This is a genomic window from Mycobacterium sp. AZCC_0083 (genome assembly GCF_014202335.1).
GTDB lineage: Bacteria > Actinomycetota > Actinomycetes > Mycobacteriales > Mycobacteriaceae > Mycobacterium.
Genome location: NZ_JACHGP010000001.1, coordinates 162717 through 220387 on the forward strand (window position 1 = coordinate 162717; position 57671 = coordinate 220387).

Consider the following 57671-nt stretch of genomic DNA (forward strand, 5'->3'; position numbering starts at 1 on the left):
CTGATCGTCAGCAAGCGCTGGATCGAATCGGGCGCCAACCCGAAGACAACCGTGATGGGTACGGGCCCGTTCCGCCTCGTCGAGCGGATCCCCGGCGTCGCGACGACGTACGAGAGGTTCGACTCCTACTTCGAACCGGACCTGCCGTATCTCAACGGGATCGTCTTCCAGCCGATGGGCGACGACTATGCCAGGGTGACCGCCCTGCGTGCGGCGACCGTGGACATGATCGACTATGTACCGGCCACGCATGTGGACGTCATTCAGCGAAATCCACAGCTGCAGTTCGCCTCCGACAAGAACTTCGGGTTCGGCTACGTCGGCTTCGATCTGGCGCAGAAGCCGTTCGACGACGTACGGGTCCGCAAGGCCGTCGCGATGTCGATCGACCGGGATGCGGTGCTGGACACCGCATTCCTTGGTCACGGCGTTGCGATGAACGGTTCCCTGATGCCGCAGGACTTCGCACCGTACGCCACCAAGTTCGCCGGGGCGATGCCCTACGATCCCGATCAAGCGCGTTCTCTGCTTCGTCAGGCGGGAGTCGAGGGCCTGCGGGCCCCGATGGTCACCACCAGCTCGTACTCGGTCATCTTCCGGCCTGCCCAGGCGATGTTGCCGTCGCTGCGGTCGTCAGGGCTGGACATCGATCTGGTGCCGCAGGAGTGGCTCACCTTCCGTGCGAGCGTGACCAACAAGGAGTTCCCGGTCCATGCCTGGGGCACGGCGCCGAAATTCGGCGACCCGGCGTCGCTAGCGGACTTCCTCGGCAGCACAGGCGTTCTCGCGAAGACCTTCTCGTTCTCCGACCCGGAGATCGACCGGTTGCTGAGCGAGGGCAAGAAGACAGCCGACCCGGCCTTGCGGATGGAGATCTACGCCGACATCGAGCGGCGAACATTGGACCTGGTCCCGTTCACCTACACCGTGCGCCGCGAGCAGGGAGAGGCCTTCCACACCTACGTCAAGGGCTACGCGCATCCCCCAAAGGGAGCCTGGACCGGGACGGCCCTACGGCGCACCTGGTTGGAGCGAAGCCAATGAGCCAGTACGTGATTCGCCGGCTAGGGCTTGCCGCCGTGCAGCTGGCCGTCGTCGGCACCATCGTCTTCTTCCTCATCCGCCTCATCCCGGGCGATCCCGCAAGGGCCTCGCTCGGGGAGTCGGCCACCGAGGAGCAGGTGGCCGCCGCGCGTCAGGCGATGCGCCTCAACGAGCCGCTGATGGGTCAGTTCTTCGGCTTCTGGGGAAGGCTGCTCAAAGGTGACCTCGGCACCTCGCTGATCTCAGGACGCCCGGTCATGCAGGACCTGCCATCGCGGCTGGCGAACTCGCTGGAGCTGGTCTTGCTGGCACTCGCGATCGCCGTGCTGATCGGTGTGCTTCTCGGCCGGATTGCCGCTACGCACGCCGATCGACCTGCGGACCATCTTCTGGTGGGGGGTTCGATATTCGGCATCTCACTGCCGGTCTTCGTGATCGGGACATTGCTGCTGCTGGTATTCACCTTCTGGATCCCGATTCTGCCGCCGCGGCGGTTCGTCACGCCGTGGGCGGATCCCCTTGGGCACTTACAGATTCTGATCTTGCCGGTGATCACGTTGGCAGGGGCCGCCTGCGCGGTAATCACCCGGATGACAAGGGCGGCAATGTTGGAGACCCTGTCCGCCGACTACGTGCGCACCGCCCGCGCCAAGGGCGTCGCCGAGAAGATGGTGGTCAGGAGGCACGCGCTGCGGACGGCGCTGGTGCCGGTGGTGGCGGTCACCACCGTCGAGCTGACCACACTGATCGGCGGCACCGTCCTCGTGGAGACGATCTTCGGCTGGCCGGGCATCAGTTCGCTGCTGATGAACGCGGTGGGGCAGCGCGACTATCCGGTCATCCAGGCGGTCGTGCTCGCCACGGCCACCGTCGTCATCCTGGTCAACCTGATCGGCGACATGGTCGTGCGGACACTCGACCCCCGGACAACGGAGAGCTAGATGACCCTCACCGACGGCATCCTCACCGACACGCCCGTCCAGGCTCCGCCTGTTCGCCCAAAGAACATCTGGCGCCGTGCCTTACGCAATCGGCGCACGGCGATCGCAGGTGGTTTCCTCGTGCTGGCCACCCTCGTCGCGCTATTGGCGCCACTCATCGCACCGTACGACTACCGGGACATGGTCGGGCTGCCACTGAGTCCCGACGGTCTGCTCGGCACCGACGACTTCGGCCGCGATGTGTTCTCCCGGTTGCTGATCGCCCTGCGAACCACACTGTCGGTGGCCATCAGCTCGGTCATCATCGCGGCGGTGATCGGCGTTGCCCTCGGACTGATCGCCGGCTACGCCGGACGCATCGTTGGCACGGTGATCATGCGGGCCATCGACATCCTGCTCAGCTTTCCGCCGGTGGTGCTCGCCATCGCCGCCGTGGCAATACTCGGCGACGAGCTCGTCAACGTCGTCCTGGTGATCGGTGTGCTCTACATCCCGCGGTTCACCAGGATCGTGTACAGCCAGGTGCTGGCGCTGCGGCACGTCGAGTACGTCGAAGCGGCCCAGATCATGGGCGCATCGACCCCGAACATCCTGCTGCGCACCATCCTTCCGAATGTCTCCGCTCCGATCATCGTGCAGGTGAGCCTGTCGGTGAGCTTTGCGATCCAGCTCGAGGCGGGCCTGAGTTTCCTCGGTCTCGGTGCGCAGCCGCCACTGCCGTCGCTGGGCTCGATGGTCGGCACCGGTCGAGACTTCCTCGAGGTGCAGCCCTCGCTGTTGATCTACCCGTCGATCGTGATCGTCGCGGTCGTGTTGGCACTCAACGTCTTCGGCGACGGACTGCGCGACCTGCTCGATCCGCGAAAGCGCGGAGCACTCTCGGGGCGAGCGGAGCGACGGGGGAATTTCTACTCGGGGCGAGCGGAGCGACGGGGGAATTTCTACTCCGGGCTAGCAAAGCGACGGGGGAATGTCCGATGACCCGCACCCGAACTGCAAAGGATGACACCGTGAGCACCGCGACCACCAGCCACCTCAGGACCCATCGGCTCGGCGAACTGTCTTGGACGGAAGTGCGAGACGTGGCCGCCACCGACCCGGTGGTGCTGTTGCCGATCGGTGCCGTCGAACAGCACGGGCCGCACCTGCCGGTCCACGAGGACTCGATCGTCGCCGAATGGGTCGCCGATCAACTGGCCCTCCGCAACGGATGCCTGGTCGCGCCCGCACTTCACTACGGCCACTCCCCGATGTTCCGCGGCTACCCTGGCAATCTGTCGTTGTCCGCCCAGACGCTGCGCGCCGTCACCTACGAGTTGTTGGAGGCGCTGGTGCAGTCCGGCTTCCGGCGGATCGTATTGTTGGACAACAACGGCGGGAACGTTGCACCCGTCACCAGCGCCGCCATGGATGCCCGGCGGGACCTCGGAATCCTGGTCGGACATCTGTACCCGTGGTCGCTGGGGTACGCCCTGATGCGCGACCAGTACGCCGACCCCGCCACCGCCTACGGACACGGCGCCGAACCAGAGCACTCCGCGATGCTGGCGATGTTCCCCGACCAGGTCCAGGCGGCCCCGACGACCGACACCGAGTTGCGCTCCGCCGCAGGCTGGACTCCGGTCAGCTACGGCGAAGCGGCCATCCCCGGTCAGGATGTGCGTGGCACCGTCCTATGGGACTTCTCCGAAGTCAGCGAGAGCGGCTGCACCGGTGACGTCTCGCTCGGCGACCCGAAGATCGGCGAGGTGTGGATCGAACGGGTGCTCACATTCTGCAGCGACTACCTGGCCGAGTACGAGCGGAACACCGCCGACGGCAAGGGTTCCCTCAAACAAGGCACCCTGGGCCGATGACTGCCGACGTGGTGCTGAAGGTCAGTGACCTCAGCGTCGACTTTCAGGTCGGCGGTGAGACCGTGCCCGCAGTGCGCGGCGTGAGCTTCTCGGTATGCCGTGGCGAAGTCCTCGCGCTGGTCGGCGAATCGGGATCGGGAAAGTCCGTCAGCTCGATGTCGGTCCTCAAACTGCTGGCGCCGAACGCACGCGTTCAGGGCAGCATCCGCTTCAACGGCGAAGAGATCAGCGAGCTTCACGGCGAGCCGCTGCGGGCGTTGCGCGGCAAGCGCATCGCGATGATCTTCCAAGAACCGATGACCGCCCTCAACCCGGTGTACACCATCGGCCAACAGATCGGCGAGGCGATCCGCAGCCACGAGGACGTCACCGAGAAGCAGGCCCGCGAGCGGACTCTCGAGCTTCTGCGTCTGGTCGAGATTCCGGAACCCGAGCGGCGGATCGACAGCTACCCCCACCAGCTGTCCGGAGGTCAACGTCAGCGAGCCATGATCGCGATGGCGGTGTCCGGTTCACCAGAGGTCATCATCGCCGATGAGCCGACCACCGCGTTGGACGTCACCGTCCAGGCCGAGATCCTCGACCTGCTCCGGCGTCTGCAGAAAGACCTCGGAGCCGCGGTGCTGCTGATCACCCACGACATGGGGGTGGTGGCCGACCTCGCAGACCGGGTGGTGGTGATGCGCTCGGGAGCCGTGGTCGAAGCGGCGCCGGTCCGACAGCTCTTCGCCGCACCGGAGGCCGAGTACACCGCGCACCTGCTGGCCTCAGTGCCGCGGCCCGATGCCCAGCAGGAACACGCCGCCATCGACTCCGAGTTGTTGGTCGAGGTGTCCGGCCTCGATGTCGTCTACCCGGGAGAGCTGGGCCGCAAGCCCTTTCACGCAGTGCACGCTGTCGACCTGGCGATCTCGCGAGGCAGTGTGCATGGGCTTGTTGGCGAATCGGGGTCGGGGAAATCCACGATCGGGCGGGCGATCGCCGGGCTGGTGCGGCCCGCGGCGGGCATGATGCGGATCGGCGGGATCGACCCGTATACGGCCAGTCGTGCCGACAGGCGTAGGCTGCGTCGCACCTACTCGATGGTCTTCCAGGATCCGGGCTCGTCGCTCAACCCGCGGCTGTCGATCGGCGACTCCGTGGCGGCACCCATGGTGATCAACAAGTTCGGGTCGCGCACCGAGATCCGGGACCGGGTGTGCGCGCTGCTGGATAGCGTGAAGGTCTCGTCCAATTGGGTCGATCGCTTCCCCCACGAGCTGTCGGGCGGCCAGCGGCAGCGGGTCGGCATCGCAAGGGCACTCGCGCTGGACCCCGAGTTCCTGATCGCCGACGAACCCACCTCCGCCTTGGACGTCTCCGTGCAGGCAACCGTGCTGGCATTGCTCTCCGAACTGCAGGAGAGGCTTGGCTTCTCGTGCTTGTTCATCAGTCACGATCTGGCAGTCATCGAGCTGTTGGCAGATCAGGTCACCGTGTTGCAACACGGCCGCGTGGTGGAAAGCGGCCCAGCCGGCGACGTCCTGCGGTCACCAAGCTCGGACTACACCAAGCGGCTGATAGCCGCAGCCCCGGTCCCCGATCCGGCGGCCCAAGCCGAGCGCCGGCGCGCCTGGCGAGCGATGAGCGCATGAGGACGGCCCGGCTGGTGCGATCAATTCAGACCCGAGACAACGGCGGCATCGGGTCGCAGATGCTCGCGCAACGTATCGATCGCCCCCTGAGAGTCGTACCGCAGCAGGGCTTCGAAGATCGCCCGGTGCTGAGGAACGATCACCGACATCCGCGACGGTCGAAGCGCGACCGCATTGACCCCGATCCGCTGGTAGCGCGAACGCAGGCTGGAGTACAGATCGATCAGCACCGAGTTTCCGGTCGCTCGGACGAACGAGAAGTGAAACTCGTAGTCCTCCAACGCATGTTCGGCGATGACGGCCCTGTCGCCAGCCATGATCTGGGCAAGCCGTTCGGGTTCTTCCATCCGCTCCAGATGTGCGGACATGTCGGGGATCGGGAGGGTCTGCTCGCACAGCACCCGGAACGCGTGTCCCTCCAAGACAATCCGCATCTCGTAGGTCTCGAACAGTTCGGCGGCCGTCGTCCGGTGCACCTGGGCGCCTCGACGGGGCAGCAGCTCCACGAACCGCTCGGCGGCCAGCCGGTGCAGAGCCTCGCGCACCGGAGTCCTCGACACCCCGGTCTGGTCAACCACTGCCTTTTCCTCAAGGAACGAACCCTCGGGGAAGTGACCGCGCAGAATGGCGTCGCGGGTCCACTCGTAGGCACGGTCGCGGGCCGAGGCCTGCAGATCGTTGGACGTCATCCTGGCCTCCCAATATTTGAATACACGAAGTATACGACAAGGTGGCCATGAAACAGCACGACCCGTCCCACCGCTGGGCAGCGTGGCTGTCCGGACCGAACACCGCGGCCGCAGAAATCGTCCGCGATCTCGGATACGGAGCAGTGGTACTCGACATCGAACACGGATCGTTCGATCTCGCCGACCTCGAGCGGTTCGTACCGTTCCTGCGGGCCATCGGTTTGCGGGTGCTCGCGAAAGTCCTTGCACCCGAGCGCGGCCCGATCCAACAGGCGCTCGACTTCGGCGCCGACGTGGTCGTCGTCCCGCACGTGGAGAACCTCGCTCATGCCGTCGCCGTTTGTGCATACGGCAAGTTCCCGCCCCGCGGCGATCGCAGCTTTGCCGGTGGGTGGACCGCGCGCTACGGCGGTTTCGACGACGCCTGGGTGACTGCACAGGACGCCAAAACCCAGGTCTACCCAATGATCGAGGATGCTGGCGCCCTGGATGAGATCGACGCAATCCTGGCGCTGGACACGGTCGACGGCGTGTTCGTCGGCCCAAGCGATCTGTCGCTGCGCAGGGCACGTGGCGCCTATTCCAGGACCGACGCCGACTTCGCCGACCTGCGGACCGTGGCCGACGCCGCGCGCCGCGCAGGAAAGCCGTGGGTGCTGCCGGCCTGGGCGCAGGCCGAGAAGGAATTCGCACTCGTCCACGGTGCGGACCCAGTGGTGCTGATCGCCGACCACACCGCCCTGGTGGCGGGCTTCGGCGCCGCACTGACAGAAACCCGGGCGATGGCCGAGAGCGCGCTCGTCAGCACGAAACCCTGAACCGCCAAGAATCCGAACGGAGCCAATTCCCATGTATGTCACCGTCGCCCAATTCGCCGCCACGAAGGACAAGGCACAGAATCTCGCCACGGCCACGCGCTTGATCGCCGACGCGGCCGAGCGGGGAACTTCCCTCGTCGTGCTTCCCGAGAACGCCATGTACTCCGACCCGGATCCGACCGGCGACGTCCGGCCCGCCGCCGAGCCGGTGGACGGGCCGTTCGCCCAGTCGATCGCTCAGGCCGCGAAGAACGCTGGCGTGGCGGTCATCGCCGGCATGACCGAGGGGCCCAGTGGCGACGACCGGTGCACGAACGCCGTGCTCGCCGTCGACGAGCAAGGGCGCACGATCGGCGTCTACCGCAAGGTGCACCTCTACGACGCCTTCGGCTACCGCGAATCCGACCGCATCGTCCCGCACGCACCGCGGCCCCTCGTCTTCGACCGGGACGGCCTGCGCTTCGGTGTGATGACCTGTTACGACCTGCGTTTCCCTGAGATGGCGCGCTTTCTGGTGGATGCCGGAGCCGAAGTACTGATCGTGCCTGCCGCGTGGGTGGCAGGCCCGGCCAAGGAGGATCACTGGACGACCCTGCTCCGCGCACGCGCCATCGAGAACACGGTCTACGTTCTGGCGTGCGGGCAGACCGGCCCTGTCAGTGTCGGGCACAGCGCGATCATCGATCCCATGGGGCAGATCGTCGCAGGGGCCGGCGAGGCACCAGGCTTCGTGACCGCCTGGATCGACCACGCGCGGCTGGACGAGGTCCGGGCCAAGAACCCCAGCCTGGCCAACCGTCGATTCGGCCTCAGGGTCCCAGGCGACGACGTCTAATCCGGTCAGTGCCCGCTTTCTAACCCAGGCAACCGGGACCGAGAAGTGCCTTCAGGTCCCCCATCAACGCCGAGGACGTCGTCACGCGCAGCGCCTGATCCAGTTCCAGCGTGGTGATCCGATCGCCGCTGATCAGCCGCAGATGCACCTTCGACGTGCCGGGATGGTTGGCCAGCACGGCCTTGAGCGCGCTGACCTTGTCGACGGTGCACTGGCGCGTCGGCAGGCTGACCGCGAGCGGCCGGTCCACCTGGGCGCTCGAGAAGTCCGGCACGACGAGCTCGTTGGCGATCAGGGAGACCCGGTCGTCGCGGATGTTCACCTTGCCTGCCACCAGCACCACGGCGTCGTCGGCGATGTCCGCGCCGAACGTGGTGTACGTGTGCGGGAAGAACATCACCTCGATGCCACCGGTGAGGTCTTCCAATTGCGCTGAGGCCCAGGGCATCCCGTTCTTGTTCACCCGCCGGTTCACGGAGGCGAGGATGCCGCCGACCCGGACCTGCGTGTCGTTGGCCACGTCGCCGTTGAGAATGCCGGGGATCTGGGTGTCCACCTGGGCGTTCAACAGATGCGCGACACCGTTGAGCGGATGCCCGGACACGTAGAGGCCCAGCATCTCCCGCTCGAGTGCGAGCTTGTGCTTGTCCTCCCACTCCTCGTCGGGCACCTTGATGGTGAACACCGCGTCCGCAGCGGTATCGGCGCCGCCGAACAGGTCGAACTGACCCATCGCCTCGGCCTTCTTGGTGCCAAGAACCGAGTCGACGGCGTCGGTGTGGATCAGGAAGAGACCCTTGCGGGGGTGCCCAAGCGAGTCGAATGCGCCCGCCTTGATCAGCGACTCCGTCACCTTCTTGTTGCACGCGGTGATGTGGACCTTGTTCAGGTAGTCGGAGAAGTCGGTGTACTTGCCCTTGTCGGTGCGCGTACTGATCAGCGAGGCAACGACATTCGTGCCGACGTTGCGCACCGCCCCCAACCCGAATCGGATGTCGACGCCAACCGTCGCGAAGTTCAGCACCGATTCGTTGACGTCCGGCGGCAGCACGGTGATGCCCAGCCTGCGGCAGTCCGCCAGGTACACCGCCGCCTTGTCCTTGTCGTCACCGACGGAGGTGAGCAGGCCCGCCATGTACTCGCCCGGGTAGTTGGCCTTGAGATAGGCCGTCCAGTACGACACCAGCCCGTAGCCCGCGGCGTGCGACTTGTTGAACGCGTAGTCCGCGAACGGAAGAACGGTGTCCCACAACGCCTTGATGGCAGGGGCGGAGAAGCCGTTGGCCTTCATCCCGTCGGAGAAGCCCTCGTACTCCTTGTCGAGCACTTCACGCTTCTTCTTGCCCATGGCCTTGCGCAGAATGTCTGCTCGGGCCAGTGAGTAGCTCGCCACCTTCTGCGCGATGCGCATGATCTGTTCCTGATAGACGATCAGACCGTGGGTCTCGGCCAGGATCTCTTCGAGGGGTTCGGCCAGCTCGGGGTGGATGGGCTTGATCGCCTGCCGGTTGTTCTTGCGGTCGGCGTAGTCGTTGTGGGCGTTCACGCCCATCGGACCTGGCCGGTACAGCGCAATGACGGCGACGACGTCCTCGAACTCGGTCGGCTGCATGCGGCGCAGCAGATCGCGCATCGGCCCGCCGTCCAGCTGGAACACGCCGAGCGTGTCACCGCGGCCGAGCAGTTCGTAGGTCGCGGGATCGTCGAGCGGCACCGCGTCGAGGTCGAGGTCGATGCCCCGGTTCGCCTTGATGTTCTCGATGGCGTCGCCGATGATCGTCAGGTTCCGCAGGCCGAGGAAGTCCATCTTGAGCAGGCCGATGGCCTCACACGATGGATAATCCCAGCCGGTGATGACGGCACCGTCCTGCGGCCGCTTCCACAGCGGAATCGACTCGATGAGCGGTTCGGAGCTCATGATCACCGCGCAGGCGTGCACGCCTGCGTTGCGGACCAGACCCTCCAGGCCGCGGGCGGTCTCGTAGATGGTGCGCACGTCGGGATCGGTGTCGATCAGGGCGCGGACCTCGGCGGCCTCCTTGTACCGCTCGTGGTTGGGATCGGTGATACCCGCCACCGAGATGTCCTTGGCCATGATCGGCGGCGGAAGCGCCTTCGTGATGCGGTCGGCGATGGCGAAACCGGGTTGCCCGTAGTGCACGCGGGCCGAATCCTTCAGTGCCGCCTTCGTCTTGATGGTGCCGAAGGTGATGACCTGCGCGACCCGGTCGCTGCCCCACTTGTTCGCCGCGTAGCGCAGCATCTCGCCGCGACGACGGTCGTCGAAGTCGATGTCGATATCGGGCATCGACGCGCGTTCCGGGTTGAGGAACCGCTCGAACAGCAGCCCGTACTTGATGGGGTCGATGTTCGTGATGCCCATGGCGTACGCGACCAGCGACCCCGCCGCCGACCCGCGGCCTGGCCCCACCCTGATGTCGACCGACCTCGCGTACTCGATCAGGTCGGCGACGATCAGGAAGTAGGACGGGTACCCCTTGTCGCAGATGACCGTGCTCTCGTACTCGGCGCGATCCACGTACTCCTGGGGCACCCCTGACGGGAAACGGCGCGCTAGCCCGGCGGCGACCTCGTGGCGCAGCCAGCACGCCTGATCGTGGCCGTCGGGCACCGGGAAGACCGGCATCCGGTCCTTGGGCGCCCAGACGTCGGCGTAGGACTGCACCCGCTCGGCGATCAGCAGCGTCGAGTCGCACGCTTCTGGGACCTCGGCGTCCCACAGCGCGCGCATCTCGGTGGCCGACTTCAGGTAGTAACCGTCGCCGTCGAACTTGAACCGGTTCGGGTCCGACAGCGTCTTGCCGGTCTGTATGCAGAGCAGTGCCTCGTGGTTGTGGGAGGCCTCGCGCGTCACGTAGTGGCAGTCGTTGGTCGCCAGCGCCGGGATGCCGAGCTTGCGGCCGACCTCCAAAAGGCCCTCGCGCACCCGGCGCTCGATGGACAATCCGTGGTCCATCAGCTCCAGGAAGTAGTTCTCGGCCCCGAAGATCTCGCGCCACGTGGCCGCCGACTCCAGCGCCTCGCGGTCGTGGCCGAGCCGCAGCCGGGTCTGCACCTCACCCGACGGGCAACCCGTGGTGGCGATGATGCCCTCGTGGTGTTCGGCGATGATCTCGGCGTCCATCCGCGACCACTTGCCCAGTTGGCCCTCGAACGATGCCCGCGACGACAGCTTGAACAGGTTGCGCAGGCCGGTCGCGTTCTCGGCGACCATGGTCAGGTGGGTGTAGGACCCGCTACCCGAGATGTCGTCGGACTTCTGGCTGGGATCACCCCACAGGACGCGCTTGGTGTCGAACCGCGATGCAGGCGCGATGTAGGCCTCGACGCCGATGATCGGTTTGATGCCCACATCGGTTGCCGCGTTGTAGAACTCGCTGGCACCGAACATGTTGCCGTGGTCGGTCATCCCGATGGCGGGCATCTCAAGGCGTTGAGCCTCGGCCAGCATCGGCTTGACCTTCGCGGCCCCGTCCAGCATGGAGTATTCGGTGTGATTGTGGAGGTGCACGAACGACCCGCGATGAGCGCCTGCGCGAGGAGCTGATGACGCTGGAGCGCTTGCACGAAGAGGAGACGACTCAGCCATAGGAGGGTCAGTCTATGGCGGCCCTCAGACAGCGCTCGGCGTGTCGCGGAACGTGTCGCTGCGATTCGTCGGCTCGCTCGTACCGTTCAGCAATCCGTGCGAAAGCAACCGGGACAGTTGCTTGGTTATCGATCCAAGTCCGGCCTGAGTGTGGATGAAACCGGCGTGCAGGCCGACCCCCCACAGCACGGCATGCAGCATGTCGGCGATCGGCGTCACCAACGTGTCGGCCTCCAGCTCACCCCGGGACTTCGCGTCTGCGAGCAGTGACTCGAGGAAGCTCAGCAGAGCGCCGTTCGCGCCGACCTGCAATATGGGGTTGCGGGTGGACTCCAGTCGCGCGCTGACCAGGAACGCGAGCCGGGAACGGTCAAGGCGATCGACCTCGAGGATTCCCGAGACCAGCGTCGTCAGCTGGTCGATCAGCGTGTTCTTGCGCCTCGCTGCATCAATGCATTCGGCCATCGCATCACCCGCCTGGTCGACCAGCATCGCGTAGATCTGCTCGCGCGAATCGAAGTAGTAGTGCAGGGTGGGCCGGCTCAGGTCGGCGGCGGCGGCGATCGCCTGGAAGGTGGCCGCGTGGTAGCCGCGTTCGCTGATCACCTGACGTGCTGCCCTCAGGATGCGATTGCGGGTCTCGGCCGAGTCGGAGCCCGTCGGGCGGCCACGGCGCCGCCGGGCAACCGGTAGCGACTTCGCATCGAGTTGCGGCATGTCCCCGACCTCACCAGCGAGCCGAATGGTGCTCGCCTGGCAAACCGTATGACATAGCTATGGGCGGGTCAACCCGAGACCTGTCGCAAACATCGTGCGAGGTATTCGGCGACGCCGGGGTCCGACGTCGCCTCGATCGCGCGACGATAGCCACGCGCGGCCTCGTCGACGCGTCCCGCCCTGGCCAGCAGGTGTGCCCGCACCGCCCACGCGGGCTGGAACCGTTCGATGGCCGAATCGGTCAGTGCGTCCAAGGCTTGCAATCCCGCAGCAGGCCCGTCGATCTCGCCGTCCAGCGCGGCAAGGGCGACCTCGGCGCCAAGGGACGGCGCCGTCCGCACCAGCGCGCGGTGCAGGGTGCGCAGCGTCTCGGCGTCCACCGGCCCGCGGGTGACGCGACTGCAGTGCGCGGACTGGATGGCGGCTTCGTACTGGAATCGGCCGGGGCGGTGCTGCGCGTACGCCCGCGCCAGCAGCGCCTCTCCGCGGGAGATCATGGCGGCGTCCCACCGGGTGACGTCCTGGTCCTCGAGCGGCACGAAGCATCCGTCCTCCGCACGCCTGGCCGGCCTGCGGGCTTCCGACAGGCACGTGAGCGCCGCGAGGCCTAGCACCTCCGGCTCGTCGGGCAGGAGGTCGGCGAGCACGAGGGCGAGGTGGACGGCCTCGGCTGACAGCGATTCGATGGCCGGAGCCGCCCCGGCGGCGACAGTGGACGCTGAGCCCTGCGGCACCAACTGCCAGTCGATGGCGTACGCCCCGTACACGGCTTCCAGTACCGCGGGCAGGCGCTCGGCGAGCTGTTCGCGATCGGGCATCTCGAAGGGGATGCCGGTGTCCCGGATGCGCCTCTTCGCGCGCACCAGGCGCTGCGCCATGGCCGCGGGCTCCACCGCGAAGGCGGCAGCGATGGCCGCGGCATCCACGCCGAGCACCACCTGCAGCATCAGCGGCGTACGGACCGATGCCCCGATGGCCGGATGGGCGCAGACCAGCATCAGCTCGAGCCTGCGGTCGGGGATGTCGGACCCGATGGGTTCGTCGAATGTGCCGAATTCGTCCTTGTCCCAATCTATTTCGTCGAGTGGCCGACTGGTCTGCCTGGCCGCCGACTTCCACACGTCGCGGAGCCGGTTGCGCGCGACGACCAGCAGCCAGGCCTCCGGGTTGTCGGCGACGCCGTCGTCGGGCCAGCGCGTCAACGCCCGCTCGACGGCATCGGCCAACGCGTCCTCCGCGGCCGCGATGTCGCGGCCTGGCGCGGCGAGCAGCGCCAACAGCCGGCCGTACGACTCGCGAACGACCCCGGCGAGTGCCGAGGCCGCCCGCGATCGCTGAGCGTTCAGGGGTTGTACCACCCGCGTCCGGGGGCGTACGTCCTTGCCACCGGCCGGATCTCGACCGATCCCCAGCCGTTGGCCGGGTTGCGCTGAGCCCACTTCAGCGCGTCGTCGAGGTTGGGCACGTCGATGACGAAGATGCCGCCGAGCTTCTCCTTGGTGTCGGCAAACGGACCGTCCTGGATCTCGGGTGCGCCGTTGCGCGCCGTCACCGTCGTGGTGGCATCGACGGTGTCGAGCACCTCGGTGGTGATCAGGACTCCGGCCGCCGACAAGTCGTCGGCATACGCCGCGAACGCCGCCATCGCAGGCGCCATGTCCTCCTCGGTCAGACCGATCGAGGAACCTTCCTGGTAATGCATGAGCAGGCAGTAACGCATGATGTCGTCCTTGTCGTCGCGAGTGATGCTTTCATCGTGATGACGATTCAGGTGCGGGCAGATCGACATCGCAGGAAACTGGATCCGCGGGTTTCTTGCGCAACGCGTCGATCGTCATCACCACCAGCGCCACCCAGATGAGGGCGAAGCCGATCCACCGGCCAACGGGCATCGGCTCGTGACCGATCAGGACTCCCAAGGCCATCTGCATGGCGGGGTTGAGGTAGAACAGCAGGCCCGTGGTGATCAGCGGGAGCCGCTGCGCGGCGGCGGCGAAGAACAGCAACGGTATCGCCGTGACGGGGCCTGCCAACATCACGAGCAGGGCGTGCCCAGTCCCGTAGTGCAGGAAGTGCCCCTGGCCAAGCACGGCGAGCACGATCAGGTATCCGCCCGCCAGCGGCAGCGCCAGGAAGGTCTCGACGGCAACGCTCACCCTGGGATCGGCCACCACCACCTTCTTCACCAGGCCGTACAGCGCAAACGACGCGGCAAGCCCGACCGCGACGTACGGCGGCGCCCCGACCTCCACGATGAGGATCACCACCGCGACCACAGCGAGCAATAGCGCAAACAGCTGCCATCGCCCGATGCGCTCGCGGAACACCAGCACGCCGAGCGCCACCGTGACGAGCGGGTTGATGAAGTAGCCAAGCGCGGCGTCGACGACGTGACCGTGCGTCACGGCCCAGATGTAGACGCCCCAGTTGATCGAGATCAGCACGGACGCCGCCAGCAGCTGGAACCAGGCGCGCACGCCGAGCCGCCGCAAATCACCGAGGCGGCGCGCCGCGACGAGGACGAGGAACAGACTCGCCGCGCTCCACACGATGCGGTGGGCGAGTACCTCGAACGATCCGGCGGGCAGCAGCAGCGGGAAGAACAACGGAAACAGGCCCCACGAGACGAAGGCGCCTGCGCCGAACAACATGCCCGACCGGCGGGTGCGCGGTTCTGGGTCGCCACTCACGATTCGTGGTGGCGCAACAGGTCGAGCGCATGCTGCAGGTCCGCCGGGTACGGACTGGTGATCTCGACGCGCCGCCCGTCGGCAGGATGGGCAAACGCCAGCGACCGCGCATGCAGCCATTGCCGTTCCAGCCCAAGCCGTTTCGCCAACGTCGGATCGGCGCCGTAGGTCAGGTCGCCGCAGCACGGATGGTGTAGTGCCGAGAAGTGCACCCGGATCTGGTGTGTGCGACCGGTTTCCAGATGGACGTCGAGCAGGCTGGCGGCCTGGTGCGCCTCCACCGTGTCGTAGTGCGTGATGCTGTGCCGCCCGCCCTCGGTGACGGCGAACTTCCAGTCGTTGCCCTTGTGCCGACCGATCGGCGCGTCGATGGTTCCGCTGGACGGATCGGGGTGGCCCTGGACGAGCGCGTGATAGCGCTTGTCGACGGTGCGCTGCTTGAAGGCCCGCTTGAGCACCGTGTATGCGCGTTCGGAGATCGCCACCACCATCACGCCCGACGTTCCGACGTCGAGTCGGTGCACGATGCCCTGGCGTTCGTGCACGCCGGACGTGGTGATGCGGTAACCGGCGGCGGCCAGCCCGCCGAGCACGGTGGGGCCCGTCCACCCGACCGACGCGTGCGCGGCGACACCTGCGGGTTTGTCCACCGCCACGATGTCGGCGTCGGAGTACAGGACCGTCATGCCCTCGATGTCGACCGGCCGATTCTCCAGTGGCGCAGGGTCTTCTGGCAGTTTGACCTCGAGCCACGCTCCAGCGGCCAGGCGGTCGGACTTGCCTACGGGTACGCCATCCAGCTCGACACCACCGGACTCGGCCATCGTGGCCACCGCGGTGCGGGACAAGCCGAGCAGCCGGGAAAGGCCTGCGTCGACACGCATGCCCGCCAGCCCCTCGGGGACCGGCATCGAGCGAGTGGTCATCAGGACGGTTCTGGCTCGTCGGCAGGCCGGGGCTGGCCGGCTTCGTCTGATGCGCCGTCCGGCTTGCGCCGCCCATCGGTATCGAAGTCGTAGCCGAACAGGGACAACCCGACCAACAGGATCGCCCCGCCCACCACGGCGGGGTCGGCGACGTTGAACACCGGCCACCAGCCGACGGAGAAGAAGTCGACGACGTGGCCGCGCAGCGGGCCCGGGGAGCGGAAGAACCGGTCCACCAGATTGCCGAGCGCACCACCGAGGATCATCCCCAGCCCCAGCGCCCACCACGGCGAGACCAGCCGTCGTCCCATCCAGGCGATGCCGATCACCACCCCGGTGGCGACCAGCGTGAGCACCCAGGTGTAGCCGGTGGCCATCGAGAACGCCGCGCCCGAGTTGCGCACCAACGTCCAGGTCACGGTGTCGCCGATGATCGGCACCGGCTGTCCAGGGGTGAGCAGCCTTACCGCAAGCACCTTGGTCACGACGTCCAATGCGAGCACCACGGCGGCGACCGAAAGCAGCAGGCGCAGGCGACGCCGCGAGGACCGCGGTGGGGTTTCCCCGTCGGCGGTCACTGGCTCGGCCGAGCCCGTTGATTCATCAGTCACTCCCACATCATTCCAAAGTGGCGATGGTGAACAATCGCCGCATGAGCCGCGTCGTCATCATCACCACCGGCGGCACCATCGCCACCAGCACGGGCGACGACGGTGTCGCACGGCCCACCCGCACCGGAAGCGACCTGATCGCGGGCCTCGAAACCGACGATCTCGACGTCGTCGACCTGCTCTCCGTCGACAGTTCCGAGTTGACTCCTGCCGACTGGGACGCGATCGGTTCGGCCACCGCGTCGGCGATCGAGTCTGGCGCCGACGGTGTGGTGATCGCGCACGGCACCGACACGATGGAGGAGACCGCGCTGTGGTTGGCGCTCACCTACGGCGGCGACGAACCCGTGGTGCTGACCGGGGCGATGCGCAGCGCCGACGCCCCTGATCCCGACGGGCCGAGGAACCTGCGCGACGCGGTGGCGCTGGCGGCGAACCCCGCGGTCCGGGGCAAGGGCGTGCTGGTCAGCTTCGGCGGGCGGGTGCTTCAACCGCTGGGCATGCACAAGTCCGCAAGCCGCGACCTGCACGGTTTCACGGGCACCGAGCTCTCCGACGCATCGGCCGAGCGGGTGTTCCTCGGCCCCCTGTCGGCCGTTGCGGCACCGCGGGTGGACATCGTCGCCGCCTACGCGGGCAGCGACGCGGTGGCGCTGGACGCCTTCGTGGCGGCCGGTGCGCGCGGTGTGGTGCTCGAGGCCGTCGGCGCGGGGAACGCAGGCCCTGCGGTGGTCGATGGCGTGCGACGGCACTGCCACGACGGCGTGGTGGTGGCGCTGTCGACCCGGGTACCCGGTGGGCACGTCAGGGCCAGCTACGGGCCGGGCCGCGCACTGGTGGACGCCGGGGCAGTGGTGGTTCCTCGGCTGCGACCGTCGCAGGCCCGGGTACTGCTGATGGCGACGCTCGCCGGGGGCGCATCCGTCGGCGATGTCTTCGAGAAATGGGGCTGAGTTCGATGTGGGGCAAGAGGTTCGCATGCATCGCTGGTGCGGTGGGATTCGCGTTGGTGACGGCACCGGTCGCGCAAGCCGACCCCACAACCGACCCGCCCCGTGACGCCGAAGAACTCCACGACCTCCCGATCGCAGTTGGGCGGTACACCTCGCCTGCGGCTGGCGATTTCTACCACGTGTACTTCAAGACACCGGCGGTCGCTTCTGCGGGATCCTCCCGAACGGCGGGCCCCTCGGCTGCGACGCCGCGCCTAGCGATGCGCCGGCGGGCAGCAATCAGACCGTCGTGAACAGTTGGGGGCCTGCCGAGTACCGGCAATCGGATGCACCGTCGTTCACCCGCGACGTCGACGTCCTGCCAGAGGGATTCCGGCTGGAGAACTGGGGAGCCAGCTGCGGCATCAGGCAAAGGGGCACGGTGACCTGTACGACCTACGGGCAGCACGGGTTCACCATCTCGGCGCTCTACGGGGAGCTCTGGTAGGTCTCCGCGGTGAGGGCCTCGACGTAGTCGGGCCAGTCCAGGCTGTCGACGGGGTTGGCCCTGCGCACGTCCGGCGTGTCGTGGGGCATGGTGTGCGCAGGCCCAGGGCCGCTGCTGCGGGTCTCGAACCGCACCGTCATCACGCCATGGCCTGCGCCCTGCACCCAGCCGTGCCCGTGGACGGTGTGGGTGACGTCGTCGCCGACCCGCCACGCCGCAGGCGGCTGCTCGACGCTGGGCGCCTGCGCCGCGGAAGGGGCAGGCAGGTCGGACGCCTCGAGCGCCTGTTCCAGATCGGGGAACAGCGATTCCTGCCGGACGTCCGAGAGCCCCGAGAACCCAACGCCGAGAAGCCGCACCGGCCCGATTTCCATCGGGTCGAGTAGCAGCCTGCGGGCGGTGCCGATCAGTGTCGAGGCATCGGTGGTGGCGTACGGCAGCGTCGCGGACCTGGTGAGCGTGCTCATGTCGGACTTCTTGAGCTTGACGGTGACGGTGCGGGCGCCGCGGCCGTCGTTCTCGAGGCGGCGATGTGCGTGCTCCCCGATGGGACCGGTGGCCTCGCGCAGTTGATCCAACGTCGTCAGGTCTTCTGCGAACGTCGACTCGGCGCTGATCTGCTTGGCCCCGGCGCGCTCCGCGACGGGGCGGGCGTCGATGCCCTTGGCCAGCTGGTGCAGTGCGGGCCCGACGGTGCCGCCGAGGATGTCGGCGACCTCGGCATCGGTCAGCGCGGCGAACGAGCCGACGGTCTCGATGCCGAGGCGATGCAGCTTCTCCTCGGCGACCGGCCCGATCCCCCACAGCTTCCGCACCGGTAGCGCCGCGAGCAGGATCGGCTCCTCGTCGCGCCGGACCACCCGGATCCCGTCCGGTTTGGCCAGTCCCGATGCGATCTTGGCGATCTGCTTTCCCGAGCCGGCTCCGACAGAGGCGACAAGGCCCGTGTCGGTGCGCACCTTCGCCCGCAGCTCTTCGCAGAACCGCTCGACGTCGTCGGCGGATGCGCCGGACAGTTCGACGGGCTCACCGAACGCCTCGTCGAACGACAGCTGCTCGAGGATCGGCACCAGCGACCGCACGGTGGCCAGCACCCGGCCGCTGGCGACTCCGTACACCACGCCGCGCGGCGGCATCACCACCGCGGCTGCGCCGACCATCCGGCGGGCCTGGTGCATCGGCATGGCCGACCGTGCGCCGAACACCCGCGCCTCGTAACTCGCGCCTGCCACGACGCCGCGGCCACCGAGCCCGCCGACAAGCACCGGGCGCCCCTGCAGGGTGGGGCGAGTCAACTGCTCGACGGACGCGAAGAACGCATCCATGTCGAAGTGCAGCACCCAGCGGTCCACGACTGCCGATGTTAGGCAGATAGCCTGACGCGCATGCCGCAACCCGCCCTCGACGTGCCGATCCGCGATGCGTCGATCCGCCTCGGGCAATTCCTGCAACTCGCCAATCTGATCGACACTGGCTCGGATGCCAAGATGGCCATCGCCGACGGGCAGGTCAGCGTCAACGGCGAGGTCGAGACCCGTCGAGGGCGCCAGCTGCACCATGGTGACACGGTCGCGTTCGGCGGCCAAACAGCCCGCGTCACCGGGCCGAGACCTACAGCGACTTGAGCCAGAACGGCCACCGCGGGTCGGACATCTTCATCCGGGCCCGCATCAGCTTCCAATAGCCGTACTTGTGATAGTCGAAATCCCAAGTGGAGTTGAGCTGCTGGTTCACGCACGCCCACAGTCCCCACTTGACGTCCGCCAACGCGCCGCACACTTGCACCCGCGACAACAGCGTGAAGTCCAGCCTGCCGTAGAAGTTCTCCACCAGATCCAGGATCTGTTCCTCGTCGTAGAACATCTCGGTGGTCAACAGCGCGAGCTCATAGGCGCGTTCATTGTTCGACGCGAACTCGTAGTCGACCATTCTCATCGGCTGACCGTCGGCTACCAGGAAGTTGCCCGGCATCGGATCATTGTGGCAGGCAACGAGATCCAGTCCGGAAGCGAGCATCGCCGATTTCGCCACGCGATACTCGCCGAGGATGAGCTCGGAGTCGTCGGGCAGCCGCACCCCCAGTTCGCCGACCTGAGCCAGATGCTCCTCGATCATGTCGAACATCGTCTTGGTCCCGCTGAGCAGGTCACCCTCGTGCAATACCCGGTAGATGTCCACGATCTCGCGGGCGATGGTGGGATCCTTGAAATCACCGTTGGTGCAGGCACGATAGCCCTCGAGGAACTCGATGACCTCGATCCCGCTCTCGGGATCGAAGTACACCAACTGCGCGCCGACGCCGCGCTCCCCCGCTCGGCGGGCGGCCTCGTTTGCGAGCTTGCGGTCGATGAACGCGTCGCTGCCCTCGCCGGGGATCTTCAGGAAGTAGCGCATGTCTGCACCGGCAACGGTGATGCGCCAGTTGCTGTTCTGCAACCCCCCGAGTACCGGCTCGTACTCGACTCGTTTGCCATGCCACGGCGCGATCATCCCCAACACGGACTCCACGCGATGCTCGGCCTGATTGCGGGCCGTCCCGACCGCCCTGGCACCGGTAGCACCTGGCGCGGCTTCGGTCGCGGTCATAGATTTCTCAACCGATCGTGGAAGTGGGCGTCGCCGAGCCCGCCGCGCGCCCGCAGGAACTGCCAGTCGGAGAACTTCGAGTACTCGAGGGTGCCAGGCCGCGCCGCATCGGCATAGGCGCCGATCAGCCCCCAGCGCACGCAATCGGCGATGCCATAGACCCTGACCCGGTCGAACAACGCCTGATCGAAGTTGCCCCATGCCATTTCGAAGACCTCACGAGCGGGCGAGTCGAAGGGGCGCACCTCTGCCAGCAGGACGCCTAGGTCCTGCAACGGGTCCATCACCGCAGCCACGTCCCAGTCGACGAGCAACATGCGGCCGTCCGTCGGTAGCAGCACGTTCGACACGTTGCCGTCACCGTGGCACGGCACCCGGTCGAACCCGGTTGCGACGATCCGCTTTTCGGCCAGGTCGAGTAGCCGAACCATCCAATCGAAGTCCTTTGGGAGGTTCACCGCCTTCGTGGTGGCCAGTGCCGACAGCGCGCGGATGTCGTCGAAGACGGTGGCAACGCGGGTTATCGACGCGAACGTGTGCACCCGCTGGCGGAGCCGGATGAGCTCCTCCAACCGGGCATCGTCATCGAAGACGTTCAACGTTGCCGTCAAGGAAGTATCGACGAAGTTCTCCAACACCAGCACACCTGCCACCGCATCCGCCGCATGCACGCGTGGTCCCACGCCGAGTTCACCGGCCTCGTTGGCTGCGGCGAATGCGTGCGCAAAGTCGACGTAGGCCTCTGCGTGGTCGATCATCGACTTAACGAACACCGTTTGCACTGGCCGCAATTCGTCGATACTGCGAACATCGAGGCACTCAGAGTCTGCGCCCCACCAACTCGGGCTGGCCATGGCCGAGGTAGCCTCGGCGGTGATCGGACTGTCCACGAAGAGACCGAGGGCCTGCAACGTCGCGGCCACAGCAGGCTGGGTGACGGTCGCCATTCAACTACCTCCGGCGTGCGCGACGTTCACGAACTCGGGCCAGACCATCGGGAACGGCCTGTGACGTTCCAGCCACTTGGTCAACCGCAGCACGTCGCGGTCGGCGAATCGCTGGCCGACCACCTGTATCCCAACCGGCAGGCCACCGCGCATGCCGAAGCACAGTGCTGCCGCAGGCTGGGTGGTCTGGTTGAACCATGCGGTAAAGCCGCAGTGCACCAAGGGTTGTGACGGATCGAGCCCGCACTCTTCGGCCCCGAACCCGACGACAGGGATGATGGGCGCGATCACGTAGTCGAACTCGGCGCAGGCCGCCCGCATCCGCTCAGCCGATCGAGCCACCGCCTCGCCGTCGCGGGTGAGGTCGGTGGCACTGTAGCCGGCCGCGGGCGCACACCACTCGCGGATCGCCCGGTGCACGAGCGCGCGGCGGTCGACCGAGATGGCTTGCAGCTCGGTCAGTGCTCGCACCTGGAACAGCCGGTCGAGCGCGCCGTAGGGGTCGTCGCGGAATACCGGCGGCATCGCCGACACGGTCGCGCCACCGTCTCGCAGCGCCGCGGCCGCATCCGCCACGGTCAGCAGCACCGCATCCTCGGCGCCGACCCCGTGACCGAGGTCGGTCAACACGCCGATCCGGAGTCCGTTGGGCGACAACTCGTCCCACGTCGGGTCCGTGTCCTCCGGCGGAAGACTCCACACGTCACGGGCGTCGGGCCGACGCAGCGCGTCGTACATGTCCATCACATCGTCGACGGTGCGCCCCATCGGCCCAGCCGACCGCATGGTGGACGGTGCGATGTGCGGGATACGCCCCTGAGTGGGCTTCAACGCGACCAGGCCACAGTGCCCGGCTGGCAGGCGCACCGAGCCTGCGATATCGGACCCGACGGCCGAGAACCCGATGCCTGCGGCGAGCGCGGCACCGGCGCCTGCACTCGAGCCGCCGGTGTTGCGCGAGGGATCCCATGGGTTGCGGGTGACGCCGTACAGGGAGCTGACCCCCGCAGCCATCATGCCGAAGTCCGGCATCGTGGTCTTGCCGATGATGACCGCACCTGCATCCTTCAAGCGAGCGGCAGGCGGCGCGTCGACGGTCGAATCGGCCAGGTGGCGGTTGGCGGCGCAGCCATGGCGCCAGGGCATCCCGACGGCGTGCACGCTGTCCTTGATGGTCACCGGAAGACCGTCCATCGGCCCCGCTGGCGCGCCGGCCGCCCACCGCAGCGCCGACGCCCGCGCCGCGGCGTAGGCGCCGTCGGTGTCCACATGGGCCATTGCGTTGATGACCGGATTCCGGTGCCCGATCCGCTCCAGAGTGCGCTCCAGGACATCCACCGGCGTCAGTGCGCCGCTGCGATATCCCTTGCGCACCGTCTCGGCACCGCGGTCGAGTACCTCGTCGATCACGCGACCCTGGTCTCCTCGAGCACCCCGGTCACCATCCGACGGGTCGTTGCGGTCAGCATGCGCAGCCCGGCGAGCATCTGCTCATCGGTGGTGAATTCGCGTTCGTTGTGGGAAATGCCGTCCACGCTGGGAACGAACAGCATCACCGTGGGGACGACCTCGCGCAGGCTCACGGAATCGTGCCCGGCCATGGTTGGCATTTCACGCCAACTCAGCCCGAGATCGTCGGCAACCGCACCCGCCAGCGCGATACCGGAGTCGTGATAACTCGCCGACGGTCGCAGAGTCGCCGATTCGACCGTGACGGTCGTCTCGGCTGTCTCGGCGATCTCGGCGATTCGTCGCAGCAACGACCGATGCGCGGCGTGCAGGGTGTCGGCGTCCAGCGCCCGCAGGTCGGCGGCGAGCCCGACCCTTGCAGGCACCACCACCGGAGAGTTGGGTTCGATGCGCATCGCCCCGACCGAACCCAGCACCGTGTCGAGGCCGAACTCGTCGGCGACTGCCCGGACCGACAACACCACCTGGCTGGCAGCCACCAGGGCGTCCCGCCGATAGCGCATGTGGGTGGCGCCGGTGTGGGCTTGTTCACCCTGCACGGTAATCGAGTACTTGTAGGCGGCCCAGTTGCCGGTCACCACACCGATGTCGAGCGCTTCGTCGCTCAGGGTTCGGCCCTGCTCGATGTGGATCTCCGCATAGCAACCCGCCTCCGGCGGTACATCGGTGCCATGGAAGCCGATGTCGCGCAATGTATCCCGTACCGTCGCGCCGTCCTTGCCGACGGTGTCCAGTGCCGCGCCGGTGGCCATCTTGCCGACGTAGACGGCGCTGCCCATCAGGCTCGGGGAGAAACGCGAGCCCTCCTCGTTGAACCAGTTGACGGCGGCCACGTTCAGCCGTGCGCCGTCGGGTGGCTGCGCGGCCGCCGCGGCGACGGCGTAGGCACCTGCGAGCACGCCGTAGGCGCCGTCGAAGCGCCCGGAGGTGGGTTGGCTGTCCAGATGAGAGCCGACGAGCACGTAGGGGGCCCCGACGATGGCTTCGGCGCAGCCGTACATGTTGCCGACCGCATCGACCCGGCATCGCAGCCCGCGCTTGGCGAACCAGTCGCGGAGCCATTCGCGGGCTCGACCGTCGGCCGCGGTGGCCGCCTCGCGGTCCACCCCGCCCGCGGCTGTCGCTCCGATCGCCGACAGCTCAGCGAAATCGGCGAGGAACGCGGCCTCGCTCAGCGGGTGGTGAACCGGGTCAGCCATCGAGCGCATCCGTGCGCACCGCGGACGCTGCGGGTCCGGTGACGTTCTCCCGCGACTCTTCGGCCAGCACGTGTAGTTGCTGTTCGAGTGAATCATCCGGGATCGGCGCGGCGTTGCGCACGGTGATCTTCGCCGCCTCGAACATCTCTGCCACCCTTGCCTTCTCGACGTCATCGGTCTTGACGAGCATCGCGGCGCCCAGATAGACCGCGAGGTTCACCACGATCCCGACGATACCGCCGGTCAGGCTTCCCAGCGCGCGGATGTCGTCGGGGTAGATCCAGGTGAGCACCATCGCGACGACGAAACCGGAAACCATGCCCGCCACCGCCCCCTGCTTGTTGCCGCCCCGCCAGAAGATGCCGAGGAACAGTGGCACCGCCAGCTGCACCACGCCCTGGTAGGAGATCTGCGCGAGCAGCTGCAGACGGCTCATGTTGAACGTGGCGTAGGCGACGATGCCTGCCAGCGCCATGAAGGCCATCATCGAGGTCTTGGCGACCAACGTCAGCTGCTTGTCCGACAGGGGCCGCTTCTCGGTGTTCACCAGGTCGTTGGCGATCTGGAGGCCGCAGACTTGAACGCTGCCGTCGATGTGTCCCATGGAGGCGGCGAACACGATGGTGATGCCCAGCCCAAGCAGCCAGGTGCCGCCGTATTCGCTCATGACGGTGAACCAGCCGGCCTGCGGGGCGGCTACGACGGCTGGCATCGCGGTGGCCGCGATGCCCACCAACATCAGCAGCGTGTAGAAGACACCTGATATCAGCACCGTGCACAACGTGCCAGCCTTGACCGACCGAACGCTGGATGCGGTGTAGATGCGCTGGAAACTCGTTGGCCAACAAAGCGATCCGACGACTCCGGTGAAGATGAGAGCGAAGATGTAAAGAGGTCCGTAGTGGTCACCGTCGCCAGGAAGCACCAGGTACTGGTGGGCGACATCGTTCAGCGCGCCGAAGCTGATCGGACCTCCGGCGATACCCGACAGCAGCACCATGCACACGATCGCCGAGAACACGTAGGCGACGGTGCCCTGGAACGCGTCGGTCATGATCAGACCCCGCATGCCCATCCGCACGGTCCAGTACTGCCGCACGATGATCACGGCAAGGCCGATGAGCAAGCACGTGGTAACCGACCAGGCGCCGGCACTGGCGAGCTCGAAAACCGTCCCGAGCGCCTGCATTCCGAGCACGACCCAGGGAAACAGGGAGACGATGCCGATGAGGCTGGCGACCACCTTGACCGCGGGAGAGTCGAACCGCCGACCAAGTAGGTCCGGTTGCGAGCGCAGGTCGTACTTCTTGCCCCAACGCCATGCGCGCGTCGCCATGAAGTACATCATCGCCACGCCGAGAGTCGAGTAGGCCAAGCCGTATAGTCCGAAGACTCCGGAACCGGTTGCCAGTCCGAGAAACGCGATGAACGTCGCACCCGGCCACCAGGAGTTCACGTAACTCATCCCCACATACCAAGGGCCGTACCTGCGCCCTCCGACGGCATATTCGTCGAAGGTGGGCACCGTCTTCTGTTGGGTCACATACAAAATCGCGATCACGATCGCATAGAACACAGCCAGCATTCCGAGCATGATCAACACGTCAGCCTCCAAGGTTTTCGGTGACGGGTTCCAGCGAGTCGTCATCGAGTTCGCCGCGGATGTCTTCGACGATGTAGAACGCCGTCAGAGTCAGTCCGAGGGCGAAGGCATCGATGATCCAGTACATGATCGCGAACGGGATGCCCAAGATCTCGAAGCTGATTCCGCTGCCCCACAGATACAGCGGCGGGAAGAGGGCGAACAGGAGCGCCAGGGCATACAGCGTCCCGAAGAAGGTGAGAATGGACCGGCGACTGAGCGCCCGAACGTGATCTTTCATTTTCGAATTCCTTGAGCTCGATGGCGAATTCCGGGCGCCACGTACGACAACAGCGTGTCGTGGACCAACCCATTGCTGGCGATCCCATTGCGACCGTCGAATACTCGGCGACCGTCGAGGCTGGAGAACCTGCCACCGGCCTCCTCGATGATCACCGACATCGGTGCCAAGTCGAAGGGCTGTGCGGTGTAGTCGACGACGGCGTCGGCGAGTCCACAGGCCACCATTGCGTACCCGAACGCATCCCCCCAGGTGCGCAGGACCACACCCTGCGCGTGGAGGTCCCCGATGACCTCTGGGTCCCAGTCCTCCAACCAGGTCGCCATCACGTAGGCGCCGTCGAGGACGTCTCGGGTGGACACCGCCACCCGCGCACCGTTCTTCCAGCAGCCCTTGCCCCGTTCGGCGTGGACGATGACGCGGGCGCTTGGCATGTTGATGATGCCGAAGACGATCTCGTCACCTTCCTGTAGCGCGATCAGGTTCGCGTACAACGGGACTCCTCGGATGAAGGACTTGGTCCCGTCAATGGGGTCGACGATCCAGCGGTATCCGCTGTCGCCGTCGATGTCGGGGTACTCCTCGCCGGCGAAGGCGTCGTCGCCGAACTCGTTCGAAACCGCGGCGCGCAGATATTGCTCGATATCCCGATCGGTCTCGGTGACGGGCGACCCGTCGGCCTTGGTCTGGACGCGCAGACTTCGGGTGTCGAAGTGCTGGCGCGACATTTGTCCCGCCACCTCGGCCATTTGCAGGCCGAACTGGATGCGCTGCGTGCGACTCTCGCTCACGAGGACAACGATCCCGATAGACCATTTCTGGTTCGTTGAACCGGGTGTTACGCACGTGTAACGGCTGCTGCGCACTCTCGCCGCGGTGTCGCTGTGAACTTGCCCGCGCGAACATGCGACTCACGACGTGCCGCCCTACCGTGGAGGGCGACACCACGGGGGCCGGCGGAAGGAGGCCAGGTCATGCTGTTGCTCGAGAATGCGCACGAGGCACTCCGACGACTCGCCGACGAACTCGCCGAACGCGGCGAGGCGAGGCTGCCCAACGAGCGGGCACTGGCCGAGCGGTTGGAGACCTCGCGCACCACTGTTCGCAAGGCCCTGGATCTACTCGAGTTGGACGGAACGATCCGTCGGGTCAAGGGCCGTGCGGGCGGCGCTTACCTCACGCAGCTGCCGCAGCGGGATGCCTCGCCACAGGCGGCACGGCCGCTGTGCCGCAGTCGCGGCATCCTGCGCAGCCTCAACACGGTGAAGGGCATCCCGGAGATCCTGCACGAGCAGGGCTTCCGCGACGGCACCACCGTCATCAAAACTGGGCTGGTACCTCCGCCGTCTCGGGTCAAGGCGGCCCTCGCGCTGCCCGGGTCTGAACCCGTGGTGTCACTGTTGCGGCTGCGCCATGCCGACGGCGAGACGCTGTCGCTGGAACTGATGTACCTGCGTGCCGAGCTTTCGTGGGTGCTGCGTACCGAGTTGAAGTCGGTGTACCGAACGTTGTGGTCGGAATTCGGGCTGCAGATCTGCGTCGCCGACGAGTCCATCGGGATCGCCGCCATATCAGCCGCGGAGGGCACCTTGCTCGGTCAGCCGCCGGACACGCCCGTGCTCAAACTGGAGCGCACCGGTTACGACCAGCACGGCCGCCCCATCGAGTACTCCGTCGACCTGTTCCGTGCAGACCGCACCCGGCTGCAGGTGCGGTCGCAGTCACCGATCAGCACACAGCAGAGATAGGGACGCCTGCGCCGTTCAACGCTTCGCGCTACCTGCTCAGGCCTTCGCGATCGACGCCCTGACACCGTCGCCGATGTCTGAACCCTCGGGCAGCTCGCCGAATTCGAAGCTGGTGGCCAGGATCTCCCGCGCGATCAGGCCGCTGTGGGTTTCCGCCCAGCCAGCGCGCTCGGCGGGCACGTCGATCACGACGCTGATGCGGTCGGACACGTCAAGCCCGGTGGACTTGCGCAGCTCCTGCAGTTCGCGGATCCGGTCCTTGGCCCAGCCCTCGGCCTCGAGTTCCTCGGTGACGGTGCCGTCGAGCACCACCAGACCCGCTCCACCCGGCAGCGCCACCGTGAACGCCGGGTCAGCAGCGACCAGCTTGGAGCTGTACTCCTCGGGAAGCAGCGTGGTTGGACCTGCGGTCAGCGTGCCGTCGGGGTTGACCACGCCCTCGCCGGCCTTGACCGCCTTGATCGCGGCCTGGACGTCCTTGCCGATCCGCGGCCCTGCGACCCTGGCGTTGACGGTCAGCTCGAAGCGGCCGTAGGCGTCGATGTCGTCGGTCAACTCGACGGCCTTGACGTTGAGCTCGTCGGCGATCAGATCGACGAAGGGCCGAAGCTTGTCCGGGTGCTCCACTGCGACAGTCAATTTCGGTAGCGGCAACCGCACCCGCAGGTTCTTCGCCTTGCGCAGCGACGATGCCGCCGAGCACACGTCGCGGACCTGGTCCATGGCCGCCACCAGATCGGGATCGGCGGGCAGCAGACCGAGTTCCGGCCAGTCGGTCAGGTGCACCGAGCGCTCCCCCGTGATACCGCGCCAGATCACCTCGGAGATCAGGGGCAGCAGCGGAGCCGCCAGTCGCCCGGTGACCTCCAACACGGTGTGCAGGGTGTCGATGGCATCGGGGTCCTCGGCCCAGAATCGCGAACGCGACCGTCGCACATACCAGTTCGTCAGCGCCTCGGTGAACTGTCGAATCTGATCGCAGGCTCCGGAGATGTCACACGTGTCCATCGCCTCGGTGAGGTCGTCACGCAGCACCGCGAGCTTGGCCAGGATGTAGCGATCGAGCACGTTCGTCGAGTCGGTCCGCCATGTGCCCTTCTCCGGCGCGTACAGCGCAAGGAACGTGTACGCGTTCCAGAACGGCAGAAGCACCTGCCGGACGCCCTCCCTGATCCCCTGCTCGGCGACGACGAGGTTGCCGCCCCGCAGGATCGGCGAAGCCATCAGGAACCACCGCATCGCATCGGAGCCGTCGCGGTCGAAAACCTCGGTGACGTCGGGATAGTTGCGCAGCGACTTGCTCATCTTCTGCCCGTCGCTGCCCAGCACGATGCCGTGCGATACAACGGTTTTGAAGGCGGGCCGGTCGAACAGCGCCGTGGCCAACACGTGCAGTAGATAGAACCAGCCACGGGTCTGGCCGATGTACTCGACGATGAAATCGGCGGGATTGTGCGCGTCGACCCCTACCTCGCCGCCGGCGCCGCTGACGCCGTCGAACCACTTCTGATTCTCGAACGGGTAGTGCACCTGTGCATACGGCATCGAGCCCGAGTCGAACCACACGTCGAAGACGTCCTCGATGCGCCGCATCGTCGACTTCCCCGTCGGATCATCGGGGTTGGGCCGCGTCAGTTCGTCGATGTAGGGCCGGTGAAGATCGGCCGGGCGTGCGCCGAAGTCGCGCTCGAGTTCGTCGAGGCTGCCGTACACGTCGACTCGGGGATAGGCCGGGTCGTCGGATTTCCATACCGGAATCGGACTGCCCCAGTAGCGATTTCGCGAGATCGACCAGTCGCGGGCACCCTGCAGCCATTTGCCGAACTGGCCGTCCTTGACGTGTTCGGGATACCAGGTGATCTCCTGATTGAGCTCCACCATGCGATCCCGGAACTCGGTGACCTTGATGAACCAGGACGACACCGCGCGGTAGATCAACGGGTTCCGGCACCGCCAGCAGTGCGGGTAGGAGTGTTCATACGTCTCGTGACGCAGCAGCACGGCGCCGTTGGCCGCAACGGGGCCGCTGCCGTTCTTCAGGTCGCGGATGATCTGTGGGTTCGCGTCGAACACGTGCTGTCCGGCGTAGTCCGGCACCGTCGAGTCGAAGCGGCCCTTCGAGTCGACCGGCGTGACTGCTGCGATGTCCGCCGCATCGGCGGTCGCCTTGTCGTCCTCACCGTAGGCAGGCGACATGTGCACGATGCCGGTGCCGTCCTCGTTGGTGACGAACGGGCCGGGAAGGACCTGAAAGGCGTTGGGCGAGTCCATGAAGTACGGAAAGGGCGGCAAGTAGCGGATGCCAAGGAGTTGCTCTCCGGCGAAGGTCCTCAACACCGTCGGTTCCTCGCCGAGCTCGCGGGCATACGCCGCGACGCGGGCTTCCGCGAGGACATAGCGGTTGCCGTCGGCCGCTTCGACCTCGACGTAGGTCATCGTGGGGTTGACTGCGACCGCCTGGTTCGATGGCAGAGTCCACGGGGTCGTCGTCCAGATCAGCAGCCGTGCGCCTGCCAGCTCGCCGTCTACGACCAGGAAACCCACCGTCAGCGCAGGATCCTGGCGGCTCTGGTAGACGTCGTCGTCCATCCGCAGCTCGTGGCTGGACAGCGGGGTCTCGTCGTTCCAGCAGTACGGCAGCACGCGATAACCCTCGTAGGCAAGGCCCTTGTCCCACAGCTGCTTGAACGCCCACAACACGGACTCCATGAAGCTGGGGTCCAGCGTCTTGTAGTCGTTGTCGAAGTCGACCCAGCGGGCCTGGCGGGTTACGTACGCCCGCCACTCCTGCGTGTACTTGAGCACCGACGCGCGACATGCCTCGTTGAACTTGTCGATCCCCAGCTCTTCGATCTGCGCCTTCTCTGTGATACCGAGTTGACGCTGCACCTCGAGTTCGGCGGGCAGACCGTGGGTGTCCCAGCCGAACCGGCGCTCCACCTTGTAGCCCCGCATGGTCTGGTACCGCGGCACGATGTCCTTGACGTAGCCGGTGAGTAGGTGGCCGTAATGCGGCAGCCCGTTGGCGAACGGCGGGCCGTCGTAGAACACGTACTCCGGTGCGCCATCGCGCCGATCGATGCTGGCGCGGAATGTGCCGTCGGCGTCCCAGTAGTCCAGCACCTCGGTCTCGAGCTGCGGGAAGTTGGGGGCCCCGCCGGCCGGCTTGGGGTAGGCAGTCACTGCGCGGTCGTCTCCTGTGCCAGAACGTCAGGCACGGGGACGACGCAGCGCGTATGCGCGAACGCCGCGGTACCACCCCGCTTGCGCACCAGATCTAGTCCCCGTCGCTTCGCTCGCCCCGGGAAGGCACGCCGCTCATTCGGGCGTTGACGGGCCCACCCGTTCGGCTCTACTGGGCTTCATCAGCCGTTCTTCCGAAGGCTCCCCGGTGATGGCCGGATCGGTGCCTATGGCCTCGATCCTAGAGGCTAGGGGTTTCGCGAAGCGAATTGTTTGGCTAGTGGGCCATCGCCAACTCGGTGCCGGCCAAGACGGGCGCGGCGGCCTCCGAGGTCAATTCGACGAGCGCGTACGGCAGCTGCTCGGAGAGCTCCTGGATGGTGTGGCGCTCGAAACTGGGAGCGTCGTACCACCAATCCAGCACCAGAACCTCGCCACGACGGTGTGCGTACAGCTCGAGCAGGTGCCCGAGTCCCGCGGGCTCGGGCTCGCAGGTCTCGTTGGCGAAGAGGATGTCGGACAGCGGTTGCGCATGCGGATCGTCCGGCACGCCGTGCACGGTCCGTCGCAGCGACGCCGCCGCCGTCATGTGATGGACGCCGGCCAGCATCTCGGTCGCGTCGACGCGCTGCGGACCAACGCACGACAACTGCACCGGATACATGGTGCGGCCATGACCCAGCAGGTCGACGGCGGCCACACCCTCGCCGATGGTTCGCTGGATCGCCCGGCCGAGCGCGGCGAGCAGGATGTCGTCGGCGCTCACCCCGAGGGCCAGGCTCGCACCGTCGAGTTCCTGTGTGAGGACTTCCGACATCTCCGCGGAAAGGACTGCGATGTCGCCGTCCTTTCGACTGCCAGCGACGTCGTAATCGGTGATCTGCAAGTTTGCGGACTTCATGTGACCGAGATTACAGCAAATTCCCAAAAGTGGGAGACCTCTACCAAAACTGTGACGACCGTGTCAATTATCGGTCGACATTCCTCTTTTCGATAGCTACTGCCCAATCCCGGGAACCGGGTCTATGGTGATAGCTGTGCCGCGCACTGATGAGAACGGCAGGCAACTCAAAGCCCTGCTCGATTACCTGCTCGACGGCGATGTCGACGCCAAGGCGATCTACGACGCTCTTGGCACGTCCAGTAGTACGTACTACCGGCGCATCAAGGAATCGGACTATCCGAACGCCGAGGAGCTGCGCCACATTGCGGACCGGTTCCACCTCAGCTATCCCGACCTGCAGGTTCGGTTTGGCCTGATGAGCCGCGAAGAGGTCTGGACGTACCTCGAGACGGCGCCGCTGAGCGTCGCCACCGCGACCGACACCCAAACCGACACCCAGACGGTTCGGCGGCCCAAGTTGTCGCAACTGGCGCCGCGACCCGACGCACCCCCGCTTTAGCAGTACTATTTGCTGACGGCATTCCAGCTCGAAGGCGACCCCGATGGCACTAACAGTCCTGATCACGATCACCATGGCATGCATTGCATGGAGTTTGTGGATTCGGCGTGTCACGTGGTCGTGCCGCTGGGAGGTTGCCGCCACCCTCAACATCGCACTGCAGGGCGTGACGGTGCTACTCATGTCACCGCTGGCCTCCGAGACCCTGGGGCACTGGCTGCACGCCCTGACCGGCAAGTGGAATCTCGAGGACTACATCGGCCACGACCTGTACATCGTGGCCGCGTCGGCAGTGGTCTACAACACCATGGGCCGGTTGCAGGACGACCACGTCATGCGGAAGACGTTCAAGCAGTACGTCGAGCTTCCGGCCACGCTGTGCATCCCGATCCTGTTCGCGACCTTCACGTTGGGCAACGGCGCGCGAATCTACCGGACGGACTTCTTCGAGGTGCCCACCGACTTCTGGCTCAACATGTATTGGCTGCTGCTCTGCGGCACCCTGATCTACCTGCTGGGTTACGGAGCGCGTGCGCTGTTGGTGCTGCGAAGGGATCCGCGGTCGCGGCGCGTCGCCAACATCTATCTCATCGCCTCGGTCAGCGGTGTCGCCGCGTGCACGGTCCGCCTCGTCACGGCGTTCGTGCCGGGGTGGCAGGCGATCGAGGGTGGCACCTTCGTGTGGATCTTCGCCTGCGGGTGCGGAGCCGGCTTCGCGCTGGCGTCGGCGCACTCGTGGCGAATCAAGACGAAGTGGTTCAGCAAGGCCAGCCGCTGACCACCTGAGTGCCGCAGTCACAGGCGTCGACCGAGGTACACGGGCAGTTCATCGCCCAGTCGATGATCTCCCTGGCCCGCCGCAAGGTGGCCATCTGCGTGTCGATGTCGTCCAGCTTGGCCTTCGCCAGCGACCAACTCACCGGACGTCCTGGATCGGCGTCGGTCAGCAGCACCCGGATCTCGTCGAGGCTGAAGCCTGCCGTCTTGCAGCAACCGATCACCTCGAGCCTGGTCATCACCGATTGGTCGTAACGTCGGCGCCCTGCGACCCTGGTCGGTGGGCGCAGCAGACCCGAATCCTCGTAGTACCGCAACGTCGTGGCCGCCACGCCCGAACGCCGCGCCACTTCGCCAATCGACAACTTCGTGTCCACGCCATCCATCCTGGCGTGAGAAGCTGCGCCGTGCGACCACCAGGAAGATCTGGCCCGACAGCGTCATCGTCGCGGTGAAGCTCACCAGCGCCGATGCGAAAACCGCTGTACCAGAGACTGTTTCAGCTCCGGACGACTCGCCGCGACGAGGGTGAACGTCGCGTACCTGGCGAGCAGCTGAGCAGGCGATGCGCTCAGCAGTGCCGACCCGCCGTCGCTGACGACCAGGGTGGCCGCGGCCCGCACGGCAAGCTCGGCGCCGTCCGCTCTTGCTTCGAGCAGTCGGGCCGAATCCCCGAGTCCGGCGTCCAGCCTCCCGCGGATCGCGTCGGCGTCGGCACGCAATGCCTTCGCCTCGTCGGTCCGGTCCCCCGCCTCGACCAGCGCGGCGCAGCGCAGCACCAGCCCGATCGGCAGCGTGCCGTTGAGTCTCGACCCGAAGTTCTGGGCGGCCATGAACTGGGCGCGGGTGACCCGGCTGACGATGCGCTCATCGGGGATCACCGGGCCGTCGACGTCGAGGGAGACGGTCTCGGTGGCGTCGGCGACGAACAGCGACTGGTGGGACACGCCGGTGATTCCCGCCGCGGGCTCGGCGGTGATGATGCCCGCCACGATGTCGCCAGAGTCGACGTCGCCCGCCGAGACCTGCAGGACGTCGACGACACCCCAGCCGCTGACGAACGGGGCGTGACCGGACAACCGCCAGCCGCCGTCCACCCGTTCTGCGCGCATCCTGGGCGGTACGGGCACGGCACCGGCGAATGCCACGCCACCCCTGGTCCGGCCTGCGATCAGCTCCGGTAGCAGTTCATCGCGCAGGGCCGTGTTCGGCGACGCGGACAGCGCCGCCAGCACCCCGTGATGCTGCACCCAGGTGAACGCCGTGGCCAGGCATCCACCCGCCATGATCTCGAGGATCTCCAGGAGGTCCGCGAATTCTAGTCCGGGACCGCCGAGTTCGAGCGGTGCCGCGATCCCGTAAAGGCCGGCGTCGGCCAGTGCGCGCCAGTGACCGTCCGGGATCTCGCCGCTGGAATCGACGTCGAGTGCGGCGGGAAACAGGACCTCGTCGGCGATCTCGCGCGCCAGGTCCACCAGATGCGTGGTCACGCTCGGAGACGATATCGGTCCGCCTCGCCGGTGTGGCCTGGATCACCGTGTGGGCGAACGAACGCATCGCCCACCTGTACCTGAATGAGCTAATTGACGCTCCGGCAACGAACGATGAATAGAGCCCAGCAGTTCGTAGTGCACATATATATGATTTGGCGAATCATGGTGAACCTCAGTTGATTTGCTGTTCCACTACCACGGGCGTCGTTGCGACGACGATACCCGGCTCGGCCCACGCCCGGCGCCCTGCACCGTTTGGCCATGGAGCCGCCTCCCGTGCTCTGATTCCCTAAGCTCTAGCTACTGTTTCCCGCACTCCTGCTGTTGAGAGGGGCCAGCCGATGTCCGGCTCGTCGATTCCCGAGATTCTCCGCGAGCGAGCAAGCTTGCAGCCGAATGACACGGCGTTCACGTTCGTCGACTACGAGTCGGATTGGGACGGCGTATCGACCACCCTGACGTGGGCCCAGCTCTACCGCCGCACGACCAACCTCGCGCGCGAGCTCAGCGGGATCGCCAAGACCGGTGATCGCGCCGTCATCGTCGCCCCGCAGGGCCTCGAGTATCTGGTCGCGTTCCTCGGATCGCTTGAGGCGGGCCTCATCGCCGTGCCGCTGTCGATCCCGATGGTCGGAGCCAGCGATGAGCGCGTCACCGCGGTATTGCGTGATGCCGCACCGACCGTCGTGTTCACCACCTCGTCGATCGCCGACACCGTGGCCCCCTACGTGCAGCCGTCCGACGGCCGCCACGCGGCGACCCTGCTCGAGGTCGACCGGCTGGACCTGGACACCAGGAATCGGGCCATCCGTCGCGAGGAGCCCCGACCGGAAACCGCCTACCTGCAGTACACCTCGGGATCGACAAGGACACCTGCGGGCGTCATGGTGACCAACCGGAACCTGGCGGCGAACTTCGAACAGATCATGCGGGACTTCTTCCCCGAGTACGGCAAAGTCTCCCCTCCAGGTACCACTGCCGTTTCCTGGCTGCCCTTCTACCACGACATGGGCCTGATCCTCGGCGTGTGCGCCCCCATCCTCGGCGGATGGCAAACGGTGGTAACCACACCGTTGTCCTTCCTCGCCCGTCCGGCCCGGTGGATGCAGTTGGTTGCCGGCGCCAACAACGCGTTGACGGCAGGGCCGAACTTCGCCTTCGAGTTGGCCGCCGGCCGCACCTCGGACGAAGACATGGCCGGACTCGACCTGAGTCGCGTGGTCGGATGGATCAGCGGCGCCGAACGGGTCCATGACGCCACGCTCAAGCGATTCATTCAGCGGTTCAGCAAGTTCGGCCTCTCCGACAAGGTGATCAAGCCGTGCTTCGGCCTCGCCGAGGCGACGCTGTACGTTGCTACACGCACGCCGGACGTCCCGAAGGCCGTCAGCTTCGACCTCGACGAACTGTCCGCGGGTAACGCCATACCGACCGAAAGTACCGACGGCACACCGTTGGTCAGCTACGGCGTCCCACTACGGTCCGAGGTGCGGATCGTCGATCCCGAGGCTCGCAGCGAGTGCCCCGCAGGCAAGGTCGGCGAGATCTGGTTGTACGGCGACAACATCTGCCTTGGCTACTGGGACAAGCCCGAGCAGACCGAGGAGACCTTCAACGGAGTGATCGAGGCACCGTCCGCGGACACCCCGGCGGGACCGTGGCTGCGCACGGGTGACCTCGGTTTCATCTTCGAGGACGAGCTCTACGTGGTCGGACGCATCAAGGACCTGCTGATCGTTCGGGGGCGCAACCACTATCCCGACGACATCGAGGCGACCATCACCGAGATCACCGGCGGCCGTGTTGCCGCGATCTCGGTCCAGGACGACCGCACCGAGCAACTGGTCGCGATCATCGAGGTCAAGAAGCGCGGCGACACCGACGCAGAGATCCTTGAGACGCTTCAGTCCGTCAAACGCGATGTGACGTCAGCGATCTCGACGACGCACGGACTGACCGCGGCAGATCTGGTGCTGGTGTCTCGCGGCTCGATCCCGATCACCACTAGCGGCAAGATCCGCCGCTCGGCGTGTGCCGAGCAGTACCGCAAGGCTCAGTTCGCGCGGCTCGACGAGGAGCTGGCTTCGGCGGGCACTGGCAGCCAGTCGTCCTGACAGTTCTCCGCAACCAGCGGATAGTGCCGTAGCGTCCGCACGGGCTCCACGATCGTGCAGGCATCGGCATCGCAGATCTCGCCGAGCGGATCGATCGCCGTGTCCTTCTCGTCGATGTCGACGGCGTCGTTCTGTTCGATGACGGCCGTGTCCGCCTCGTCTTCGTCGACCTCCACCTCGGCGGCGGCCGCGTCCACCTCGGGGGCGTCGACCTCGTGCTTCTCCTCGACGACGACACCGTTCAACTCGGCAGCGTCCGTCTCTTCTGCGTCCGTCTGTTGAACGACCGACTCGGCGGCGGCCAACTCGGTGACTCGACCCTCGTCGTGCACCGACTGCCAGCGCACCCGCCGATGCTTCGCCGCCTTCCTGCCCGCCGGCCACCAATTCGCATTGCCCACAATGACTGCCATCGCAGGCACGGTGATGGTGCGCACCACGAACGTATCGAGCAATAGTCCGACGCCGATGATGAAGCCGGTCTGCACGATGTTGCTGATGCTGCTGGCCATCAGGCCCAACATGGACGCCGCGAAGATGAGGCCCGCCGAGGTGATGACGCCACCGGTCGATCCGACGGTGCGGATGACGCCAGACCGGATGCCGCGACCCACCGCCTCCTCGCGGATCCGCGAGATCAGCAGCAGGTTGTAGTCGGCACCCACCGCGACGAGAACCAAAAACGCCATACCAGGCACGTTCCACGAAAGCTGTTGCCCCAGAACGAATTGAAAGAACAACACCCCGATCCCCACCGCGGAGACGTACGAAAGGATCACCGAGGCAACCAGGTAGATGGGTGCCACCAGCGAGCGCAGCAGCAACACCAAGATGAGGAACACGACGATGAGCGTGACGATCATGATCCACTGGACGTCGCCGTTGTAGTAGTCGCGAATGTCCCTCTGCGCCACCGAGAATCCCACCATCGAAACCTTGGCGTTGGCCAGGGTGGTGTTGGGCAATGCGGTCTCGGCGGTCTTGATGATCTCCTGCACCTGATCCATCGCCGCCGTGCTGAACGGATCGAGCGCGGTCTGCACGAGGTAGCGCGCGGTGTGGCCGTCCGCGGAGATGAAAAGTGTCGCGGCCTTCTGGAACTCGGCCTGGGTGAGGATCTCGGGCGGAATGTAGAAACCCGACATCGGCGGATCCGCGCCATCGCGCTTCATCGCCAGAAGGAATGCCGACGCCTGGTCCATGCCCGAGCCGATGTCCCGCGTCCTGTCGACGAGCGTCTGGACGCCGTCGGCGAGCTGGCGACTGGCATCCGCGAGCTGGGTGACCCCGTCCTGCGCGCTGGTGAGCTGCTGCTGGATGCCTGCCGGATCGGCAACGCCGAGCTGGCGCGCCGCCGCGGTCGCGTCATCGACGGCCTTGCCAAGCCCGGGAACCACTTCGTCGAGCGTCTGAGCCCCGGTCGAGGTCTCGAGTTTCTGACCGAGATCGGACAGTTTGGTCAGCGTTCCGTCCTCGTAGGCGGTGACGACCATGTTCAAGTCGTTGCGCGATGCCATGCAGCGCTGGTCGAGATTGCACAGCGGATTGTTGTTGAGCACGTTGACGAGCGGATCCGCCCACGCATAGATTCCGGCGATCTTGGAGATGTTGTCGTTGAGCGTTCTACCGAGTCCCCGCATGTTGGCGACCAGGCCGGAGGAGTTGTCGACGTCGTCGAGCGACTTGCTCCCACCCATCTTGGTCTGCATGTCCGCAAGTGAGCTCACCAGGCTCCGGACCGGGAGGATGGCACCGACGACCTTGCTCTTGACGTCACCGAGCACGTCGGCCATTTGGTGGGCTCCCCCGCTCAACCGGTTCAGATCCGAGTCCCCGGCCTGGATCTGCGTCGACCCGTCGAGCAGTTTGTCACCGACCTCGCCAACCTGGAAGCTGGTCTTGGCCTGCTCGAGCACGTCGCCGGTCGGTCGGGTGATGCCCCGCACCAGATCGATGCCGGGAAGTGCGCTGACCCGGTGTGCCAGCTGCTCGAGATCGGCCAATGCCCGTGGCGAGCGCAGGTCGACGTTGGGAGACTTGACCATCAAGAACTGCTGCAGAGTGCCTGCCACCGGGAAGTGCGCATCCATGGCGGTGTAACCGCGGTTGCTCGGCGAATCGGCCGGTAACGTCTTGCGGTCGTCGTAGTTGTACTTGGCCAGTGTCACGGTTGCTGCCAGCGCAATGAGGATCACCAGGCTCGCCACGAGGTGAACCCTTGGCCTGCGCGCGATGTGCACGCCGGAGCGTCGCCAGAACCGGCCCGTCATGTCCTTGCGCGGCTTGATCCAGCCCCTGCGCCCGGCCAGCACGATCAGGGCGGGCAGCATCGTAATCGCCGCGAAGTAGCCGGTCGCGATGGTGAAGCTCAGGGAAAGGCCGATGGTCTGGAAGATGCCAAGCGTCGTGAAGGCCAGCCCGGCGAAGGCAATGGCCACCGTTCCCGCCGATGCCGTGATCACTCCGCCGATCGAGGCGAGTGCCTCGACGAGCGCGTCGTCCGTCGTCCGTCCGTTCCGCACCAATTCGTGGTAGCGGCTGAACAGGAACACGGCGTAATCGGTTCCCGCGCCCATCAACAACCCCGTCATCAAGACGAGGGTCTGAGGCCCGACGGGCAGGCCTGCATAGAGGCCGAGTCCTGCCACCACCTGTTGTGCCACGACGAGGGAGAGCCCGATCGTGGCCAGCGGCAGCAGCATCGCGATCACGTTGCGGTACACCACCATGAGGATCGTCAACACCATCAACACCGTGGCGATCTCGATGAAGTGCTGGTCTTCCGCCCCAGTCGAGGTGAGATCGTCCATCGTCGCCGCCGGGCCGACCACGTTGGCGGTCAGGGTCGTGTTCGCCGTCGTGTCCTTGACGATCTGGACGACTTTTCGATACGCCACCTGCCCGTCGCCGGTGCCCATCACACCGACCATGTTCACCGGCAGCTGCCAGGCCTTGTTGTCAGTGCTCTGGAGGGCTTGCTTCAGCTCGGGAATCGCGATGAAGTCCTGCGTACCAACCACACTCGACTTGTCCGCGTGGAGTTTGTCCACGAGCGTCTTGTAGGTGGCGTCATCGGCGGCGGTCAGCCCAGCCGGGTCGCTGAGGATGACGACCGCGACGTTGTCCGAACTGGGCTCCTTGAAGGCCTGCTTCATCTCGGTGCTCGAGACGAGCACGGGAGAGTCGCTCGGCAGGAAGGCAGGCGGCTTCAGCACCGCCACGACCGGTAGCGGCGGGATCGCCAGGAAGAGGGCAATCGCCAGTGCGACCCACGCCGCGATGACCATCAGCGGGTGACGGACGATGAAGCGCCCGAGTACCGGAAAACTCGCTCCCTTGAACGGTTTCCGGAGTTTTTCGCCGCCAGGCATCCTCATGGCGATCACGTCACTTCGCGGCCATGACGCTGGCCTTCTCCTCGAGGAGATCGGCGGTGGTCTCGATACTGGTCCCTGGCTTGGTCAGCTGGGTCGCGACATCGCGGGCGCGGGCGGTGAAACGAGGAGCCAGCACCGTACGGAGGTCGGTGAGTAGCCGGTCCTGGGTGGTGGACGAGAATCGCCGGGAGATGCCCACTTCGAGCCGCTTCACCTGGTTTGCCCACACCGGCTGGTCGGCTCCAACCCACAGGACCAGCGTCGGCACACCGGCGCGCATACCGGCGGCCGTGGTGCCCGCGCCACCGTGGTGCACGACTGCTCGGCAGGCGGGGAACACCGCCGCATGATTGACCGCGCCGACCAGCTTGACGTGGTCACCGTAAGCGGTGTCGTCGAGATCCCAGACCCCGGAGGAGACGAGCGCACGCTCCCCCAGCTTCGCGCATACCTCACTGATCATGGCGACCGCCTCCGCGGGTGATTCGACGGGCATGCTGCCGAATCCGAAGTATATCGGTGGTTTGCCGTGAGCGATCCAGGAAGCGACATCGTCGTCGGTCGGGGTCGGCAATTCCATCGTAAGGGCGCCGACGAACGGCCGCGTCCCGTCCCATTCCTCGGACAGGCCGGGAAAGAACAGTCGGTCGTATGCCTGAATCTCGAGCGCGCCGCCCTCGACGATTCGCCGCGCGCACCGGACCGTCGCCGCAGGCAGACCGAGTTCGCGCCGCTGTTCGTCCTCGGCGTCCTTCATCATCCGCCAGTGCAGCCATTCGATGGACGCCCACACCGAGCGGATCAACGGTGGCGGCGCCGGAATCGGGACCGCGCTGCTGTTCACCCTGGCCGGGAAGTAGTGCAGCGCAGCCAAGGGGACGCCCCGGTACTCGGCGACGTTCGCTACCACCTCCTGGTAGGTCGTCCCCGTCAAGATCAGGTCGGTGTCCTCCGAGAGCGCGACGAGCGTCGCACTCATCTCCGCCCAACCCTCGGTGATGTAATCCATGCCCTTGCGCACTAGCGTGACGGGGTTCTGGATCTTCCAGAATTCGCGGAAGAAGTCGGCCTCCAACTGCTTCTGGGAATCGGGCCCGTAGGCCACCACACCCGGCACGCCCGCAGACTCGACGAAGTCGATCAGGTTGGGCGGTGCCGCCATCCGCACCTCGTGCCCGCGGCGCAGTAGCTCACGACCGACGGCAGCGCAGGGTTCCACGTCACCCCTGGTGCCGTGCACCGCCAGAGTGAACCTCAGTGGTTCGTCCCTGCCTGCCATCGATCCACCCGTCCGTCTGGGAGGAGGCGAGATCAAGCCGTCTCACGCATGGAGGTCACGACCACCTCGCGGCCTTCGGCCACTCCGGCGTAGACCTCCTTCATGGCCTCGACGTAGCGCGTGACCGACTCCCTGGCGATCGGGTTGTCCGGGAAGGAGACCGTCAACGACGTCTCGTCGTGGACGCGCCCCACCCACATGCAGATGTGCGCCGGGCTCAGTCCGTCGCTGTACGCCCGCGCGTTCACCCCGTCGAGATGGGAGGCGACCACCGCGGAGAGCGGGGGCAGCCCGGCATCGAGATAGGCCAGCATGGGGAAACCACGCTGCGACCTATGCAGCCACGGCACCAACTCAAGCACCCGGTCGAACGGGACCTTCGCCAGGTCGGTGTTGGCGTCGAACGACTTCTGCGCCGCGCGCGCGGTCTGCGCGAACGAGCCCGCCGTCACGGGCACACCGACCGGGATCATGCCGGTGAACCAGCCACACGTCATGAACTCCTCGGGACTGGTGCGCATGTCCTTCGGCGTCATGCCGTAGTACGTGTCCACCCCGGTCACCCGGTACTGCGCGACGGCCGCGGCGGCGAAGACCCCGCCGACGAACCGCGAACCCGCGGCAATGCAGGCGTTTTCGAAGGCCGCCGTCTGCTCAGCATTCATCAACTGGGTGACCAAGAGGTCGCCGCCGCACGGAGTGTTCGGATCGCCGAGTGGCAGCGAGAACTCGGGAAGGGTCCCGTCGTTGCTACTCGCGAAGTCGATCCAATTGCGCACCAGCGGAGAATCCGCAGTCAGCGCCGACGTGTACTGATGCTGGCGAACGCAGTAGTCGTCATACCCGCTGGGCTCCGGAAGCTGCGGGGGCGCACCGCCTTCGAGCAACGCGACGTAGGTCTGATGGATCTCGACGAACAAGCACGCCATCAGCATGGGATCGGTATGCACGTGGTCCACGATCACATAGAAGGTGAAGTGGTCCTCGTGCTGAATGATCCCGAAGCTGAAGCAATCCCAGTCGGCCATGACCGGGGTGTCGAGGATCAGCTGGTGGAAGTCCTCGGCCACCATCTCACCGCGCTTGGTCGGGACGAACTTGATGTCGTTGGGATTCTGGATCGTCCGCCGCACGATGCGGGCATCGTCGCGGTACTCGAACCAGCTGCGATAGGTGTCGTGGCGACGCAGATGCGCGTTGATGACGTAGTTCATCGCACGCTGATCGCACTGGCCCGGCTCATCCCAGGAGACGGCCACCAGCCGCGAGTACTCCAGCCCGCGCTCGGCGAACTCGTGGAAGCCCCGAATGTGCTGAGCCTGCATATAACTGGCAGGCACGGTGCTCACCGGTGCAGCCATCGCCTTGGCCTTCGATGCCGGCGACGCGTGCCACGACACCACCGAACCCGTACCAGGCTGCCACTCTTCGAGCCTGACAATCTCCAACGCCCCTACGAACACCGTTCACTCCTCACTGCGCGCGCAACACTCAAGACAAGGACGACATCGGAATCCGGCCGAGGCCTCATGCAGCCACCTCCGCGGGCTCCAATTTTCCGCAGAGGGAATCCGCCAATCCACGAATCGTGGTGATGTCGGTTGCGGTAATGCGTATCCCCGTCTCCGTCTCCACGCGAGTGCGGAGTTCGAGATTGCCCAGCGAGTCCAGCCCGTACTCCGAGAGAGGACGGTCCGGGTCGACGGACCTGCGCAGGATCAGGCTGATCTGATCGGAGATCAGACGCCGGAGCCGGGCAGGCCACTCGTCGCGCGGCAGCTCGTTCAGTTCGGCGAGGAACTGACTGGTACCCGAGCTGCCCCTGCCCAGCGACTGGAATGCCTCGGCGAACTTGCTGGTCTGCGCGAACGCCGTCAACCATGGCGTCCCGGCGATTGGTGCATAGCCGGTGTAGCCGCGGTTGAAGCGCGCCAGGACGTCGAAGGCATGGGCACCGTCGTCGGGCGCGATGGCCATCGAGCCGTCCTCGGCCATGGCCTGGCCCTTGCCGATCTCGGCCCACGCCCCCCACGCGACGGCGCTTGCAGGCAGGCCCTGCGCCCGGCGCCAGTGCGTGAAGGAATCCAGCCAGCTGTTGGCCGCGGCGTAGGCACCCTGGCCCGGCGAACCCACCATGGCCGCAGCCGACGAGAACGAGCAGAACCAGTCCAGCGGTTGATCCTTCGTGGCCTCGTGCAGATTCCACGCGCCGTACACCTTTGGCGCCCAGTCCCGTTCGACGAGCTCGTCGGTGATGTTGCCGAGCGTGGCGTCCTCGACGACCGCCGCGGCGTGCAGCACGCCGCGCAGCGGGTGCCCCGTGGCCGTCGCGTCCGTAACCAGGCGCTCCGCGGTGCCGCTCTCGGCGATGTCACCGAGTGACACCTCCACCTCGGTGCCGCGTTCGCGGATGCGCTCGATCGCTTGCAGCACATCGGCTTTCGGTGTGGACCGACCGTTGAGGATGATCCGCCCCGCGCCTGCCGCCGCCATCTTGTCTGCGAGGAAGAGCCCGAGGCCACCCAGACCGCCGGTGATGACGTACGCACCATCGGAACGGAAGGCCGGCACCTGTTCGGGCGGCTGGACCACCCTGTGCTTGCCGGTGTGCGGGACGTCGAGCACCAGCTTGCCGGTGTGCTCGGCGGCACCCATCACGCGAATGGCGGTCGCACCGTCGCTGAGCGGGTGGTGCGTGGTCTCCGGCAGCGGCAACGTGCCGTCCGCGATCTTCGCGTAGATCGTCTCGAGCAGACGAGACAGCTTGCCGGGGTTGGTGATCATCAGCAGCCCGAGGTCCACGGCGTAGAACGAGAGGTTGCGGCGGAACGGGAACAGCCCCATCTTGGTGTCGCCGTAGATGTCTCGCTTGCCGATCTCCACGAACCGACCGCCGAAGCTCAGCAGTTCCAGACCTGCCCGCTGGGCGGCACCTGGCAACGAGTTGAGCACGACATCAACCCCATAGCCGTCCGTATCCTTCTTGATCTCATCGGCGAACTCAATGCTGCGGGAATCGTAGACGTGCTTGATTCCCATGGTGCGCAGCAGTTCTCGGCGATCCGGACTACCCGCGGTTGCGAAGATCTCGGCGCCCGCCGCCTTGGCGATGGCGACGGCCGCCTGACCAACTCCACCGGTTGCGGAGTGGATCAACACCTTGTCGCCCGCTTCGATCCTTGCCAGGTCGTGCAGGCTGTACCAAGCGGTGGCGTGCGCGCTTGGCACGGCCGCCGCCCGCTCCTCGGGCACCCCTTCCGGGATCTTCACCGCGAGTGCTGCATCGCAGGTGACGAACGTGCACCACGCACCGTTGGCGGAGATCCCTGCGACCTTGTCACCGACCTGGTGCTCGGTGACACCGACGCCAACCGCTGTGACCTCACCGGCGAAGTCGGCACCGAGCTCGGGCAACCGGCCCTCGAAGCTCGGGTACCGGCCGAAGGCCACCAGCACGTCGGCGAAGTTCAGGTTCGACGCCGATACCGACACCTCGATCTGACCCGGTCCAGGCGGCACGCGGTCGTAGGCCGAGAGCTCGACCGACTGAAGGTCGCCAGGCTGACGGATCCGCAGACGCATACCGTCGTGCTCGGGCTCGACGACGACGGACCGCCGCTCGTCGGGCTGCAGCGGGCTCAGGTTGAGCCGAGCCGTGTACCACTCGCCATCGCGCCAGGCGGTCTCGTCCTCATCGGAACCGGCAAGCAGCTGCGTGACAACCAGCTCGGCACCCGTTGCGTCGTCGACGTCGATCTGGGTGGCGGCCAATCCCGGATGCTCCATGCCGATCACCCGCATCAGCCCGCGTAGCCCGCCCTGCTCGAGGTTGGCGACGTCACCGGCACGCACCGTCTGGGCGTCCCGCGTGACCAGGAACAGTCGAGGCGGCTCGCCCACGATCTCCGGCAGCTCGCGTGCGATGCGCACCAGGTGGCGCACCAGGTCTCCACCCTTGCGCGGGGCGTCGGCGTCCGACGTGGCGTCACGCGGCGTGACGACCACGACGCCTCTGAACGCGGAGGCGGTGAGCTGCGACCGCAGTTGCTCGGCGTTGGACAAGTGATCCGCGCGCTGCGGCCAGACCATCGTTGCGATCTGAGCGTCCTTGACCTTCAGCGTTTCGGCCAACTCGGCCGCGAACTGGTCGGACCCGTCCGACGTGCTCACCACGAGCCAAGAGCCCGCCTCGACGGCTTCGGCCTCTGGAGTGTCCTGTCGCTTCCAGTCGATGGTCAGCAGCCGCTCGTTGAGCGTGCGTTCGCGCTGCCCCGACTCGGAGACGCCGGTACCCATGCGCAAGCCGGTAACCGAGAGCAGCACCGCGCCGTGCTCGTCGAGCACCTCGATGTCGGCCTCGACCGCCGCCGCGCTCGCGCTGGTCAACCGCACGTAGCAGTAATGGGCGTTGCGGGTCGATGCGTGCGCGCGCAGGCGTCGCACGCCCAACGGCAGCATCAGTGTTCCAGTGACGTCGGAGTGCAGATCGGGGTGCGCGCCGACCGCCTGGAAGCAGGCGTCGAGCAGCGCGGGATGCACGCCGTAGGCACCTTGCTGGGATCGGATCGAACCCGGCAGTGCCACCTGGGCCAGCACGGATCCACCAGGTCCTTCGGTGGTGTGCGCGCTCGTCAGACCGGTGAACGCGGGGCCGTACTGGATGCCCCGTGCGTCGTACCAGTCCCGCAACTCGGCGCCGTCGAGTTCCACCGGATGGGCGGCCAGGAGGTCCGCCATCTGGTACGCGGCAGGCTCGTCCTCGCCTTCCACCGCACTGAGTATCGCTGTCGCCCTTCGAATTTCCTCACCTTCGAGGTAGGTCTGCACCTGGAACTGGGCGACACCGGCAGGAGTGATCGACGCGACGGCCGAAACCGGGGTGTCCTCCTCCAGCAAGAGCATCGCCTCGAAGGCGATGTCGCGAGCCTCGGATGCCTCGCCGATGACCGCGCGGGCCGCGGCCAACGCCATCTCGCAGTAGGCGGCGCCCGGCAGCGCGGCCACGCTATGCACCTGGTGATCGCCAAGCCACGGCTGCGCGTTCGTGCCGACGTCGGACTGCCAGACGTGACGTTCGGGCACCTCGGGCAGCCGGACGTGTGCACCCAACAGCGGATGCACGGCAAGCGTGGAGGCGCCCTGCTCCAGCCCGTCGCGGGTCAGGATCAGGTGAGGATGCGTCCACGTCGGCAGCGGCGCGTCCACCAGCGCCCCGTCGGGCCACAGCACGGAGAAGTCGATCGCGGCGCCCGCACTGTGCACGTCCGCGACGAATCCGCGCAGACCGTTCGGCAGCTCCTGCTCGCGACGCATGCTCGCCAGCGCCGCAAGCCGGATGTCGAGGCTGCGGGCGTTCTGGTCGACTGCGTGGGTGAGCAGCGGGTGCGGCGCGAGTTCGCCGAACACCCGGAATCCGTCTTCGAGCGCCGCCTGCACGGCTGCGCCGAACCGGACCGCGTGCCGCAGGTTGTCCACCCAGTAGTAGGCGTCGAAATCGGCAGGATCACGCGGATCGTAGAGCGTTGCCGAGTAGTACGGGACCTTCGGCTCCATCGGCTCGATGTCGGAGAGCACCTCGGCCAACTCGTCGAGAATCGGGTCGACCTGAGGCGAATGCGATGCGACGTCGACCGCCACCTCGCGCGCCATCACCCCGCGCGCCTCCCACTCCGCGACCAGGGCGCGAACCGATTCCTTGGCCCCGCCGACGACCGCCGACTGCGGCGATGCGACCACGGACAACACGACGTCATTGACGCCACGCGCGGCGAGCTCCGAAAGCACCTGCTGCGCGGGCAACTCCACCGACGCCATCGCGCCGGAACCCGCGATCTTCACCATCAACTTGGACCGACGGGAGATCACCTTGACGCCGTCGGCGAGCGACAGTGCGCCAGCAACGACGGCGGCCGCCGCCTCGCCCATCGAATGGCCGATGACGGCTCCCGGTGCAACGCCGTAGGCCTTCATCGTGGCGGCCAGCGCGACCTGAACCGCGAACACTGTGGGCTGCACCCGATCGATGCCGGTGACCGTCTCCGAAGACGACATCGCCTCGGTGACCGAGAATCCCGACTCGGCTGCGATCAGCGGTTCGATCTCCGCGACCGTCTTGGCGAACACCGGCTCGGCGGCCAGCAGACCCGCACCCATCGCGGCCCACTGCGAGCCCTGCCCAGAGAACACCCAGACCGGGCCGTGGTCACCCTTGGCGACCGCCGGCTCGACCGGCAGCTCGCCGCCTGCGAGCTCCCGCAATGCGGTGACCAGCTCGGTGCGGTCGCCGGCCAGCGCCACGGTGCGCACCGGCCGGTGCGCACGCCTGCGTGCCAACGTGTATGCCAGATCCGACAACTCGGCCTCGGACTCGACGTGGTTCTCCACCCAGTCGGCCAGGCGTCCTGCCGTGGCGTGCAATTCCTCGACCGAGGTGGCCGACAGCGGGAACAGCGCCCGCCCCGTCGGCTGGCCCGCGTCGGACTGCTCGATGGTGCGCGGCGCCTGCTCGGCCGGTCCCTGCTCGAGAATCGCGTGCACGTTGGTGCCCGACAGTCCGTACGACGACACCGCCGCGCGACGCGGGTGCTGGCCGTTGGTCGGCCATGGCGTCGCCTCTTCCGGCACGAAGAGGTTCGTCTCGATGCGCGCCATCTCTTCTGGCAGCGCCGTGAAGTGCAGGTTCTGCGGGACGGTCGCGTGTTGCAGCGCGAGGATGGTCTTCATCAGGCCGACTGCGCCGGATGCGGACTGGCTGTGCCCGAAGTTGGTCTTCGCCGAGCCGAGGGCAGTGGGCCCAGCGGTGCCGTACACGGCGGCCAGGCTCGAGAACTCGATCGGATCACCGACGGGCGTGCCGGTGCCGTGCGCCTCGACCATGCCGATCGTCGTGGGGTCGATGCCGCCGGCCGCCAAGGCCGCCCGGTAGGCCGCCTCCTGTGCGTCGCGGGACGGCGTGGCGATGTTGACCGTGTGGCCGTCCTGGTTGGTTGCAGTGCCGCGAATGATGGCGAGAACGCGGTCGCCGTCGGCCTCAGCGTCCTCGAGGCGCTTCAACAGCAACACCACAGACGCCTCGCCAGAGACGAATCCGTCGGCGTTCACGTCGAACGCGTGGCAACGTCCCGTCGGCGACAGCATGCCTTGAGCCGATCCCGAGGACATCTTGCGGGGTTCGAGCATGATCGACACACCGCCGGCAAGGGCGAGGTCGCTTTCGCCGTCGTGCAGGCTGCGGCACGCCATGTGCACGGCGAGCAGGCTCGACGAGCACGCAGAGTCGACCGTGTAGGCCGGACCATGCAGACCGAGGTGGTAGGCGATTCGGCCTGACGCCATGCTGAAGTTGTTGCCCGTGAACCCGTAGGGGCCGTCGATGACACCGGCGTCCGCGGAAAGCAATTCGTAATCGCAGCCGGTCAATCCCATGAACACGCCACCGAGAGAGTCGATCAGCGTCGCAGGGTCGATGCCGGCATGTTCGACGGCCTCCCAAGCGGTTTCGAGAAGCAAACGGTGCTGCGGATCGATCCCGGTCGCTTCGCGCTCGTTGATGCTGAAGAACTCGGCGTCGAACCCGGCGATGTCGTCGATGAACGCGCCCCACTTGGAGACTGAACGGCCTGGCACACCGGGTTCCGGGTCGTAGTACTCCTCGGCATCCCATCGATCCAGAGGCACCTTCGTGACGGTGTCGTCACCCCGTAACAGCGACTCCCAAAGGGCTGCCGGCGAGTCGATGCCTCCCGGCAGGCGGCACGCCATGCCGATCACGGCGACTGGGGAGACCGGTGTGTCTGCCACGTAATTCAACCTCTTCCACGTACGTACTTCGGTGCCCCGACCGGGCTAAAAGTGCGAGAAATGTAAATCGGCTAAGCCGCGGCGCTGCGGCAACTCGCCCTCTCTAGTTCCTGTCGACAGTCGCAAACATGAGTCGGAGCCTAACGGCCGCACAGGCATGAAGTGCGGTAGTTCGGGCAAATCATCAACTGTCTCCTCACCTACAACATTGCTCGGCGGGAAGATTACACCTGCAGCTACCAGTTCGTCTTCTCCAACGAAAACAGGGCGTTACGCTGCACAAACGCCAAAAATTAACGTCAGGTGTCAATTTTGGCGACAAGAGTCTGCGGCTGTAATCATTTCGCCAGTGATATATCTAGCAAATGTTTCTTAGGTGAACTCAAGATTTCTCATTAGTGTCAGGGCAAACTGTCGATTGAATCGTACTCATGGTCGAATTTCGCGCTATAACCGCCATTTATGCAGGAAAATGGACGTGCGCGTCAATGTGAACGAGGTCAGAATCGACACCTTCGAGCCGATCGTGGCGACGCGTCGAGTTCGACATCTTCCCGAAGCCAGGAGGGCCTGTGCAATCGTTGCCGGGATAACGGTGACACCCAACATTGACGTTCTGGCAACTTCGTAAGCCAGACCATCAATGTTTCGGGTACCAGCGTACGCCCACGAGCGGGCCATTCGACGAAATCGGCTGTGCGGCAAGCGCTTCACGCGGACAACATACGTTGTCTGCACCAAGTTCAGATCTGCCCGAAGTTATCGACGTGGCGACATCGGGACGGCGGTGGCGCTAACCGGTCGCAGTGGTTCGCTCGGCGAACGGCGAACCGGCTTCCGTCACGGCTGCGAAACCGTACTTGCGTGACTGCGCGACGCCCCGGCGAATCAGTGCGGCGGTCGCCACGAAGCCCACCTGATCGCTGACCACCAGCGGGGTCAGCAGGCGATTGTGCACGAACCCGAACGCCAGGCCGGTGGCCGGATCGGCCCACCCGAGCGAGCCGCCAAGACCAACGTGCCCGAATCCGGGCATGACCCCCGGCAGCGGCACACCGTGGTATCCCAGGTGGAACGACAGCGGCATGACGAGGTTGCCGTCCGGGTACAGGCTGGGTCTACCGGTGAGCCCGGCGACGAGTTCGGCTGACAGGAACTGCGTGCCGTCGATCGTGCCGCCGTTGGCGATGGCGCCGTACATGCGGGCCAGCGCCCGCGCGGTGGCCACCCCGTTGGCCGCAGGGAGTTCGGTGTCCAGCAGCGGGATGTCACCCTGCACGCTGGCCTTCATCCCTGGGAAGTACATCGAGCCGAAGGCGTTCGAGAACGGTAGAGCTGCCAGACGAGGCGCGACGAGGTTGAAGATCGGGTTCTGCAACCTGCTCTGCGGCCCGATGATCCGAGCGGGCTGCGTCGGCGCGTCCACTGGAGGCCGACCGAGGTGGAATCCGTCGGTGCCGAGCGGCTCGGCGAGTTCGGTGCGGAACAGCTCCCCCATGCCGCGCCCGGTGACGGCGCGGGCCAGGCCCGCAAGCAGCCAGCCGTAGGTCAGCGCGTGGTAGGCCGGTCGCCCCTTCAGCCAGCCCATCGGGGCGGCCGCGAGCCGTTCCTCCATCAGGAGGTGGTCCATCAGGTCGGCACCGCTGGCCCGGTTCAGGTGCGACAATCCTGCCCGGTGCCGCATCAGGTCGCGGACGGTGACGGCCGACTTCCCGTTGGCCCCGAATGCCGGCCAGTATTCGGCCACCGGGACGTCGTATTCGATCAGGCCACGGTCGACGAGCCGGTGGATGACGGTCGACGCCATCCCCTTGGTCGCGGAGAACACCATGGCTCCGGTGTCAGCGTTCCATGGCCGGGTGCCGCGGCGGTCCGACCAGCCCGTCCACACGTCGACGACGGGCACGCCGTCGAGGTAGACGGCCAGTGCCCCACCACCGAACCTGCGTCCTGGAAACATCTGCGAGAAGGCGCGCACGGCGCAGCCGAAACTGGCGTCTGCGGCGCCGTGGACGCCGTGCGGAAGCGCAACGCTGCGCTCCCGAGCTGATGCAGGGGTCACAATCTAGTCAACTTACCTGCAACCGCGGCAAACTTGCCAACCGTTATGGATCTGTTAGGTGACCGCGGCCGACGGTGACGAGAAATCCCAGCCAGCAAGCGCAGGGGTTAGGGATTGCCCATGTTCACGGTCCAGTAGTGGCCGCCGGGGCCGCCCTGCAGATACGCCGCTCCTGCCTGGCTCAAAGCGCAGTTCAGAATGATGTTGCGATGCCCCCAAGCCAGCGGCCCATCATCCTGCATCCAGGCCTGGACCACCGCGGCGGCCGTCGGGTAACCCATCGCGACGATCTGCGCGCGAAGAGAATGGAAACCGGCCTGGTCGATCGGCGCACCCGCATCCGTGGACATCTGCATCCCGTCCGGCGTCGACGCGTGCATGTGGGGCCGGGTCATCACCCATTCGACGGGTTGGCTGGCCAGGAAGTCATTGTGCACCGCCGCAGTGTCCGCCAACGCCTGGGAGCTCTCGAAGGGGCCGTCGCACGGGGCCATGGCGGCGCCGGCGGTGTCACCGCGGGGTGGGTACGACTCCGGATGTGTTCGGGCGTCGTTGACCAGCACTTCGATTTCCGAAGCGCCGACGTTGGGGTTCCCAAGCTGGGTGGGAAAGCAGGCCAGAGGAAGTACCGAGTCGAAGTACGCGCCATTTGCGGTGCCGTATGCCGTGGCGTCGTTGCCCACGTCGCCGATGTATCGGCCGACCGTGCCGTCGTCCCAGCGGATGGTCAGATCGAAGTGGCGAGGGCCCGTGAAGCCACCACCGACGGTTCCGTTCATCGTCGGGCGGGAAGTGTTCGTCGCGATGGCACGCCCAAAGGCCTGCGTTCCAGTGGAGGCGAAGCTCGTATGGAAGCCGTCACCCTGCCTGAACAGCACATCGCCAGCGAAGCCGTATTGTTCGCAAACGGGCGGCTGTGTATCCGCGTGGGCCGACACGGCGAAGGTTGCTGCCGCGGCGAATACCGTTGCAGCGGTGAACAACTGCGATCCGATGACGATGGTTCGTCGTGACATCGCAGTTTCCTTCGATTAGCCGGCGCGTGTTTGCCATTGTGGGCGCTTCGGTTTGACCGCGCCCGCAATTCGGCCAATCAGTGCGAGTCGGCGGCGCCGAGAATCTCCTGCGCAGCGAGCGCCGGCGTCAGTTCGCCATCCCGCACCCGACGCTCGACGTCGGTCCGGATCCGGCGTACGTCGGGGTGTGAGAGAACGCGGTCCAGCACGGTGTCGCGCACCATCGACCACGTCCAATCGACTTGCTGGGTACGTCGTTTCGCGTCGAACTCACCGGCGTCGGTGAGCACCTGGCGATGCTTGAGTACTGTGTCCCACAGCTCGGTGAGCCCGTCACCATGCAGTGCGCTCATCGTGAGAACCGGTGGACGCCACAGTGTTTCGCGGGGATAGATGAGGCGGATCGCACCTGCCAACTCGCGAGCGGCGGCCTTCGCCTCGACGGCGTGCGCACCGTCGGCCTTGTTCACCACCACGATGTCGGCCAGCTCGAGCACGCCCTTCTTGATCCCCTGAAGCTGGTCGCCGGTGCGCGCCAGCGTCAGGAAGACGAACGTGTCCACCATGTTGGCAACCGTCACCTCGGACTGCCCCACCCCCACCGTCTCCACCAGGATGACGTCGTAGCCACCCGCCTCCAGCAAGACGATGGTCTCCCGAGTGGCTCTGGCCACGCCGCCGAGCGTGCCCGACGTCGGCGACGGCCGGATGTAGGCATCGGGGTGCACCGCCAGCCGCGCCATCCTGGTCTTGTCGCCGAGGATCGAGCCGCCTGTCCTGGTGGACGACGGGTCGACGGCCAGCACCGCGACTCGGTGGCCCTGGTCGATCAGGTACATCCCGAGCGCTTCGATGGTCGTGGACTTGCCGACGCCGGGCACCCCGGTGATGCCCACGTGCAGAGCGCTGCCCGCGTCCGGCATCAGCTCCAACAGCAGTTGCTGGGCCTGTTCCCGGTGGTCGGCCCTCGTCGACTCGACGAGCGTGATGGCTCGCGGCAACGCGGCGCGGTCGCCGTTGCGGACAGCCGCCGCGAGCTCACGCAGAGAGGAGTCCATCTAGCCGAGGTCGTAGCCGAGACGCTCGGCCAGCTTGTTCAAAAGGCCGATCGCGGCGTCGGCGATCACCGTGCCTGGCGGGAAGATCGCCGTGGCGCCCGCGGCGTACAGCTCGTCGAAGTCACCGGGCGGGATGACGCCGCCGACCACGATCATGATGTCGGGCCTGCCCGCCTCGGCGAGTGCATCGCGCAGCGCGGGGACCAAAGTCAGGTGGCCGGCCGCAAGGGATGACACCCCGACGACGTGAACGTCGTTGTCGGCGGCCTGACGTGCGACCTCGTCGGGTGTGGAGAACAGCGAACCCACGTCGACGTCGAAGCCGATGTCCGCGAACGCCGTTGCGATCACCTTCTGGCCGCGGTCGTGGCCGTCCTGTCCCATCTTGGCGACAAGGATGCGGGGCCTGCGGCCGTCGGCCTCGGCAAATTTCTCCACCAGTTCGGTTGCGGCACCTAGGTTGCTGACCTTCCCCACCTCATCCCGGTAGACGCCGGCGATGGTGCGGATCTCGGCCTCGTGTCGACCGTAGACCTTCTCCAGCGCATCGGAGATCTCGCCGACCGTGGCCTTGGCGCGGGCGGCGTCGATGGCCAGCGCCAGCAGGTTGTTCCCGAGGCCGTCCTCGCCCGCCGGCCCGGAAGCGCTTGCAGCCCTGGTGAGTTCGGCCAGCGCCGCCTGAGTCGCCGCTTCGTCCCGATCCGCACGGAGCTGCTCGAGCTTGGCGATCTGTTCGGCACGCACCCGGCTGTTCTCAACCTTGAGGACCTCGATCTCCTGGTCCTCGTCGACCTGGTACTTGTTGATGCCGATCACCGTCTGCGCGCCAGAGTCGATGCGGGCTTGCGTGCGCGCCGCCGCCTCCTCGATCCGCAGCTTGGGGACGCCGTCATCGATGGCCTGCGCCATCCCGCCGTGCTCCTCCACCTCTTTGAAATGGGCGCGTGTGCGCTCCGCCAATGCATGGGTCAGCCACTCCACGTAATACGAGCCGCCCCACGGGTCGATCGGCCGGGTGGTGCCGGATTCCTGCTGCAGCAGCAGCTGGGTGTTGCGGGCGATGCGGGCCGAGAAGTCGGTGGGTAGGGCGAGCGCCTCGTCGAGGGCGTTGGTGTGCAGCGACTGGGTGTGGCCCTGGGTGGCGGCCATGGCCTCGATGCAGGTGCGGGCGACGTTGTTGAACGGGTCCTGGGCGGTCAGCGACCAGCCCGAGGTCTGCGAGTGGGTGCGCAGCGAAAGCGACTTCTCGCTCTTCGGATCGAACTGGGCGACGAGCTCGCTCCAGAGCAGCCTGCCCGCGCGCAGCTTGGCGACCTCCATGAAGAAGTTCATCCCGATGCCCCAGAAGAACGACAGCCGCGGCGCGAACTTGTCGATGTCCAGGCCCGCGGCGAGCCCCGCCTTGATGTACTCGACGCCGTCAGCCAGAGTGTACGCCAGCTCCAAATCCGCTGTGGCACCGGCCTCTTGGATGTGATAGCCCGAAATCGAGATCGAGTTGTACTTCGGCATCAAGGTGGCTGTGTAGCCGAAGATGTCGGAGATGATCCGCATCGACGCCTTGGGCGGATAGATGTAGGTGTTGCGGACCATGAACTCCTTGAGGATGTCGTTCTGGATGGTCCCTGCGAGCTTCTCCGGGGGCACCCCCTGCTCTTCGGCGGCGGCCACGTACAGCGCGAGGATCGGCAGCACGGCGCCATTCATGGTCATCGACACCGACACCGCCGACAGGTCGATCCCGTCGAACAGCTGGCGCATGTCGAGGATGGAATCGATTGCCACCCCTGCCATCCCGACGTCGCCACTCACGCGCGGATGGTCGGAGTCGTAGCCACGGTGGGTGGCAAGGTCGAACGCCACCGAAAGACCCTTCTGGCCAGCGGCGAGGTTGCGGCGGTAGAACGCGTTGGACTCCGCGGCGGTGGAGAAGCCTGCGTACTGGCGAATGGTCCACGGCTGGTTGACGTACATCGTCGGGTACGGCCCGCGCACGAACGGTGGTGCGCCGGGGAAGCTGTCCAACGGGTAGCCCGCGGCGGCCACCGCGTCACGGTCGGCGCCGACGTAGACGGGCCGGACGTCGATGCCCTCTGGAGTCGCCCAGTCCAGCTGACCCGGGGTGTAGCCGTGCGCGGCGGCTGCGGCGGCGACGTGCTCGGTGACGGCGGCTTGCGAAACGGGTGGGGCCGGCGGCTCCGACCCATTCCCGCCGTCCAGCGGAACGTCGGCGAAGCTTGCGATGCCCTGTCCAATACCCGCAGTGGCAGTCACGTCAGGCCCCCAATCTGGTGAGCAGGTCCGACAGCGCGCCGACCGCGTCGATCTTTGCGGTCAGATAGCCGTCGGGTTTCGAATCCGCTTCTGCCACCGCCTTTTCCGGGCCGGCGAGCAGAACGTGTGACACGCCCGCCTTCCGAGCGGCATCGACCGCTGCCGATGCCTCGGTTGCGTAGCGCGCATCGGTGCCGCAGATCACCGCGACCTCGAAGGCCCCGGCACTCTCGGAGACGGCTTCGATGCCACCGGATGCCAGCAGGTTCGTGGCGAACGTGGTGCGGATGTTGTGCTCGGCGAGCGGTCCGAGAGGGAGCAGCAGGGCCCTCGGCCGGGCCCCCGTCGCAGCGAGGTGAGCGTCGGATCGGTCCCTCAACGCCTCGAACCCCGCCGCGTAGCGCGCTACCCCCGGGGTGTCCGTCTGAGCGGGCAGGGGCGCCTCGGCGAGGTTGGGATATTCGTTGACGCCGGTGACGGCGGTGCGCCGGTGGGCGATGTCGTCGGCTCGACGGTCACGCACCTGCCCGATCTCGGCGGCGACGTAGTCGCGTGCGTCGACGAAGCCGCCACGGGACTCGACGTCCTGGAAGTGCTTCCACGCCTGCTCGGCGAGGTGACGGGTGAGGTCCTCGACGTGCCACGACCCTCCTGCCGGGTCAAGGACGCGCCCGACGTGTGATTCCTCGAGCAGCAACAGTTGGGTGTTGCGAGCCATCCGGCGCGCGAAAGTGGCTGCGGTGCTGGGCAATCCGCCGGGGATGGCACTGTCGAACGTCTGCACCACCACGGTGTCCGCGCCCCCGACGCCGGCAGCGAACGCGGCGAGGGTGGTGCGCAGCATGTTCACCCAGGGGTCCCGCTGGGCCATCATGGGAGCCGACGTCACGGCGTGCACGGTGGCGGCCCCTGCCGTGGGTTCGCCGACCACCTCGGCGACCCGCGCCCACAGCTGGCGCGCCGCGCGAAGCTTGGCGATCGTCATGAATTGGTCGTCGTCGGCGGCGTACCGGAAGCTCACCTGACGCAGCGCATCGGCGACCGACACCCCGTTCTCGCCGAGCACCCGCAGGTAGCTCACGCCTGCAGCGACGGCGCCCGCGAGTTCCCACGACGCGCTGGCACCCAGATCGTGGAAGGCGGGACCGTCGACGGTGATGGCGCGCACGCCGCCGCCGTACCCGACCGCCTTGACCGCGATGCCGACGACGTCGTCGAGCGACGGCGTCGCGTGGGCGCTGAGTGCTGCGGTCAGTGGGTCGGCACCCAGATCCACCGACAACCTGGCGCGCCGTTCGTCGTCGAGGTCGACGACCAATGCGAGCAGCGCCTCGGCGGCCGTGACGAATTCGGCGCCCGCGGCCCGTACGTCGACGATCACCGGCACCAGTTCGAGGAAGACGCCTTCCAGCCACCTGTCGAGTTCGGTCGCGGCGATGGCGCCTGCACCGACCCGCAGCACCAGCGCGCTGGTGCCCTCGGTCAGCGCGGCAAGGACCGCCCCGTTGCCCTCGGCGACCGATGCCGCGTCTCCCCCTCTGTTGACGGGGAACTCCTCGGCCACCTTCCAGCCCGCCTTCACGTCGCGCAGCGCATCACCGCCACGGACGAACGGCCACTGACCGGGCAACGGCGCTTCCGGCAAGCCGTCCAGCGCGGTGTAGAGCGGGCGAATCGGAAAGCCGTCGTAGGTGGGCGAGTCGAGGAGCCGGTCTGGCTCGGCGCCGAGATCCGCAGGATCCTTCCTGGTGCTCTTTGCCAGCACGCCCGCGACCGCGGACCGCCAGCGCACGCGTTCCGCCTCGGTGAGGCTGGCACTGGACTCCTGTACGGACACCGGCATCTCCTGTTGTCTCGCGTGTGACTTACCACCCGGCCATCAGGCTAAATGATCGCGATCGCGCGCATGACCGCCGGGCAGGCGACTCGCCGCCATGCTGGCGAGAGCCGGCCAGCTCATCCACGTACTGTTGACAGGCGTGAAGCCCGTCGTCAACACGTTGCGCGCAGTATGCGCCGCGATCGTCGCGACGGCGTCGCAAGTTCCCCGCCGACGAGTCGTGATGCTGGCAACCGCGATTGTGATTCTCGTCGCAATGGCCGTATGGGTGCCGCTACCCACCGCGGTGCAGCTCCGGGACTGGGCCACCTCGGTCGGTCCGTGGTTCCCGCTGGCCTTCCTCGGCGCCCA

The 57671-nt window shown here is 66.5% G+C and carries 44 protein-coding genes (2 of these 44 cut by a window edge); 15 read left to right on the forward strand and 29 right to left on the reverse strand.

What is annotated here, in order from left to right; translation table 11 throughout:
* The 5 genes in view from HNP02_RS00780 to HNP02_RS00800 are tightly spaced (at most 29 nt apart) and all read left to right on the forward strand, a layout consistent with a single transcriptional unit that may run on beyond the window.
* Positions 1 to 1044: the 3' portion of an ABC transporter substrate-binding protein gene (locus HNP02_RS00780; RefSeq protein WP_184433133.1), read on the forward strand. The gene continues 564 nt to the left of window position 1, outside the view; only the last 1044 of its 1608 coding nucleotides appear in the window; the start codon falls outside the window, past its left edge; the stop codon is at positions 1042 to 1044.
* Positions 1041 to 1985, forward strand: coding sequence for an ABC transporter permease (locus HNP02_RS00785; protein WP_184433136.1), 945 nt, complete (start codon positions 1041 to 1043; stop codon positions 1983 to 1985). Before HNP02_RS00780 ends, HNP02_RS00785 begins: the two co-directional genes overlap by 4 nt.
* On the forward strand, positions 1986 to 2966 hold the full coding sequence (locus HNP02_RS00790; protein ID WP_184433139.1) for an ABC transporter permease: 981 nt from the start codon (positions 1986 to 1988) through the stop codon (positions 2964 to 2966). It begins immediately after the preceding gene.
* 29 nt (positions 2967 to 2995) lie between these two features.
* The gene (locus tag HNP02_RS00795; protein WP_221317029.1) at positions 2996 to 3841 is read left to right on the forward strand and encodes a creatininase family protein; all 846 of its coding nucleotides are present in this window, start codon (positions 2996 to 2998) and stop codon (positions 3839 to 3841) included.
* Positions 3838 to 5475, forward strand: a complete 1638-nt coding sequence (locus tag HNP02_RS00800; protein ID WP_184433145.1) for an ABC transporter ATP-binding protein — start codon at positions 3838 to 3840, stop codon at positions 5473 to 5475. Before HNP02_RS00795 ends, HNP02_RS00800 begins: the two co-directional genes overlap by 4 nt.
* A gap of 20 nt (positions 5476 to 5495) precedes the next feature.
* Here HNP02_RS00800 and HNP02_RS00805 read toward each other — a convergent pair whose 3' ends face one another.
* Entirely contained in the window at positions 5496 to 6164 is a 669-nt protein-coding gene (locus tag HNP02_RS00805) for a GntR family transcriptional regulator (protein ID WP_184433149.1), read from the reverse strand.
* Between the two features lie 47 nt (positions 6165 to 6211).
* On the opposite strand from HNP02_RS00805, the gene HNP02_RS00810 reads away from it, so the two are divergent.
* On the forward strand, positions 6212 to 6982 hold the full coding sequence (locus HNP02_RS00810) for an HpcH/HpaI aldolase/citrate lyase family protein (protein ID WP_184433152.1): 771 nt from the start codon (positions 6212 to 6214) through the stop codon (positions 6980 to 6982).
* A gap of 31 nt (positions 6983 to 7013) precedes the next feature.
* Positions 7014 to 7817 (forward strand): carbon-nitrogen hydrolase family protein, encoded by an 804-nt coding sequence (locus tag HNP02_RS00815; protein ID WP_184433154.1) that lies wholly within the window; start codon positions 7014 to 7016, stop codon positions 7815 to 7817.
* A 19-nt stretch (positions 7818 to 7836) separates the two neighbouring features.
* On the opposite strand, the gene dnaE is transcribed toward HNP02_RS00815, so the two are convergent.
* The 7 genes from dnaE to lspA all read right to left on the reverse strand — a co-directional run bounded on the left by dnaE (position 7837) and on the right by lspA (position 16371).
* Positions 7837 to 11427, reverse strand: a complete 3591-nt coding sequence (gene dnaE, locus HNP02_RS00820) for a DNA polymerase III subunit alpha (RefSeq protein WP_184433157.1) — start codon at positions 11425 to 11427, stop codon at positions 7837 to 7839.
* A gap of 24 nt (positions 11428 to 11451) precedes the next feature.
* Positions 11452 to 12144 carry a TetR/AcrR family transcriptional regulator gene (locus HNP02_RS00825; protein ID WP_184433160.1) on the reverse strand — a complete coding sequence of 231 codons (693 nt, stop codon included), beginning with the start codon at positions 12142 to 12144 and terminating at the stop codon, positions 11452 to 11454.
* A 68-nt stretch (positions 12145 to 12212) separates the two neighbouring features.
* A complete protein-coding gene (locus tag HNP02_RS00830) occupies positions 12213 to 13502 on the reverse strand; it encodes a DUF6596 domain-containing protein (RefSeq protein ID WP_309241348.1) in 1290 nt (429 codons plus the stop codon).
* Positions 13487 to 13864, reverse strand: coding sequence for a YciI family protein (locus HNP02_RS00835; protein ID WP_184433163.1), 378 nt, complete (start codon positions 13862 to 13864; stop codon positions 13487 to 13489). The genes HNP02_RS00830 and HNP02_RS00835 overlap by 16 nt, the downstream gene beginning before the upstream one ends.
* A 31-nt stretch (positions 13865 to 13895) precedes the next feature.
* Positions 13896 to 14795: an EamA family transporter RarD gene (rarD, locus tag HNP02_RS00840; RefSeq protein ID WP_184434864.1), complete on the reverse strand. Its 900-nt coding sequence runs from the start codon at positions 14793 to 14795 to the stop codon at positions 13896 to 13898.
* Between the two features lie 35 nt (positions 14796 to 14830).
* Positions 14831 to 15760 (reverse strand): RluA family pseudouridine synthase, encoded by a 930-nt coding sequence (locus tag HNP02_RS00845; RefSeq protein WP_184433165.1) that lies wholly within the window; start codon positions 15758 to 15760, stop codon positions 14831 to 14833.
* Positions 15760 to 16371, reverse strand: a complete 612-nt coding sequence (gene lspA, locus HNP02_RS00850; RefSeq protein ID WP_184433168.1) for a signal peptidase II — start codon at positions 16369 to 16371, stop codon at positions 15760 to 15762. Before lspA ends, HNP02_RS00845 begins: the two co-directional genes overlap by 1 nt.
* Positions 16372 to 16412: 41 nt before the next feature.
* Between lspA and HNP02_RS00855 the strand changes: the two genes are divergently transcribed.
* On the forward strand, positions 16413 to 17324 hold the full coding sequence (locus tag HNP02_RS00855; RefSeq protein WP_184433171.1) for an asparaginase: 912 nt from the start codon (positions 16413 to 16415) through the stop codon (positions 17322 to 17324).
* Positions 17325 to 17613: 289 nt separating this feature from the next.
* Positions 17614 to 17811, forward strand: coding sequence for a hypothetical protein (locus HNP02_RS43610; RefSeq protein WP_309241349.1), 198 nt, complete (start codon positions 17614 to 17616; stop codon positions 17809 to 17811).
* Here HNP02_RS43610 and HNP02_RS00865 read toward each other — a convergent pair.
* Positions 17793 to 19151: a DNA polymerase IV gene (locus HNP02_RS00865; RefSeq protein ID WP_375373629.1), complete on the reverse strand. Its 1359-nt coding sequence runs from the start codon at positions 19149 to 19151 to the stop codon at positions 17793 to 17795. The genes HNP02_RS43610 and HNP02_RS00865 overlap by 19 nt on opposite strands.
* A 45-nt stretch (positions 19152 to 19196) precedes the next feature.
* Between HNP02_RS00865 and HNP02_RS00870 the strand changes: the two genes are divergently transcribed.
* Positions 19197 to 19436: an RNA-binding S4 domain-containing protein gene (locus HNP02_RS00870; RefSeq protein WP_184433177.1), complete on the forward strand. Its 240-nt coding sequence runs from the start codon at positions 19197 to 19199 to the stop codon at positions 19434 to 19436.
* Here HNP02_RS00870 and HNP02_RS00875 read toward each other — a convergent pair.
* The 7 genes from HNP02_RS00875 to HNP02_RS00905 are packed head-to-tail and all read right to left on the reverse strand — an operon-like array spanning position 19423 to position 26687.
* Positions 19423 to 20397 (reverse strand): choline/ethanolamine kinase family protein, encoded by a 975-nt coding sequence (locus HNP02_RS00875; RefSeq protein ID WP_184433180.1) that lies wholly within the window; start codon positions 20395 to 20397, stop codon positions 19423 to 19425. The two genes, HNP02_RS00870 and HNP02_RS00875, sit on opposite strands and share 14 nt — an antisense overlap.
* Positions 20394 to 21344 (reverse strand): phosphotransferase, encoded by a 951-nt coding sequence (locus tag HNP02_RS00880; RefSeq protein ID WP_184433183.1) that lies wholly within the window; start codon positions 21342 to 21344, stop codon positions 20394 to 20396. Before HNP02_RS00880 ends, HNP02_RS00875 begins: the two co-directional genes overlap by 4 nt.
* Positions 21345 to 22754 carry an amidase gene (locus HNP02_RS00885; protein ID WP_184433186.1) on the reverse strand — a complete coding sequence of 470 codons (1410 nt, stop codon included), beginning with the start codon at positions 22752 to 22754 and terminating at the stop codon, positions 21345 to 21347.
* Positions 22751 to 24013: a M20 family metallo-hydrolase gene (locus tag HNP02_RS00890; RefSeq protein ID WP_184433189.1), complete on the reverse strand. Its 1263-nt coding sequence runs from the start codon at positions 24011 to 24013 to the stop codon at positions 22751 to 22753. Before HNP02_RS00890 ends, HNP02_RS00885 begins: the two co-directional genes overlap by 4 nt.
* A complete protein-coding gene (locus tag HNP02_RS00895; protein ID WP_255506139.1) occupies positions 24006 to 25607 on the reverse strand; it encodes a sodium:solute symporter in 1602 nt (533 codons plus the stop codon). Before HNP02_RS00895 ends, HNP02_RS00890 begins: the two co-directional genes overlap by 8 nt.
* A 10-nt stretch (positions 25608 to 25617) precedes the next feature.
* On the reverse strand, positions 25618 to 25896 hold the full coding sequence (locus tag HNP02_RS00900; RefSeq protein ID WP_184433195.1) for a hypothetical protein: 279 nt from the start codon (positions 25894 to 25896) through the stop codon (positions 25618 to 25620).
* On the reverse strand, positions 25893 to 26687 hold the full coding sequence (locus HNP02_RS00905; protein WP_184433197.1) for an inositol monophosphatase family protein: 795 nt from the start codon (positions 26685 to 26687) through the stop codon (positions 25893 to 25895). Before HNP02_RS00905 ends, HNP02_RS00900 begins: the two co-directional genes overlap by 4 nt.
* 183 nt (positions 26688 to 26870) lie before the next feature.
* On the opposite strand from HNP02_RS00905, the gene HNP02_RS00910 reads away from it, so the two are divergent.
* Entirely contained in the window at positions 26871 to 27644 is a 774-nt protein-coding gene (locus HNP02_RS00910) for a GntR family transcriptional regulator (protein WP_184433199.1), read from the forward strand.
* A 36-nt stretch (positions 27645 to 27680) separates the two neighbouring features.
* Here HNP02_RS00910 and ileS read toward each other — a convergent pair whose 3' ends face one another.
* Complete coding sequence (ileS, locus tag HNP02_RS00915; protein WP_184433203.1) at positions 27681 to 30827, reverse strand: isoleucine--tRNA ligase; 3147 nt, start codon at positions 30825 to 30827, stop codon at positions 27681 to 27683.
* Between the two features lie 277 nt (positions 30828 to 31104).
* Positions 31105 to 31728 (reverse strand): hypothetical protein, encoded by a 624-nt coding sequence (locus HNP02_RS00920; protein ID WP_184433206.1) that lies wholly within the window; start codon positions 31726 to 31728, stop codon positions 31105 to 31107.
* Between the two features lie 136 nt (positions 31729 to 31864).
* On the opposite strand from HNP02_RS00920, the gene HNP02_RS00925 reads away from it, so the two are divergent.
* Together HNP02_RS00925 and HNP02_RS00930 are read left to right on the forward strand one after the other, a co-directional pair.
* A complete protein-coding gene (locus tag HNP02_RS00925; RefSeq protein WP_184433209.1) occupies positions 31865 to 32230 on the forward strand; it encodes an XRE family transcriptional regulator in 366 nt (121 codons plus the stop codon).
* Between the two features lie 43 nt (positions 32231 to 32273).
* The gene (locus tag HNP02_RS00930; protein WP_184433212.1) at positions 32274 to 33008 is read left to right on the forward strand and encodes a hypothetical protein; all 735 of its coding nucleotides are present in this window, start codon (positions 32274 to 32276) and stop codon (positions 33006 to 33008) included.
* Here the strand turns inward: HNP02_RS00930 and HNP02_RS00935 are convergent.
* Together HNP02_RS00935 and HNP02_RS00940 are read right to left on the reverse strand one after the other, a co-directional pair.
* Complete coding sequence (locus HNP02_RS00935) at positions 32989 to 33384, reverse strand: MerR family transcriptional regulator (protein WP_309241350.1); 396 nt, start codon at positions 33382 to 33384, stop codon at positions 32989 to 32991. The genes HNP02_RS00930 and HNP02_RS00935 overlap by 20 nt on opposite strands.
* A gap of 81 nt (positions 33385 to 33465) precedes the next feature.
* Positions 33466 to 34497, reverse strand: coding sequence for an acyl-CoA dehydrogenase family protein (locus HNP02_RS00940; RefSeq protein WP_309241351.1), 1032 nt, complete (start codon positions 34495 to 34497; stop codon positions 33466 to 33468).
* A 344-nt stretch (positions 34498 to 34841) separates the two neighbouring features.
* Between HNP02_RS00940 and HNP02_RS00945 the strand changes: the two genes are divergently transcribed.
* Positions 34842 to 36614: an AMP-binding protein gene (locus HNP02_RS00945; protein WP_184433217.1), complete on the forward strand. Its 1773-nt coding sequence runs from the start codon at positions 34842 to 34844 to the stop codon at positions 36612 to 36614.
* On the opposite strand, the gene HNP02_RS00950 is transcribed toward HNP02_RS00945, so the two are convergent.
* The 9 genes from HNP02_RS00950 to mutA form a co-directional block, all read right to left on the reverse strand.
* Positions 36554 to 39991, reverse strand: a complete 3438-nt coding sequence (locus HNP02_RS00950) for an MMPL family transporter (RefSeq protein WP_255506087.1) — start codon at positions 39989 to 39991, stop codon at positions 36554 to 36556. The two genes, HNP02_RS00945 and HNP02_RS00950, sit on opposite strands and share 61 nt — an antisense overlap.
* A gap of 10 nt (positions 39992 to 40001) precedes the next feature.
* Positions 40002 to 41249, reverse strand: coding sequence for a glycosyltransferase (locus tag HNP02_RS00955; protein ID WP_184434873.1), 1248 nt, complete (start codon positions 41247 to 41249; stop codon positions 40002 to 40004).
* A gap of 53 nt (positions 41250 to 41302) precedes the next feature.
* A complete protein-coding gene (locus HNP02_RS00960; protein WP_309241352.1) occupies positions 41303 to 42733 on the reverse strand; it encodes a condensation domain-containing protein in 1431 nt (476 codons plus the stop codon).
* A 64-nt stretch (positions 42734 to 42797) separates the two neighbouring features.
* Positions 42798 to 49031, reverse strand: a complete 6234-nt coding sequence (gene pks2 / locus HNP02_RS00965; protein WP_221317092.1) for a type I polyketide synthase — start codon at positions 49029 to 49031, stop codon at positions 42798 to 42800.
* Between the two features lie 832 nt (positions 49032 to 49863).
* The gene (locus tag HNP02_RS00970) at positions 49864 to 51132 is read right to left on the reverse strand and encodes a serine hydrolase domain-containing protein (RefSeq protein WP_309241353.1); all 1269 of its coding nucleotides are present in this window, start codon (positions 51130 to 51132) and stop codon (positions 49864 to 49866) included.
* 107 nt (positions 51133 to 51239) lie between these two features.
* Entirely contained in the window at positions 51240 to 52148 is a 909-nt protein-coding gene (locus HNP02_RS00975; RefSeq protein WP_184433224.1) for a CAP domain-containing protein, read from the reverse strand.
* 77 nt (positions 52149 to 52225) lie between these two features.
* Positions 52226 to 53206 (reverse strand): methylmalonyl Co-A mutase-associated GTPase MeaB, encoded by a 981-nt coding sequence (gene meaB / locus HNP02_RS00980; protein ID WP_184433227.1) that lies wholly within the window; start codon positions 53204 to 53206, stop codon positions 52226 to 52228.
* Complete coding sequence (gene scpA, locus HNP02_RS00985) at positions 53207 to 55462, reverse strand: methylmalonyl-CoA mutase (protein ID WP_375373630.1); 2256 nt, start codon at positions 55460 to 55462, stop codon at positions 53207 to 53209. It abuts the gene before it with no gap.
* Positions 55463 to 55481: 19 nt separating this feature from the next.
* Positions 55482 to 57323, reverse strand: a complete 1842-nt coding sequence (gene mutA, locus HNP02_RS00990) for a methylmalonyl-CoA mutase small subunit (RefSeq protein WP_184433233.1) — start codon at positions 57321 to 57323, stop codon at positions 55482 to 55484.
* A 136-nt stretch (positions 57324 to 57459) separates the two neighbouring features.
* Between mutA and HNP02_RS00995 the strand changes: the two genes are divergently transcribed.
* A protein-coding gene (locus HNP02_RS00995) for a TVP38/TMEM64 family protein (RefSeq protein ID WP_309241354.1) crosses the window boundary here: on the forward strand, positions 57460 to 57671 show its beginning. 544 nt of this gene lie beyond the right edge of the window; 212 of the gene's 756 nt are visible here — the first part of the coding sequence; its start codon is at positions 57460 to 57462; the stop codon falls past the right edge of the window.

Excerpts from the sequence above, each read along its gene's own strand:
- HNP02_RS00785 (WP_184433136.1), top strand. The coding sequence starts at position 1,041 with ATGAGCCAGTACGTGATTCGCCGGCTAGGGCTTGCCGCCGTGCAGCTG.
- HNP02_RS00895 (WP_255506139.1), bottom strand. The coding sequence starts at position 25,607 with ATGCTCGGAATGCTGGCTGTGTTCTATGCGATCGTGATCGCGATTTTG.
- HNP02_RS00810 (WP_184433152.1), top strand. The coding sequence starts at position 6,212 with ATGAAACAGCACGACCCGTCCCACCGCTGGGCAGCGTGGCTGTCCGGA.
- pks2 (WP_221317092.1), bottom strand. The coding sequence starts at position 49,031 with ATGGCGTGCCGCCTGCCGGGAGGCATCGACTCGCCGGCAGCCCTTTGG.
- rarD (WP_184434864.1), bottom strand. The coding sequence starts at position 14,795 with ATGTTGTTCGGCGCAGGCGCCTTCGTCTCGTGGGGCCTGTTTCCGTTG.
- HNP02_RS00805 (WP_184433149.1), bottom strand. The coding sequence starts at position 6,164 with ATGACGTCCAACGATCTGCAGGCCTCGGCCCGCGACCGTGCCTACGAG.
- dnaE (WP_184433157.1), bottom strand. The coding sequence starts at position 11,427 with ATGGCTGAGTCGTCTCCTCTTCGTGCAAGCGCTCCAGCGTCATCAGCT.
- HNP02_RS00880 (WP_184433183.1), bottom strand. The coding sequence starts at position 21,344 with ATGGCGACCGTCACCCAGCCTGCTGTGGCCGCGACGTTGCAGGCCCTC.
- HNP02_RS00950 (WP_255506087.1), bottom strand. The coding sequence starts at position 39,991 with ATGAGGATGCCTGGCGGCGAAAAACTCCGGAAACCGTTCAAGGGAGCG.
- HNP02_RS00790 (WP_184433139.1), top strand. The coding sequence starts at position 1,986 with ATGACCCTCACCGACGGCATCCTCACCGACACGCCCGTCCAGGCTCCG.
- meaB (WP_184433227.1), bottom strand. The coding sequence starts at position 53,206 with ATGGACTCCTCTCTGCGTGAGCTCGCGGCGGCTGTCCGCAACGGCGAC.
- HNP02_RS00845 (WP_184433165.1), bottom strand. The coding sequence starts at position 15,760 with ATGACCACTCGCTCGATGCCGGTCCCCGAGGGGCTGGCGGGCATGCGT.
- HNP02_RS00800 (WP_184433145.1), top strand. The coding sequence starts at position 3,838 with ATGACTGCCGACGTGGTGCTGAAGGTCAGTGACCTCAGCGTCGACTTT.
- HNP02_RS00870 (WP_184433177.1), top strand. The coding sequence starts at position 19,197 with ATGCCGCAACCCGCCCTCGACGTGCCGATCCGCGATGCGTCGATCCGC.
- mutA (WP_184433233.1), bottom strand. The coding sequence starts at position 57,323 with ATGCCGGTGTCCGTACAGGAGTCCAGTGCCAGCCTCACCGAGGCGGAA.
- HNP02_RS00900 (WP_184433195.1), bottom strand. The coding sequence starts at position 25,896 with ATGAAAGATCACGTTCGGGCGCTCAGTCGCCGGTCCATTCTCACCTTC.
- HNP02_RS00930 (WP_184433212.1), top strand. The coding sequence starts at position 32,274 with ATGGCACTAACAGTCCTGATCACGATCACCATGGCATGCATTGCATGG.
- HNP02_RS00945 (WP_184433217.1), top strand. The coding sequence starts at position 34,842 with ATGTCCGGCTCGTCGATTCCCGAGATTCTCCGCGAGCGAGCAAGCTTG.
- HNP02_RS00975 (WP_184433224.1), bottom strand. The coding sequence starts at position 52,148 with ATGTCACGACGAACCATCGTCATCGGATCGCAGTTGTTCACCGCTGCA.
- HNP02_RS00835 (WP_184433163.1), bottom strand. The coding sequence starts at position 13,864 with ATGCGTTACTGCCTGCTCATGCATTACCAGGAAGGTTCCTCGATCGGT.
- HNP02_RS00855 (WP_184433171.1), top strand. The coding sequence starts at position 16,413 with ATGAGCCGCGTCGTCATCATCACCACCGGCGGCACCATCGCCACCAGC.
- HNP02_RS00920 (WP_184433206.1), bottom strand. The coding sequence starts at position 31,728 with ATGAAGTCCGCAAACTTGCAGATCACCGATTACGACGTCGCTGGCAGT.
- HNP02_RS00875 (WP_184433180.1), bottom strand. The coding sequence starts at position 20,397 with ATGACCGCGACCGAAGCCGCGCCAGGTGCTACCGGTGCCAGGGCGGTC.
- HNP02_RS00910 (WP_184433199.1), top strand. The coding sequence starts at position 26,871 with ATGCTGTTGCTCGAGAATGCGCACGAGGCACTCCGACGACTCGCCGAC.
- HNP02_RS00825 (WP_184433160.1), bottom strand. The coding sequence starts at position 12,144 with ATGCCGCAACTCGATGCGAAGTCGCTACCGGTTGCCCGGCGGCGCCGT.
- HNP02_RS00815 (WP_184433154.1), top strand. The coding sequence starts at position 7,014 with ATGTATGTCACCGTCGCCCAATTCGCCGCCACGAAGGACAAGGCACAG.
- HNP02_RS00890 (WP_184433189.1), bottom strand. The coding sequence starts at position 24,013 with ATGGCTGACCCGGTTCACCACCCGCTGAGCGAGGCCGCGTTCCTCGCC.